Here is a 57,671-nt window from a genome sequence, read left to right as displayed (position 1 = left end):
ATATTGGGCTGATAGAGTAAAAATTTTGAGCGAAGGTCGATAGGAGATGAAAGGTATTCGTCACCTTCCAATACCATAAAATCATTATCTTTTGTCAGTTTTACCATACAGTCGAAACCTTCAAGTTGAGCTCCAACCATGTAGTCAACATCTTTCTGATGAAAATTCAACACGTGAAGAATTATTGATGTGATGGTAGTTTTACCGTGTGATCCTGCGATGACGACACGGGTTTTGGTTTTTGACTGTTCGTATAAAAACTCAGGGTAAGAATATATTTTTAAACCTAAGTCTTTCGCTTTTGCCAATTCGGGATTGTCTTGATGAGCGTGCATCCCAAGAATTACTGCATCAATATCTGAGGTTATTTTTTCGGAAAACCAGCCCAAATCTTTGGGAAGTATTCCTTTTTTCTCAAGTCTTGATTTAGAAGGTTCAAAAATGGCATCATCTGAGCCTGAAACTTCATATCCTTTATCTTTTAACGCAATAGCAAGGTTGTGCATGGCGCTTCCGCCGATGGCGATGAAATGGGTTTTCAAATTTATTGAGTGTTTTTTACGTTTTTACTGATAATGTCCTGAAAAGCATTCACAATCTCGTCCCAGTTTTTCTTAGACTGAGGCAAGATCATACTTGCATCTGTTTTATTGGCACTGTTTTCACCATTTTTTACATTGATGGAAACTGCAATACGGTCATATATCTTTTTATGATCTTCTACAATATGTCTGAAGTTGTTCTGAGTCAAAATTTGATTGAGATTCTGAATTTCTTCATTGCTGAGTTTAAAAGTTGTTTTGAATTTCTTTTGCTGACCTTCAAAAGAATATTGTACATCGTTGCCTTTAATTAAAAGGTTTTCATAGATAGGCGCATATCCACCACTTTTAGAATAACTGATATCAAAATCTGAATAAGCTTTCTGGCTGTTGCATGAAACAGTAATCATGATTAATAATAATATCACTATTAATTTTTTCATAATGACTTTTTTTTAATTTTTATGGGTTAGATTGTTCAGATTTTTTTGCTTTGATCTCTTCATCATACGTATGAAGTACATTAAAATCTTCGGTTTGTTCAATCGCAGTCATGATTTTGAGAAGAATCTGCTGGGCATTTTCGTGGTCGTAATCAATGTCTAATGGTTTTTTAAATTCCATGGTAGGCTTTACTCCCGTTACTTTTACACGAAGTCCTTTTTTATCAAACGCTCTTCTGAACCCGTTTATTTTAATTGGAATAACAATAGGTCTTTGATTTTTAATCAATTTGGCAGTTCCTTTTCTTCCTTGTGCAAACGCTGCAGTGGTTCCTTGAGGAAAAGTGGCTACCCAACCGTTGTCTAAAGCTTTCATGATATTATCAATTTCGCTTAAATCGACCATTCGGTTGACGTTTTTACCTTCGGCTCTCCAGGTTCTCTTTACTGTTACAGCGCCTGCGATTTTAAAAATTTTTGGAAGAATCCCTTTATTCATGGTTTCTTCAGCAGCAACATAATAAAAATCTACTCTTGGGTTAAGAAGATAAATTGGATTTTTGATTGTATTTAAATAGCCGTTATTCACTGCGCAAAATGCGTGATACATCGCTGCGACATCGGCAAAATAAGTCTGGTGGTTTGATACAAAAAGTACATTAGAATCAGGGAGATCTACCAAATGTTCTGTTCCGGTAATTTTCAGCTTGTTAAAGCCATTAAACCTCCTGTAAGAAACGATTCCCAGAATAAAAATGATAAACCTTTTTAAAAAATAAGGAGTGCCGAACGAATCGGTGAATATGTTCTTCTTCGCCATTTTTTACTTAAACATAATATCTGCAAAGTTACATTTTTTTAATCAACTGGCTGAATTCGCTGAGTATCATTGCTGTTGCGCCCCAAATGATATATCCATTGAAATTAATCACGGGAACTTCTTTTCCTCCTGCACCGGGTAATGCCATAATTTCAGGGGAATCGGGAAGGTTCAGGAATGATGTGATGGGGAATTCTATAACTTCCACAGCTTCAGTTTCCTGAAGGATAAACTCAGGATTTCTTTTTGAGTAAGAAATGTACGGGTAAACATAAAAATTACTTGGCGGAATATAGATTGGTGACATCTCACGGATGATTCTCACATAAGGTTTTTCCAAGCCTATTTCTTCCGAAGTCTCACGAACTGCAGTTTCGGCAAAATCACGGTCAAATTCTTCACGTTTTCCGCCTGGTAGAGATATTTGTCCACTATGTCTGTCGCGCTCATTTTCTGTACGCTGGATGAGTGGAAAATACCATTCGTTGTCTCTTAAGTACAAAACGATATTAACGGCAGCAAATTTTGGTTTTTTTTCTAAAATCTCTTCGTGCGTGAAAACTGCGCGGTATGGTGGGGAAAAAACTCCGTGGGCATTCGCACCCCCGAGTTGGGATTTTTTGATTTTTTGAAGTAAATCTTTTCCAAAACTTTCCATATCTCAAAATTACTAATATATCTTAGAAAAAGGAATAGTTGTGGATGTTAATTATGCATAATTTTTCAAATAAATTTTGAAGATAATTAAATGGGATCTGGAACTTTGAATATGCTGTTAAATGAAAAACTAGGTAAGCGTTCTGTGGTCAATAGAAAAAACCTTCAGAATTTCTGAAGGTTTTAATGTCTTGTCTTTAGTTAGAATATCCGCTTAATTCTTCTTTTTTCGAATTGTAGATTTTGTATTCTAAGTATTTAAAAGAATCCCTTGGGATAATGGTGACCCATTTTTTGTATTTCAAAAACCATTTCATTTGTATGCTTTTGATTCCTTTTGTAAGAAAAGCTTCAACGAAAGGATGTACATGCAGATATAGTTTTCCTTTATCTTTTTGCATGATGGTTCTTATGGTGTCTTCCATTTTTTCAACAATGACGATAGGAGCTACAATTTCTCCGTCTTTGTTTGGGTTTTCTTCTTTGGTGTCAATTTGTTTTTCCGGACGGTTTCTTTGTCTGGTAATCTGTATCAGTCCAAATTTACTTGGAGGCAGAATCTTATGGCGCGCTTTATCACGGCTCATTTCTGTTTTCAGATGTTCAAACAAATCTCTTCTGTGATCAGGGTTGGTCATGTCGATAAAATCTACGACAATGATACCGCCCATATCTCTGAGACGTAGCTGTCTTGCTATTTCTGTAGCTGCCATTTTGTTCACGTTGAGACCGTGTTCTTTGGTGGCAGAATTTCCGGCTGTAATATTATTTCCGGAGTTGACGTCAATTACGTGTAGTGCTTCTGTGTGTTCTATCACAAGGTAAGCACCTTTTGAACTTGGAATATTTACGTGTTTACCGAAACTTTGTTTAAGTTGCTTTTCAACGTTATAATATTCGAGGAGAGGGATATGAGAGTCATAGAATTGAACGATATTTTTTCGTTCAGGAGCGATAACTTCCACATAATTTTTCATTTCTTCAACCATCTGTTCGTCGTCACAAAATACATTGACGAAGTCCTGATTGAAGTTATCTCTTAAAATAGACGAAGCTTTGTCATCTTCACTCAATACTTTAGAAGGGACTTTATTTTTCTGAATATTCTTAAAAGTATTTTCCCATTTCTGAATCAACTGATTCATATCGTTGTGCAGATCAGCCACTTTTTTTCCTTCGGCAACTGTTCTGATGATCACACCAAAACCTTCAGGCTTAATACTGTCGATCAAAGTTCTAAGTCTCACTTTTTCTTCGGAACTTCCGATTTTTTTTGAGATAGAAACTTTGTTATCAAATGGTATTAAAACCAAAAAACGTCCCGTAAGAGAAATCTGTGTAGAGATTCTCGGTCCTTTTGTAGAAATTGGCTCTTTGGTAATTTGTAAAAGTACGACATCATCTTTTGCGATGATTTTGTCTACCGTTCCGTTTTTATCAATTTCGGGTTGTATTTCGAAATTTTTCAAACTTGAGGTATTTTGTTTCTTAGAAACCGTGTCTTTTAAAAATTTTTTATAAGTAAGATACTGGGGGCCAAGGTCTTGGTAATGCAAAAATGCATCTTTGTCGTATCCGATGTTTACAAATGCGGCATTAAGATTGGGAGCCAGTTTTTTTACTTTTCCTATGAACAAATCTCCGACTACAAAATCATTTTTGTCTTCTTCCTCATGAAGTTCACATAATCTTCCGTCTTCCAGCAAGGCAATCTTTGTAAGCTCATCTTCATGCGAAACTATTAGTTCTTTCTTCATTTTTGTTATAAGATAATTTTTTATAGACTAAAGATACGGAGAGATTTTGAAAATTTTAATAATTAAAAAAATCTAAACGATCTGAAATCATATGGTAACAAACAAAAATATAGTCGGTGGTTATTAAAAAATTAAAAACACCAACTATATTATTATATTACAAAATCTCTAGTTGAGATTATTTTTTCTTATGTCTGTTCGCTCTTCTTCTTTTCTTTCTTTTGTGTGTTGCAACCTTGTGTCTTTTTCTTTTCTTTCCGCTTGGCATAATGTTAAATTTTTGTGTAACTAGTTAATATTCAATTGTTATTCTTATTTTACTGCAACTTTTGTTTTTACTTTCTCAACAAAAGATTTTGATGGTTTGAAAGCAGGAATGTTATGTGCAGGGATTTCGATTGCAGTGTTCTTAGAAATGTTTCTTCCCGTTTTGGCTGCTCTAGTTTTAACGATGAAAGATCCAAAACCTCTTAAGTAAACATTGTCTCCATTATACATAGAAGTTCTGATCTCCTGCATAAAAGCTTCTACAACTTTCTGTGTTTCATTCTTTTCTGTTCCCAATTTATTTGAGATGGTGTTTACCAATTCTGCCTTTGTCATTTCCTTTTTTAATTTTAAATTTTAGGTGTGCAAATTTAGTTAAAAAAATTGAATAGAAGCAAATTAGTACAGAAAATATTTGCGTTAAACGACTGAGAATTTTGTATTTAGTCTAGTTTGATCACATATTAAACCCTTTACATACTCGAATTGTAGTATCCGTTTTCTACACAGAAGCGGATGAGATGCAGTTTTGTTTTCAAACCAAGCTTTTCTGTGAGTCTGTTGATATACGTGTCAATGGTTCTGGTGCTGAGATTGAGTTTTTCTCCTATCTCTTTGTTACTGAAGCCTTCATAGCAGAATTTCATCAGTTGAATTTCCGTGGGAGAAAGCTCCTCCTGGCTTTGCTTCTGTCTGTTCATATAGTCCTGAACGGCTAAAGGTTGTTGTTTCCAGCTTTCAGAATAGGCTTGGTAATCAAAATCCTGAGACGTAATCTGACCTTTGATAATATCTTTGATAATATTGCTGTTTTTCTGGCAATAATATATATTCGGAATTTTTTCTAGAATATCGGCCATATCCTCCTGATACGTTCCGGAATAGGTGATGATCGGGGTTTCTTCATTGTTTTTGCGAATAAACTTGATCGCTTCAAGGCCACTAAGTACGGGCATGAATAGCTCAACGATAAAGACATCTTCCTGTTTTCTATAGATTCTGTTGATGAGTTCATGACCGTTATTGCAATCGTTGAGGAGCATATTGAAAGGATTTTCCAGCAGCGTCTTGATCATTATTTTTTTAAAATAAAAATCGCTGTCGGCTATCGAAAAACGAACCGTATTGGCTAATATTTTAGTCATTTTATTTTTGTGATTTGGTAGAGGTAAAATAAAATTTTGTTCACTAAAGTATGAAAATCTTTCGGATTTCAAAATTAAACTTAATATTAAAAAATTGTAAATAGATTACGAAGCCTGCATTTAATTTTGTAAATAAATAATTTTTTTCTATTTTCACATTCCAAACCAAATCACAATTATGTCTACAAATAGAGATAAAAAATTGAATAAATCGGATGTCCGTATAGGTATCTGGAAATTTATTTTGTCATTCGTTGTCTTATCACTTATTTCTTTCAGTTCTGTATTTTTCTTTTTTAAAAGTTACCATACCCAACACATGGGCATGAAAGAAGAAGTTCGTCAATATGAACTGCTTATCAATCGTTCAAAAGCGATGAAAATTATGGTAGACAGCATTCATTATCATATTGCATCATTAGATATTAACGTTGTCAACAACGACATTCAATTGCGAGGTCAAATTAGTGATGAAATTGACGAAGCGCGACGATTCATTGGGGCTGACAGTGCAAATGACTTTAAGCAATACTCTTCATTGCTCAACAACATCAACCCGATGTTGAACCTAAAAACACAAATTATTGACGTTTCCACTAAAAAAGAGTTTGCGCGCAATGAGCTGATACGTTGTAGTGAAAAAGTAGCTTCTGTCAACAAGGAACTCATGAAAGATCCATCCAGAAATTACTCCGGAGGAAGAAGACGTAGATAAAAAAATAATAAACATCAAATCATGCAGGGACAAATTACACTCTCAAAAAAAGAGAAACGCTTTCAGTTTATCTATCTTATTTTCATGTTAGTTGCTTCAATGATCTTTTTAGGAATTATTTTCCTGAATAGATTTGATTCACCATTTTCTGAATCAGACATTGTCTCACTCGATCGATTGGAAGAAAAGGCGAAGTTTGATGCTGAGCAGAAAAAAATTCAAAAAGTCGTAGATACTACGTTTTCGCAAATTTCCCGGTTAAAATCAGACATTCCGGATGTCATGGTTGCTCATGATATCGAGAGAAATACAGATTACATTCGAGGTACAAAAAAGAGATTTAGCACAGACGACAGTCGAGTTGATGCCTATCCACAAATTGCTAAATTTTTTGAAATGTATTTTAACGATAAGAGAACCGTAACAAACATTTCGCTAGACACAAAAAATTTTCAGGCAAGAACCCAGGAGTGTATTGTAGGATATAAAAATAAGGAACAACGCCTATTTGACAGGGATAACGCCATGAGGTCAAAATAACTAAAACACAAATATTACAACACATCACAAAAACTTATCATGAACTATTTTGAAAAAAACAAGAAAAACATCATCATCGGTGTTATAGCTACATTGCTTGTTGCTGCACTCATTGCATTGTGGCTTCAGAAAAAAGTTAATCACTCATCAGACGATATTTTAGTTGATATATATCCATCACCGGTTTTGGTAGGTGACAGCCTCTTTTTTGCCGATAAGACGCCATTCGGAAAAACAAGGAAATGGAATTTTGGAGACGGAAATACTTCTGATAAGATCAAAGGTTTTCATATTTACAAAAGACCAGGCTTGTATAATGTAACAATTATTATTGATGATGTTAACACAAAAACCTTTCCTATTGTTGTTTCAGGAAGACGAGAATTACAGCAGAAAGATAGCGTAGTAGTGCCAACGGTTATCGAAGCACAGGTGCAGGCCATGCAGTTTGAAACGGTACCATTTAAAGCGATATCAGAGGCCACTCAGTTTACGTGGAATTTTGGTGAAAATCCTGGTATTGATTCAAAAGAAAAATTGGCAACTTATTCTTACAAAAAACCAGGGACCTACGTCGTGACATTGCATACAGATGCTGATACAAATCCAATCTTACACAAAATAACTATTGTTGCTGAATATAATGATGTAGAAGAAGCTGCAGCAGTAGATAATACGTATGAAGAAAGAGATAACGACTTCAAGTATCGTCTTCAGCAGATTGCTAATGGAAATAGCTTCAACACCCATTACAACTACCTTTTGAGCAAATATTTATGTAATAATGAAAATTCTATTGTACAGATAAATGATAGTAAGATCAACAACTTTTATCTGTATTGCGCAAGTCTTCAGTTTGATAAAAATAAGGTTATCCAGACCGTAAAGCTCAACTATGATGAAGCTGGTTGCGTAACGAAGGCAGACATTAATCAAAGTAAATAAACGAATCGTTATTCAGGAATTTTTTCTGATACAATACACCAATTTATAAAGAATATTAAGATGAAAAATAAATTTCCTCTCGCGGCATATTATATCGGCTTATCGGTATTGCTTACAGGCTGTCAGGTAAAATTGCCGTCAAAAAAAACGCCTGAACCCAAACAATATGGCCAAATCAACCACTCTTCTGTTATCGACGGTTTTTCTAAAAAATCTGTACCGTGGATTGCAGTCTCAGACAGAGCGAAAAACACGGCCTATCTCGATAAAAACGATGAAAAATCATATAAAGAAGTCAAGTTTTTAGAACCGTTAATGGTTTTGAAGAACAGAGACGGAATGGTGAAAGTTGCCGAGTATATTCCTGATGCTTTGATGAAAAAAGTTTCTTCAAAATCTGTGAAAACTTATGGTTGGATTCCAGAATCAGATCTTCTGCTGTGGAGTAATTCTTTGAAGGGTGAAAAAACGGGATATCCTGTGCGCGTTGCAGTTGTTCCAAACAGTCCCGAAGTCATCAAAAGCGCTGAAAGATATTACAAAAACGATTCTATCATGGTATTTAATTCTCCAAGCCTGATAGAAACTGCAGATGTGAAAATTCCGAACGGGCAGATGGTGTATGTTTACAAACAGGCTGAAAATAACAAAAGATTTTTGGTGGGCAAAAAACCGTCAATCGATATGGACAGTATCAGCACAGGTCTTTACGGATGGGTGAGTTCTGATGTGATCTCGGCTTGGGGAGAACGCTCGGCGGTAAAAATGAAGAATCCTACAGGAATCAAAGAAACTGCTTTGGGAATTCATGAAGGTTCGCCTGGAGGTAAAGATGCAGAAAAAAGAATTGCAATTTTACTTACTGATGTTGATAAAAGAAAACCACTCGAAAACATTTTTCCTGTTAATTTAGCATTTAATGATACAGTTGTGGCAGATACCAAAACAAAGTATTTTACCAATGTGTTAGATTACAGCAAAAATTACGCATCCAATGTCTTGGGAGAAAAGATTCGCTTCGATCGCTACAAAGAAATTATTGAAAAGAATAGAAAAGCCAATATTGTTTTTGTGTTGGATGTAAGTGCAGCTAATGCGCCTTATACCCCTATTGTAAAATCGTTATTGGAAGATCTTCAGTTGAGATTTGAGAAACCTTCTTACTTTAATTCAATTAAATATGGTGTTGTACTTTATAAAAACAATCCTTGTGGAGAAAATGTGGCTCCGTCAACTTTAAGCAAAGATTATAGTAAAATTACAGCATTTATTGATGATAAGATAAACGAGATGAACTGTCACAGTACGAGTGGGAATCAACCTTTAAATGAAGGTTTAATTGCTGCCGGAAATTTACTTTCTGAAGTTCCTGACGAAACCAATATCGTAATCACTGTGGGGACTTCTGCCAATAGAAATGGAAATATGTATGGCGTTATCAATTCATTAACTCAGGCGCAGGCAAAAGTGATTATGTTTCAGACAAACTCACGTTCTTCAGATACGTATAACGATTTTGTTTTGATGTCAGAAAATATTGTCACAAACACCGCTAAAAATGTAGCCGAATTAAAAAAGCAGAAAATCATCGATCAAAATGATGTTTTAATAAGAAATAATTTTAGCTTGATTGAAAGTGATGCCGGCTTTTATTCATTAGACTTTCCGAAACAAAGCATGGCTCCGGGATTTGTAATTTTCCCAAAAAAGGGTGATATTGCCCCTCCTGGATTTTTGAAAAAGGCGGTTGACAGTTTGATTGCTCAGGTTACTTTTGATAATACCAAGATCGATAATTCTCTCAACGAGAGATTTCAAACATCGGTAGGAGCTGGCAGAACTGAGGTTGATTTTAAATACAAATATTTGTATCCTGGAGTGACAAATCCGGTTCCTGCAGGAATTGCAGCACAGTTGATCAATTATGGAAATCCGTTTTTAACGACGGGCTATATTCCAAGAGACCTGCTAGAGCTGAAGTCTGGCATGGAAAAAGGTATTTTGATTTCTGAGGCTGAATATGATCAGCTAAAAGCATTTTATTCTGAAGTGTACGAAAAAACGGGCGTGGCGAGAACGGATTTTAGCCAGAAAAGAGCCGTTCGTGAATATGTGAAACTTCTGAAAAAGTATAATCCCACACTGAAATTCTTAGATAAGGGAGAACTGTATGAGCAGCCCATGTCTTATGCTGTAGGAATCAGTACAGGCTTTGATAATTCTGAAGCAGAGCTGATGTCAAAATATAAATTGAAAGGCTGGAAAAATCCCAAAATTGTAATTAAAGATCAGGTAAGAACTTATTTTAAATATTATAAAAATCTTGCCGATAGAATGCTTACTTACCGAAATAATCCTGCTGTACAAATAAAACAAAACGGACAGGAGTTCTATTGGTTGAACGAATATTTCATGCCGACCACTTTACCGGTAGAAGAGCCCGAATATACTCAACATTAATTAGTTATCACATATTAAAAACGGAAAATTAACTTTCCGTTTTTTTATGTTGAACAAGTTTTTATTATCTTTGATTACCAAACATCACAAAATATGTCCGAACAATCGTCATCTCATGACGGCAAACACTTTGTCGTACAGAAAGGGAAGTGCCAGTGTAATCAAGGTGATCAGTTCCCACAGCATAAAGTTACCGCCCATCAAAAACATTATTGGAATGATGCTGCGGGCAGCGCAGATTATCTAGCGGTTACAGAAGATGATCTTCAATTCAATCCTCCAGGTCCAAGTTTCGGAAAATGCAAGCTAAAACCAAGCTCAAGCGGATATCTTCCGTGCTCTTATGCTCCAGCCGGAAAATGGCAAAAAACCTATGACAAAGTAATGGTTATGGGGAAAAAAGCAGTGACAGAGGTTTCAGAGCTTCAATGTACTATAGGTGGAAAAATCACCATCAAAGATCATGGTCAGCGTGGTGAGATCAGCAAGCAAAATGTGAAAAACGCCGATGCCAAAACGGTACGACACATGAATCCTCTTGTGGATGTGAATGACTTCAAAGAAACTGTTCTTGAAAGTGAAATAGACGCCTATTAATCTAAAAATTTCTGCGATGTCAAAAAGAGGAGTTTCAAAAATATCTGGCAATTCTTCCCCAAAAGTAGGAGAAGCCACCACATATAGCATTACAGAATGGTATCCTGCCACACCTCAAGCACAGCGAAATGCAGCAGGTGTAACTTGGGAATTATTTAAAAAACGTACCAACGGAAGTTTTACAACTACGAATATCAAGAAAATTGGTTCTGGAACATTTACCTTCGGTGAGGTTGCTCAGCGAAATACGTATCGTCTGGAAGCTTATCTTTATGAGCCGGAAGGATCGGGATCTACTTGTATTGAGATTAATCCTCAGCCTGTTGTTATTCCGAGAATCAATAAAGTTGAGCTTCAATATGTAGATGATTCGCCCGGAACAGTTTTCAGTTACACCGAAAAGATGCGTACCAGAGCACAATGCGTGAATTTGTCTGGTCAAAAACTGAAATTTTCTCTTTGGGAAGATGATGCGGCAGGCGATGGTCATAATGCCAACAATCTTTTAATTGAAACGAAAGAAGCAACCGTTAACTCAAGCGGAGTTGCCGTGGCAGAATTTATGTTAACCCGAGCTTTAATGCAAAAAGCAATGCAGGGTGAAACAGATCCTCAGAAACTCGAATTTTATGTAACTGTAGAATACTTTTCAAATAGGAAACATGCTACAGATAATGTGAATGTCAACAATCCGTTGCCTGTTCCGACAACAAGACCTCAGCCAAGACCACAACAATCATCCAACAATAACCAGCCGGCTCAGCCATCTCAAAGTTCGCCCAATAATGTGCCACCGAGAGCTCAAGGTTCACCTGCGGCTGAAAAACCTCAGTCTCAAAAAGAGGAAAAAGGAATTACTGATACCGTAACAGACTGGTGGAATAACCTAGAACTTTGGGATTGGGGAGAATCTTCCGGAACCATCGAACCAACACAGCCTCCGACACAGCAGCCTGCTGGTGGAAGAACGGTGAGTATTGTACAAAGCCCGCAGAGCAATAGTGAGGATGGGTGTCCTAGATGTAAGATTTTAGTTAGAGAGGAAGTTGACCAAATATTTACTGAAGCAAGTGAGGAAAATAAAACAGCTTTGATTAATGCTTTTAATGAGGGCAATAAGTTATTTAATATAGACTCTTGTTTGAGGAAAGCTCACTTTTTCGCTCAGGTACTAGCGGAAGTAGGTACAAGTTTAAATTTAAACGAACCTGAAAGTTTTAACTATAGCGCCAGAAGACTAAAGGATGGTGATTATGTTAGGAATGGTGTTGGATGGGTGAAAGATTTGGTAAATGGAGGTCACTATTCATCAGGTACATGGGCAAGCAGCCCGTTTAGTTATTTTAAGACCCACCATGCGCAGGCAAATCTTTATGGACGTAAAGATTTAAATCGTTATAACGATAATGGAATACAAGCTGCAAACAGCAGAGAAATTGCAAATCTTGTGTATGCTGATGAAAATAGATCTGCAAGATACAAATTGGGAAACGTAAACCCAGGTGACGGATGGAAGTTTATGGGAAAAGGAATAATACAAATTACAGGACGAAGCAATTATACTGAGGTGAATAGGAGATTGGTAAGGAAAGGCTTTGACTTCGATATTGTGAATAATCCGGATAGTGTATTGAATCATAGAGAGAGTGTATTGTCTGCAATGGCATTTTGGTATTGGAAAGATCTTCAGTTAAGATCTAACGGTGGTAGAGAAGTTGTAGATGGTATAACAAGAATAGTCAACGAAGGAACCTCTACTTATAATCAAAGAAAGACAAATTTTGATAAAACATATGAGGTTTTTCAAGTTGCAAAATGCAGCCCTGTAGAAAATACTCCTACAACTCCTTCGGGAAATTGGAGACTTCCTATAGATGAACCAATGCTTTGTTTATACTCTCAGGGAGGTGCTCTAAAGCCTTGGCACGGTTCTTTTGGTGAAAAGATAAGAGATGGTGTATCCAATCATTCGGGTTCAGATTTATTAGCGGTTCCGGGAACTCCCGTTTATGCCTGTTTAAAAAGCAAAGTTGAAAGAGTATATACATCCACAACATTAGCTGGTAAAACTATCGTCCTAAAAGTGATTGATAAAGAAACATTCAAGACCTTGAAAACTAATTATGTCCCTATATATTCAGAAAAAGGTGAACTTACAGACAAAGGGTTTAATCATGATGGAGATATTTATTTAGTATTTATGCACTTGAGCAGTTTTGGTACATTTGAAGTCGGAACAACCGTCGAGCATAATGATGTAATTGGATATACGGGAATTTCTGGTAGAAATGGAAATAATTTTGAAACAAGAAATCCTCATTTACACTTTGAAGTCAATAATGTCGGAAGTGCTGGCGGTCTTAATGGAAAATGTAATCCAATGGTCTACTTTAAATTTAAAACTGAAACTGAAATGACAGCAGCTGATAAAAGCAAACAGGAAGAAATTAAGAATAAAGTATGGAAATGAAAAAATGTATTTATATAGTATTGTTGATAAGCAGTTTTTTTTCATGTAAAAAAATAACCGACAACAATAATTATCAAACTGATAAAGAAAATGTACATGTATCTGAATACAAACAGGTGAAGTACGTCGATAAAGATATTAGCGATAAAATTAAAATTTTTAAATTTAAAGATAAAGAAACCACCATTGAATATGCTGATTTTACTTTGTTTGGCCTTGCGGGAAATAATAAATTTAACGTTTATAAATCCAATTATGATTTAGATTCTGGAGAGTTAGACTTACTGAGGTTTGATTATTTAAATCAAAACATTTATCTAGTAAGTCTAGACGATTACGCCTATAAGACTTATCATGCTTATAGTGTAGAAAATGATTTTGTACATTATTTAGGTGAAATTCATTTTGACTTAGGACAAGAAATAGAAAAAATAAAAGATCCTAAAGTGTCATTTCAAATCAGCAGAAATGATAACGACATTAATATAAAACAATTTATCAACGATAAATTTCACCATTCAAACAGTTTTGCAATAAAAAAATCTTTATTAATTTATAAATCTTATAGTGATATTGATGAATATATTAATGGAAAAAGTTTAACAGAAAAAAAAATACCGCTCAATTCAAACGAAGAATTTTTTAATGTCCAGATTCTTGATGAGAAGATAAGTGTAAAGACAAAATCAGATAAAAAAGTACTAAGTAACTCCGAACTCTTAAAAGTAAATACTAACTGTCCTCAAGCAGAAGTTGACATCGTACAGAAAGATAATTATTTTACAATTGAAAAATATAATTGTGATAATACTTACTACTTCAAAGAATATGTCACTTTTAAATATTTAAATGGTCTTTTTTTGTATAAATATGATGTAGAATATACTGATAGACGTGATCCTGATAAAGAAATACCCACGAAGAAAATGACCGTGAAGAATTTTGGTGAAATGAAATTTGAGGATGTTACAGATTATTTTTTACTAACATTGAGGCAAGATAAGTAATTAAATTACAATTGTATTTTGACTGACGATCAAGCGAAAGTGAAATAAATTCGCTATTAAAAAAAAGGCAAAGGAAAGATTTAGATTAAATCAAATCAATGAAGAAAATATTTTTATATACAGCATTTTTTTCAGTAGTTTTCTTTTCTTGTAAAAAAACGACTGTTGACAATACTGCAGAAGATAAAACTTATGCATCTTCTGCAACAATTAATAAAAATGATACTGCATACAAAGAAGTTTTTGATGTAAAGAAAAGTTCAGATTATAATGAAAAAAATGATAAAGTCAGTACAGTAAATTTTAATCAATACAGCAATAATGCAAATTATTTTATTAAAACATTCGATGTCAATAAAGATGGAATTAAAGATAAAATTGTGAGTCATAATCGCTATTCAGGTGATGAGTTATTGATTTTTTTAGGTGATAAAAATAATAATTACATTTTCACTCTAAAGTCTACTAATTTTTCCGAAGGCGGAGGAAATCAGGTTACAGATATTAAAGAGTTAAACGATGGATACGAAATTGTCACACAATTTCCAGACAGAGGATACTTGGAGAAAAGTTATTTGGTATCTGGTAAAAACAATCAATTTGTCTTAAGAAAAATCAAAACAGAATCTGATTCTTGGCAGGACAATTATAGAGAAAATTGTGTACAGGATATTAATTTCAATTTAAAAAAATCAACAAAGGAACTTTATGAGACTATAAGTAAAACAAAACCAAACTGTACGAAAATTTCCGGAAATCAATATAAAGTAAAGAAATAATATTTGAATTAATCTATGACGCTTCATTTCATCCGCCAGGGCGACACTCTGCAAAGCATTGCCGAGCAAATCAATCTCGAAAATCCGATTTATATCAAAGAATTTCACAATCAACATTGTGCGAGAGAAGATTATATTGTTGAAAATTTAGTCGCAGGAAGAAAATTGTTTCTGCCGGATTATTTGGCAATCCAAAAATACAATTCGAGGAATGATGCGCCTTTCAAAAGTCCTGAAAGAAATCCTAAGATCAATTTCTATCCGGAAAATTTAAGCATTCAATATAAAGTCAGCATCACCGAATCATCTTTTGTTGATCATAAAAAAACTGAAAACTCATTTTCATATCAATTTTCTTTAGAATGGATAAAAAACGAACTCAATCAGCATATTTTTCATCTTTCTAAAAACAATTTTTCAATTCAAAATCAGACGAAAATCGGCGATATGGCGATTGCCTGTTTTCAATCTATCGATCCAATTGAGATTCAAACCAATCAAAAATGTGAAATTGTTTCAATCAATCTTTTAAAGAAAACAATTGAAAAATTTCCTGAAATAAAAGCAAATTTGCTCGATCGATTTCCTGATCAATATGCAAAAATTTACATCGAAGAATTTGAATATGCCGTTCTCAATCAGGAATTGTTTCAGAAAAAGATGAAAGAAGATTGGCTGATCAAAACTTATTTTGCGCAAATCAGGAACGATTTCAAAAACGGAAAATCTCATTTTCAGATCATTTTAGAAGATGAATTATTAAATATTGATCAGACGGCAGAAATTTCTGAAAATAAAGATGAATGGATACTCAATCAAAATTCAGCAAAAGCTGATTTTAATGGAAGATATATTCTCTCAAAAGATAAAGGTTTGGTAAAATTTTTAGAAATCAATCATTCATATATAGACTTTGGTGTTCTGTATTCGACTGATTTTAAGATAGATGAATTATGTTAATTGTAATTTTAAATAAAAGTCAATCGTAGTTTTACTACATGAAATCGTAGAATTACTACAATTTTCGAAATAATGATTAAAAAGTTTTAAAAATATTTTGGGTGTATTTATCTTTGAGTAAAGAAAAAAACATTTCACGAAAATTAACGATTAAAATTTATTTATTATGGCAGCAAATTCAAGAGGAATCTTAAAATTCAACGGCAGCGAAGGTCAGAAATTATTAAAACTGAACTACAGCGTTTCAAGATCAACAGACGTATCGGGTAGAGTAGCATCAGACCCGTCTAATGCATTAATTAAACTGACAATCGAGGCAACAGAAAAATCTGACATCTTAGAGTCATTGTTAAACGGAAAATACAAACCAACTTCTGGTGAAATCACTTTCAATAAATCTCATGAAGAAGGAACTTTGATTAGTTTGAATTGGGAAAACGGATATGTTATCCAGCACGAAGTAGACTTCGATGCAGTTGACGAAAACTCAATGTTGATCAGCTTTATAGTAAGTGCAGAGAAGATCAATTACGGAACTGCAGCATACGAAGGTCTTTGGCCAACAAGCTAAATTTGAAGTTTATCTTTTAAGTATTATTGTATACAAAGCAAAGACTGTCGTGAGACAGTCTTTTTTGACAAAATTATAATTCTAAAAAATATTTACGTAAAACACGTATGGTATTAGCTTTAGCATAATAATTAAGTTTTATACATCATACGAATTTGAATAAAATTTGTATATTTAACGTACCACACAATCACGCAATATGAATACCTTAGAAAAAACCGGAGGTTCATCTTTCCGCCCGTCTCAGAATGCGGCAGGAATCTCAGAGAATCATCATACGGGCATCAACCGATTAGTCAAGTTATCTTTGGTAATTGAAGGTAAAGTGATTAAATATTACAAGCATTTCAAACTTACCCAAAGTTCACAGAAACACCACGAGTTTACGCTTACTTTGGCTCATGATACTTTAGGCGACCGCCAAACCCATACATTAGAAGAAGCCAATAAATTTTTAGGAAAAAGACTCACAGCCGTTATTTCTTACAAAGACATCGACAAAAGCCCGGAACGAACTTTTGTGGGTGTGATTACGGGAGTTGGTTTCAGTCAGGAAAGAATGAGTTTGGGAAATATCGTTCTATCGGGTTACAGTCCTACCATTTTATTGGATGGCGCACCTCATATTCAAAGTTTTGGCGGAGCCCAGCCTGTGAATATGGGAATTATCGCTGAAGAGGTCATCAAGCAGGGTTTAGATAAAAGCCGGTTTGATATCAGAATCGATACGAATGATTATTCTCAAATCCTATACAGCAGCCAATACGACGAAACGCATTACAACTATCTGGCGAGAATGGCAGAAGCGTATGGCGAACAGTTCTACTACGATGGTGAAGTATTGCACTTCGGAAAGCTTCCACCACAGAACCAACCGATCAAATTAACTTACGGAAGCAGTGCCAACGACATCAAAGTTGAATTAAAAGCAGTTCACACAAAACCTCAGTTCTACGGCTACAACAGTAACAAAAATGAAATTCTGAAGTCAGGGGCAACGCCTATTCAACATGTTGGAGATTTGGCAAAAACAGCTTATCAGCATAACGACAATATTTATAAAACGCCTTCATTAAGAGTTGCTCCAATCAAAGCAACGACGCATTTAGATGTAGAGTACTCTCAGAAAAGCACAGCGGGAAGTGAAGCGGTGAATGTATTTACTGTTTCAGGTTCTACCACGGTTCCATTTTTACATCCGGGTTGCGCAGTCGATATCGAAATGCGAAAACCCGACACCAATGAAACTTCGTACTTCACCAGAATTATGGTGACAGAAACGACTCATGAAATTGATACAATTGGTCATTACACCGGAAGTTTCCATGGAATTGCATCAGATACAGGATTTTTACCAAAACCGGAATTCGCGATACCAAAAGCTGAACCACAAATAGCCACGGTCATTTCCAACACCGATCCTGAGGGACAGGGTAGAGTTCAGGTGAGGTTTGACTGGCAGACGAATGACACGACGCATTTTATCAGAATGATGAGTCCCGATGCGGGAGGAACAGATCAGATTACTCAAAACCGTGGTTATGTTGCGATTCCTGAAGTTGGCGATCAGGTGATGGTGAATTTTGTGCATAATCACCCCGATAGACCTTTCGTCATGGGAGGAATGTTTCATGGGGGAGTTGGTTTAGGGGGTGGAATCAATAATCACATGCGTTCCATCCAAACCAAAAGCGGCATTAAAGTTCTGATGAATGATGATGAAGGAAGTGTAAATATCATCGATCCGAGCGGAAATACCTATTTCATGGATGGAAAGGGAAATATTACAGTAACTGCACCTAATGATATTAATTTTAATGCGGGTGGTAACATGAATATTTCGGTGGGACAGAATATGACTACTAATGTTGGAGCCAATCAATCAAACACAGTGGGGATGAATAAAACAGAAAGTATTACAATGAATTTTTCTGAATCTGTGGGAGCAATGAAAAATGTGGGGATTCTAGGCAACTTTTTCACCAACGTTACAGGTAAACTAACGCATTATGTAAAGGGTGATATGGAAACTTTTGGAGAGAAAGAACATAAACTTATCAGCTTGCAAGGAATTGAAGTAAGCAGTAAAGGAAATGTTGAGCATCATGCAGAAAAAGAAGTTAAAAATAACAGTGGCGAAAAGTCTAAAAACTATTAGTCATGAGTATTGAATATTTTGTTGAAGGTAAAGTAAGTTCTCAAACAGAAGGCGATCAATTGGCCTTCTCGAAAGGCAATATTGCCCATAACGGTATACAAAATGTTTTACAGAAAGGAGCTGATACGGGAGTTAGCTACAGCAGTCCAAATGAAGTGCATCCCAATGATAAGCCCGTTAATACAATTGATGTTTGTTTAAATCTTTTTTTTGATGGGACACTCAATAATAAGACGAATACAGAACAGGGAAGTTCAAAAGAAAAAAAGTCAGGAAGCTATGCTAATGATTATTCTAATGTAGCCAGAGGATATGATGCGATAGATCCAACGGCGGATAATCAGGTTTCATGGTATATTGAGGGCATTGGAACCGTTGACGGAAAAACGGATAATGACACTCTCGGATTGCCTGTAAGAGGAGCTGGATTGGGTGTTGCTGAAAGAGGAATAAAAGCAAAAGTGACAAAAGGCTGTATAAAAGGTGCTGAAGCAATTAAAAGCAGATTTGGAAGCAAAGAAATAGATGTCCTTTCTGTAAATGTTTATGGATTTAGCAGAGGTGCAGCAGCAGCACGTCATTTTGTACAAGTTTCTACAACGGCGCCCAATACAAGTAGACAATTGGGTGGTGGCTTAACAGTTTATCCTCCTGATTTTTATGAATTGTCGAAAGCGGAGGAAAAGAAAGATGAAAAAGCTATTGAACAAATTTTAAATATAGCAAAAGATAAAACAGATTCTTATCTTCTTAACTTTGGCTATTTCGGAGCTTGCTTAGTTTCAAATAATTTAAAAATTAAAAAAATCAAATTCAATTTTGTAGGATTATATGATACAGTTGCTTCTTATGGTGCCAATCACAGGGGAAACTGGTTTGTAAAAAATGATTCTGAACAACTGGGACTGAATGCCGTTCAAAATGCTCATTTTATATTTCAGATAGCTTCTGCAGATGAATTTAGAGATAATTTTAGTTTAACTAATATCGAAAGTACAGGAATACATGGGCTACAATTTACATTTCCGGGAGTACATTCTGATATTGGAGGCGGCTATGTTGATGGAGAAAATGAAAATGTTCTCATATACAAAGCGAGTAATGACAAACAATCTTGCGAAAAATACCGCAGTCTACTGATTGAAGAAGGTTGGTATGATCCAGCTCAGATAAGTATTGTGACAAAAACATATCCAACTAGATTTGGTGTGCAATATAAATATGAATTGTGGGGTAAACGTGATTTATCAAATCATTTTGATAAGCTTCCGTTGCATTATATGTTTCATTTTTCTGATTTTTTTGGCGTGAAATATTTAGATATTCAAAGAAAGAAAAATCAAATTACAGATGCTACAATCACTAAAATTTCATCACATCTTCAAAATTATGTAGAAAAATGTGTTGATTTAAGAAATAATTACGTTGAAAAGATAAAAGCCGGACAGAAGATTTCATCTTCAGCATATGTAAGTACGTCAAAGAGTTATTCTTATTTAAATTTTAATATGAATACGAATGATTTGAAAGATTTAAGAAAAGGATATTTACATTGGTCGGCGAATCTTGATGCTTTCGGTATGGGACCTATTGTGTCGGGAGTACATCCTTCATCAGAACGCAAAAGAACAATATTAGATGGATAAATTTAAAATAATATTTTTTTTAACGAGCTTATTTCAGCTCATGAATTGCCAAAAAATGGAAAAAGAACCTATGGCTCCTACATATAATGTACAAATTTCGCATACGGATAATAAACATCTAATCACTCCGGTAGAAGATTCTTTAATAACACTGGAAAAGATTTCCGCTCAATTACCTTATGGTAGTTCATCAGGAAATTGGGGGAGCTCCGGGAAAGGTTTTACCGAACAGAGCGGAACACCAATCGGAGCAGATATAAAATATTATGCGGAAAGCGAAAGTGCTTTTTACCATTTAAAAGCGAATTTTCCAATTGATAAAGTGAAAGAATTTGTTCAGAGAGCTTATGCAGTAGATGAATCTGAGTCATCTAAAGAATCTATGAAAGAATTTATTAACGTTCGTGATGAGCCTGATTATCGTAAAAAGTATAATGCTTTTGCCAAATCTTATTACGAAATGTCGGATCTCATTTTTGGTTTTGCACCAAATGGAATGGTTGTAGTCTGGCTTGGCTTCGGACCGACGCAGATAGAATTAGGACAATATCAAGCTGAAAAAATTACTAATGAGTCTGAAATTAAAAGACTAAAAGAAAAATACCAAAAAACTTATAGAGTTGATGCCACTTTGTTTGAACAGTTGGCAAAAGAATATTATTTGCCTAATGAATCACCTGAAAAATGGTTAAAATATAGAACAAGATACAATTGGTCACCAAAGATAAGTTCAGAGAACAAAAATTTTAAACTGTTTTCTATAAACACAGAGTATTATAATGGTGAGAGAGATATTCTGCTGCGACCGTTTGTAGAAAATCCGACAGTAAAAGAAAAAGCAATACCGAGAGAAATGAATTTCTTCTGGGAAACAGGAAAGAATGAAGCTTTTGAGGGACGTGTTTTTTTCAATTGGGAAAAGGCAAATGAAGCATTTAAAAATGTGGGAAACTTTAAGCTAAATATTAAAATTGATCCCGATAACAACAGTTTTCAAGTTTATCTAAATAATCAGCCCTTTCAAGCAGACAGTATTAGAATTTATAAAAGCGAGAGAAGATTTAAAGAGTCATTTAAATAGTTGAAAAAAATTGCTTAACTGAACACAGATTAATTCTTTATTAAAGGGAATTTTATGAAGTTTAAATCAGAAAACTAGTTGCGAATGAATGAATTAAGATTAACAAAAAAGGAGATACAAAATAGATTAAATACCTTAAAGATTAATCCCAACGGACTACAAACCAGAAAATATGGTGTAACTACAAAATATTTTTCCGGAAACGAAGAAAGTCCTGATAAAAGGATTGATTATGAAGCAACGGTAAAACTTAATATTAATAATGGAATTGGAGAGCTTGAAATGTAAAGTGATTAGAATGTATAGAAATATAGGAAAAAGTGAAATTTTTCACTCTCCTTTAATAAGCTTTATCTGCCTGCTTGTTTTTTCTTGTCAAAAAAAGTTAGAAGATTCTATAGTATATAAACTGTTTAACACCGAATATACTCATGATACTATTTATACCGTAAATATGCCCGATAATTTAGGTCTTATAAATAATTTAAATAAAGAATTAGAAAGAAGGATGTAGAGTTAAACTCTTATACAGTTGATAAATCAAAAGATGAATATAGCTTTATTTTCGATTGTGTGAAACATATTCAATATCATATTAACATGAAATAGATGAGGGTTTATTCGATTAAAACTAGGTCAAAAAGAACCAAGTATAATAGGAGAATAAAAATCAATCGAAGTAATAAAATTTTTCCAGCTATTATTACAACTTTCACATTCGTGTCTATGAATTTGCAACTGATGAAATGGCCAAAAAACAATTTGAAATCTTAGATTAAGTTTCCAAATCAGGCGAAGGGTATTGTAATCGTAATTTTAACACTCAGTTTGTTTTGAAAAAGAATGAAATATTTGAGTTTGAAACAATGGATGACAAGTCAAAGAATTTTATGAGCAATTACATAATGTTTATTGAAAATCAATAAATTGATTAATTTATATTTAACAGGGGTTTTATGACGTGAAGGTAATAAAAAATAGTGCTTATATAAAGAAGTAAACTAAGAATTTATTAGATGAAATAAATAATTTTAAGCCAAATAATTTTGAGCCTTGTCTTGATTGATTGTCAGGAAAAAACGACTGAAAAACCAAATTCTAAAATAAATGTATAACGGGCAACTTTGCAATAAATTTTAGGTTTTTTAAATAATCGGAAAAACAGTAAGTAATAATTGTTTTGTTTTCTGCTTTCGGAAAAATATGATTTGTTTTAATAACCTAATCTCAATCTACCAAAGTTATAAAAAAGAGCACCGAAAAATCCCGGTGCCCTCAACAAACTAATTATAAAACTAAAGTATATTTATTTTTCCCAAATCTTTTCGATCTCTTCAAGAGATTTTCCTTTGGTTTCAGGAACCCATTTCCATACAAAGAATAGGGACAGAACACTCATCACACCATAAAATCCGTAAGTAAATGCTCCACTGAATTCCATCATAAAAGGATAAGTTGATGAAATTAAATAATTCGCTGCCCACTGAGCCGCAACTGCAATCGCAATGGCACTTCCTCTGATTTTATTCGGGAATATTTCTGAGATTAAAACCCAGCAAATCGGTCCCCAAGACATCATAAATGAAGCTGTGTAAACAATGATGAATACCAAAGTTGCAATCCCGATAATCTGGTAATACGATAAAATTGCTATCGCAAACATACCAATCGCCATTCCGACTGAACCGACAATCAATAAAGGTTTTCTTCCCCATTTATCCACTGTGAAAATAGCGATAACGGTAAATACAACATTCACCAATCCCATTACAACGGTTTGCAACATCGATGAATCTTTATGAACACCCATACTTTCGAAAATTCTCGGAGCATAATATAAAGCCACGTTAATTCCCACAAACTGCTGGAAAACAGAAAGCAAAATTCCGATCACAATTACGGTTTTTCCGAATGCGAAAATTTCACTTTTATGCTCAACAACGGTGCTTTTAATTTCTGAGAAAATTTCTTTTCCACGGGCTTCACCATTGATTTTAGTTAAAATTTTAAGTGCTTCCGCATCTTTGTTAACGAACGTCAGGTAACGCGGCGTTTCAGGAACAAAAAACAGTAGAATTCCGAATAGGGCAGAAGGAATCGTCAGTGACAAAAACATATATCTCCATCCGATTTCGTTGATCCATTCTACGGTTTGTCCACTTGCGATGCCCCAGTTCACAAAGTAAACTACGAGCATCCCGAAAATAATGGCAAACTGATTCAATGATACCAGTTTACCACGTATTTCGGCAGGTGCAATCTCACCAATGTACATCGGGCAGACCGCCGAAGCCAGTCCTACACCGATTCCACCAATGATCCTATAAAAATTAAATGCCAGCAAAACACCCATGGAGTGTTCGCCGTGTTTGAAGAATAAAAATTCAGGATAGGCCGCTCCCAAAGCACTGATGAAGAACAGAAATGCTGAAAGCATCAAAGATTTTTTTCTTCCCAGCTTTGTGGAGATCATCCCGGAAATAGCGCCGCCGATGATGCATCCGATCAATGCGCTCGAAATGGTCGCTCCGTGTGCCAGTGAACTCAATCCTAATGGAATGATCAGGTATTCCTGGATCGATTTTTCGGCTCCGGAAATTACAGCCGTGTCGTATCCAAACAAAAGTCCTCCCAAAGTGGCGACCAACGTGAGTACGGTAACGTACAGCATATTGATCTGCGCCTTTGTTCCTGAAGAATATTTAGGACCAGAATCTATTATTTGCATAGTTTGATTTAGTTTTAATTGTTAGAAAATGATAAATATCTTTTATCAATCAAACCAGTTGTTTGAAATTTTAAGAACTTTTCTTACCCAACCCTAAAGAGAGGAAAAGTCCTTAAAATTCATCAAATTACACCCTTTAGGGGTGGGGAATTAATTTTGATGAATTTTTTGATAGTAGTTTTCTTATTTAAAAGATAATTTATCTTAATAATTTTATAAATACTGATTGATAATGCTCTCAAGATATTCCTGCTTTCCGCTTTCTCTGCCAACTTCTCCCAATCCTTGAGCATAAGTGGCAAGATCTGTTAAAGATAAGCTTCCGTTTTCGAAATCCTTACCTTTTCCAGAATCAAACGAAGAATATCTGTTGGTTCTGATCTCAGAATATTTTGATTTTTCTAAAATTTTATCTGCAGCTAAGAATGATCTTGCAAAATTGTCCATTCCGCTGATGTGAGCGATGAAAATATCTTCCAAATCTGTAGAGTTTCTTCTGATTTTCGCATCGAAATTCACACCTCCGCCTTGGAAACCTCCAGCTTGGATAATCACCAACATCGCTTGAGTCATTTCATACAAATCAACCGGGAACTGGTCTGTATCCCAACCATTCTGGTAATCTCCTCTGTTCGCATCGATGCTTCCCAAAACATTGTTGTCAGCCGCTACCTGAAGTTCGTGCTCGAAAGTATGTTGAGCCAAAGTAGCGTGATTGACTTCAAGATTTAATTTAAAATCATTCAATAAATCGTACTGACGAAGGAAATTCAGACAAGTTGCCGCGTCAAAGTCGTATTGGTGTTTTGTAGGCTCCATCGGTTTTGGCTCGATGAAGAAAGTTCCTTTGAAACCCTGAGCTCTTGCATAGTCTTTAGCCAAATGTAAAAACTTTGCCATGTGTTCCTGCTCACGCTTCATATTCGTATTCAAAAGTGACATATAACCTTCACGGCCGCCCCAGAATACATAATTTTCGCCACCTAATTTAATGGTGGCATCCAAAGCATTTTTCACCTGTCCACCAGCGTAAGCCAAAACGTCAAATGAAGGATTGGTAGCCGCACCGTTCATAAATCTTGGGTTTGAGAAACAGTTAGAAGTTCCCCAAAGTAATTTTACCCCAGAAGCAGCCTGTTTTTCTTTAGCATAATCGGTGATGAATTCTAGTCTTTTCGTAGATTCTGTGAAATTATCTGCCTCGTCAATCAAATCATAATCGTGGAAACAGTAATAAGGAACGCCTAATTTTGTGAAAAATTCGAAAGCCGCATCCATTTTTTCTGTCGCTCTCTGCTTTGCGTCAGAAGCGGTTAACCAGTCAAATTGCTGAGTTCCTGCACCGAACGGGTCTCCGCCTGTTGCGCAGAATGTGTGCCAGTAAGCAGAAGCAAACTTGAAATATTCTTTCATCGTCTTTCCACGAACGACCAAATTCTCGTCATAAAATTTGAATGCTAACGGATTATCTGATTCTCTTCCCTCGAACTGAATTTTATCTATTCCTTTAAAGTACTCTTTGTTTCCTGTCGTAATTGCCATTATTTTGATTTTATTTTTTTTGATTGTAATTTGTTTAATTTATGTTCTCGCTGATCAGGCAAATTTTGCAATCTATTTAAACAAGAAAAATCTGCTTATTCTTTAAAATCTGCGAGATATTCTTTTAAGAATTGATTAAAACCTGCTCCAGTTTGTTTTTCCACTTTCCATAACTTTCCCTGTACTGATCCATATTTTTAAAATCAGGAATGTACGTAGTGGTAATGTCTTTTTCGGTTAAAATATCCGTTAATGTGTCAAATGCTCCCGCTCCCATTGCTGCTGCTCTTGCTGCACCTGTTGAGCCTGTTGTGTCAAAAATTCTGATTTCAGTATCCAATAATGTTGCAATCGATTGCGCGAAAAGAGAAGAACGGAATAAATTGTCTCCTCCCGCTTTAATAATTCCTTTTTGAAGACCGTCATTCATCAGAATTTCAGTTCCGTAAACGAAAGAGTAGGCGATGCCTTCCAATCCCGCTCTGAATAAATGAACACTTTTATGACGGTTAAAATTCACATTATAAGTAGAAGAACCGATGTCTTTATTTTTTAAAACTCTTTCAGCGCCATTTCCAAATGGTAAAACAATAATTCCATCGGATCCGATTGGGATCTGTGAAGCCAGATCATTCAGTTCCTGATAAGAATGTCTTTTTTGATCTACCTGATGCCTCAACCAGCTGTACTGAATTCCAGCACCATTTAAACAAAGCATTTTCCCAATTCTCGGTTGCTCTTTCGTATGATTAATGTGCGCAAAATTGTTTACCCGCACAGATTCTTTAGAATGAATATTGTCTGTCACCCCATAAACAACACCTGACGTTCCACCTGTAGCAGCGATCTCTCCGGGATTAATCACGTTTAATGATAATGCATTATTCGGCTGATCTCCTGCTCTGTAAAGAATTGGAATTCCTTCCGGCAAACCACTTTCTTCAGCCCCCTGTTTTGAAACCACACATTGCTCCGTAAAATTGTCTACCACTGTTGAAACCAAAGATTCATCAATTCCCCAGTGATTCAATAATGCTTTTGAAGCCTGATGTTTCTGGAAATCCCAAAGCACGCCTTCTGAAAGTCCGGTAACGGTTGTTGTTGCTTCACCGCTTAATTTTAAAGCGATAAAATCTCCCGGGAGCATAAACTTCCAGATTTTTTCATAAACTTCCGGCTCGTTTTCTTTGACCCATTTTAATTTCGAAGCAGTGAAATTTCCCGGTGAATTCAAAAGTTTATTCATACAAACTTCTTCACCCAAATCATCAAAAGCTTTGTCGCCGGTTTCTACCGCACGGCTGTCGCACCAGATGATTGACGGACGCAACACTTCTTTATCTTTTCCCACCAAAACCAAACCGTGCATCTGATAAGAGATCCCAATTCCTTTGATCTCGTTTTTGTCGATGTGGCTTTCTGCAATTATTTTTTGAGTAAGAATTCTAAGATTTTGCCACCATTGTTCGGGATCCTGTTCTGCCCAGCCGATCTTTGGAGAATCAATAGCCATCTCACTTTCCGGATACTTTGCGTGAGCAATCACTTTTCCGTTTTCATCTACGATGGATGCTTTTATCGATGAGCTCCCGACATCATATCCTATAAACTTCATTATTAATTAATAATTGTTAGGCTCTAAATGTAATAATTTTACACTAAAATCAATATTTTTTTATTTAAACTGTATTTTTATATGATATAAAAGCCTCGTAAAGGTTTGTTATGATGGTATTTGTATATTTTATCTTATCTTATTTTTTATGATAAGGTGGTTTTGTTTACAGCTTTTTTAAAGCTGAAATTTTTACTAAAAGCATGACTTGTACAGTGGAATTTTGAATTTTAACCATTCAGGATTAAATTTCGTTCATCTTACGCGAAGATATTTTTAGGATTTCTTTTTAAATATTTTCTTTATTTTTAAATAATCAGATCACACATTATGAAAATACTATTAGTTTTAGCAGTGTTCTCTGTTGTGAACTGCTCAAGAAAAGAAAAGGCTGAAAGCATTTAAGCAAACCGATTTGACTCAGAAAGATACTGTAGCCGTTAAAAATACGGATCATAATTTTGATATTCTTAAATTTTTACTGGATAAAGAAATAGGCAATGAAAAGCCCGAAAAGGTAGATTACAAAAACTATTCGGTTTCGTGATAATGACGGTGATTCTTACAGTGTTTATTTTAGCAAAATCGCTACGGAAGATTTTAATAAAGATGGAATTCAGGATTACGTTATCGAACGGAATTCTGAAGGAATGCTCGGCGGAAGTGCAAATACCGAATCTGAAATTATTTACACCATCATGGGAAAAGATAACAAAGTTCAGAGAAAACATACGATTCTTACATATGCTCCTTTCTCGTACAACACTTTAGATGACATTGTTTATAAAGATGGTATTCTAAAGGCGAATGCAACACAGAATTCTCGCACCTATTTTAAACCTCTGCAGGAACTCTAATCGACTGAGTTATCATTTGTCTATAAAAATGAAAATGTATACGAAGAATCTTATTTGTCGAGTTGCGAACTTGCAAAATGGAAAGATAAAAAAGTTTTGAATAATGTTTCAGCGTCATTCAGAACCATCGAGATGCATAATTATACAGAAGTTTTAAATGAAAAACTCACAACCGAAGATTTTGAATGTACAGTAGAAGTTTCCGGTTGTGATAATTTAAATATGATCGCAGAAGGAACTTACAAGACGTCAGATTTAAGTGAGAAAAATATCGACAGCAAAAGAAAGCAGTTTCTGGATTTTCTGGTTAAAAATACAAGTCTGAGTGAGGATTTTAAAATGGTCCAAAATCATTATCTCACCGATGATCTGTCTCAAGAATACATCAAAAAAGGTTTTCTTTCATTTAAACTTTTTACAGATAAGGGTAAAGACAAAGTAAATTTTCGCTTGGTTTTAGATAAAAATAAAAACTCAAATCAGACTGAAAACTGGGAGATTACGACACGTAAAAAGTAAAACAAAAAGAGCTCTACTATTCAGTAAAGCTCTTTTAAATTATATCATCGATTTTTATTAAATCACTTTCCACGCTGCTTCCAAAGCCAGCTCAATCATTGGTTTCAATGCTTTTTCTCTTTGGTCAGCCGAAATATTTTCATGCGTAGGAATAATATCAGAAACTGTAAGAATCGTCGCTGCATTTTTACCTAAATGTTTAGCATTGGCAAACAATCCGAAAGCTTCCATTTCTACTGCAGGACAGTTGTATTTCGTTGCAATTGCAGGAGTTTCAGGATCTTTTCTGTAAAAAATATCACTGCTGTGGATGTTTGTCGCTTTAGCTTTTAAAGATAATTCTTCAGCCGTTTCATTGATGATATCAAAAATATTTCCCTGATGAGAAATGATATCTTCCTCGATTTCCCATGCGAACTTTGCATAGGTACTTTCACTAGCAGCCTGTTCTACGTTTAAAAGATCAAAAACCTTCAAGTCGGTAGTGTAAGCACCACAGGTTCCGATCCTGATAATCGTGTCCACTTCATATTCTGTAAACAGCTCAAAAGAATAAATTCCGATGCTTGGAAAACCCATGCCACTTGCACCAACAGTGATTTCTTTGCCTTTATAAGTTCCTGTATAATAAAAAATTCCTCTGGTCTGGCTTACCAATTTTGCATTTTCTAGAAAATTTTCAGCGATATATTTTGCACGAAGCGGATCGCCTGGTTGCAATACGACTTTCGCTATTTCTCCTTTTTTTGCACTGATATGTACACTCATATTTATAGTTTGAATGGTTCAAAGATAAGAAATATGTGAAAAGTGAAAGGGAATTAGTCTAGCCAGTAGTTTTTTTTGAAGCTATTTCCCGCTTTCCGTTTCAATCTTTTTTTTCAAAAAAGGATTTTCACTGCAATCGGGGCTAGGGTTTTGGGACGCAATTAGATGATGAGGTAGCTTGAGCCAAATCGCGGATTTTTATCGATTTTAATTAACCGTTAACTTCCACCGGAAAATTCGCATTTCACAAATAATATTTTTTATTTTTGTTTAATGCTGGAAACCAAATCCCCATTTTTAGATACCTTATTCCTTCTCAGAAAAGAAGGTATAGTGACCATTTTTTCTGATATTAAATCGATCTCTCAGAAGGAAGAACAGGACGCTGCTGATTACTTTGAATCTGAATTTGAAAAAGAACGGCTGGAATTTTTATCTGATAATTTAAACTGTGACCGTGAAACTGCGGTTTGGGCGGCAAAAGTTCTGTATCACAGTGCACAACTGCATTTGATACGAGAAAATACATCAAAAGATTTAAGCCAACTAATTCCATCATTTAAAGGTGAAAGAGAGATCTCCTCAATCCTATCAGCAGATTTATCACTGAGATTTTTGCCACAGATTATTTCGGTTTTGCACGATGCTGATCCTGAAGATCCGTTAATCAAAATGCTGGAAAACATTTTACAACAGTTTCATTATTCGGGAATTGGATGTGACTTAGATTTGGAAAATATCAATTGGGAAGAAGAGTTAAAAGACCAAACCTACCGTAAATTATATCTTGAAAGAGTAGTGGAAAAGAAAGCGTACAGACTTGCAGAAATTCCCTACATCAATCAACTGCTTATCACAGAATTTGGAATGTATAAAGATGTTTTTTGGAAAGATTTGCAAATCATTAATACAGTATCAGAAAAGCTATAAAGTGGCGAAGTCAACAGAATTAGGCGAATGTCCTATAATATTGAATATAGACATTGCAAAGCTCTGAAAGAGCGTCATCAAAAATTTTGTATTTCTTAGCTGAGTGTAACACCTCTGCGAACGGAAAAATATGCAGAAAATTATAACAAAAACCTTTGCGCCATTTGCGTTTCAAAAAGATAGCAGCAAATTTATAAAACAAAATCAATGATTCAAAATATCGAAAAACTAAACACCGTCCTCAATTACGTAAAAGACACTTTCGTTGGCAAAAACGATGTCGTAGATCTCCTCGGAATCTGCCTGTTGGCAAGAGAAAATGCATTTCTCTACGGTCCTCCGGGAACAGCAAAATCTGCCATCGTAAGAACCTTAGCCAAAACCGTAACCGACGGCAAGAACTTCGAATATCTTTTAACCCGTTTCACCGAACCGAACGAAATTTTCGGTCCTTTCGACATCAGAAAACTCAAAGAAGGTGAGCTGTTTACCAATACTGACGGAATGATGCCCGAAGCGTCGATGGTTTTTCTGGATGAAATTTTTAATGCAAATTCTGCGATTCTGAATTCACTTTTGATGGCCTTAAACGAAAAGATTTTCAAAAGAGGAAAAGAAACCAGAAATCTTCCTGCACTGATGTTTGTGGGAGCGAGCAACGTTCTCCCCGAAGATGAAGCTTTGAACGCTTTGTTCGACCGTTTTTTAATAAGAATCAACGTTGATTACGTACATCCGGATCTCCTGCAGCAAGTGCTTTTGGCAGGAAGAAAGCTTGAAAATAATATTGAAACTGAAATTCCTGAAATTCTAGCGCACGAAATTAAAGAGCTTCAGAATCTGTGTAAAACAGTTGATTTAAAACCCATTTATGAAGTTTATCTGAATACGGTTATCAATCTTAGAAATACAGGAATTGCAATTTCTGACCGTCGTGCAGTTAAGCTTCAGAATCTGATTGCAGCCAGTGCTTTGATTTGCGGAAGAAACGAAGCAATTCTCTCAGATTTATGGGTGCTAAAACATATTTGGGATACCGAAGAACAGATCGAAATTCTGGAAGGGATTATCAACAGGACCATTGAAAAAGATGACCATCCAAAATCGCATCCCCAGGCTTTGCACAACAAAACTCCGAATCCTGAAGAAGTGATGAAAGACGTGAAAATTCTTGTCGACAAATGGAATTTGGGAAGTTTGAGTTTTGAAGAACAAAACGTTATTAAAGATAAATTGAGATATCTTCAAACCCGTTGCGACTGGATCAGAAATCCTGAACAGAAACAGTATATCCAACATGAAATTGAAAGCTTATGGCAGAAGATTCTTCAGACCGTGTAACAGAATTTTGGGCAGAACTTCCCAAAGCTGATGAAGATTTTCTTGGCGCAATTCGTGACTGGAATAATGTTCAGATTGCTTCGGATGATGAAGTGATCTGGCTTAAAGGTTTTACCGATGAACAGGCTGTTTCACCGGAAATTCAACAGTTGCCTAATTTCATCTTATATGAATTACGGGACGGACTTCTATTTAAAAAAAATACACTGGTTCCCAGTAAAAAATTGAGAACGGCATTACTGTGGACTCCAATCGATAAAGCGTTGCGGTTAACTTTTCCTTTATCAAACAATAATTTTTTTGGGATTGATGAAAAAGTTGAAGTTAGATTAAAGCCAAGCGAAGAAGAACAGATGGCAATTGCTTTATTGTGTTCCATTGCTTATATTAAAGATTTCATTACTGTTCTGCCAAAATTTAAACTCGAAAAAATCGATTGGATCGTTATAAATGATCAGGCGCTTTTTATGGGAAATCCGTTACTGAGTTTTCCGGGAAAAACTTTTTGGACAAAAGACGGACATCTTTTGCCAAGCGGTTTTGATTTTGAATTTAAAAATTTGAGTTCCTTGCTCCAGCGAAAATATAATGCAACTCACGAACAATGGCTTTTATGGAACGAAGACGGAAGTGTTTTGCATCTCAATAAGGAGGATTTCAGAAAACTGTCTGTAAGCTCGTTCCGTCTCACCGAAAAATCGAAAGAATGGATGTAAGAGAATATTTTCAGTCACATGAAGATTATTTTTGGGAGTGGACTACTGATCAGGATGTTCCCGATGAGACTGGATATCATGAAAATAATCTTATTTCGATTCCGAATGTGGGAGCAGTTGTATACAGACCTTTTTTGATTGAAGTATTAAAAGAATTTCAATTGGTCGGATTGCCTCCGCTGACTCCTTTTTTACTGGTATTGTACGCAACTAATGAAGGATATCTGGACTTAAAAAGTATTAAAACCGAATTGCGGAAGAATCCTCTTGCTATTCAAGAAAATATTAAACACTCGATACGTCCTGCATTTCAATTTTTAGAAACAGTAAAATCTTTACCCAATACTTATAAAAAAGGAAGAAATAGAATTCTTCTTCTTCGGACGATATTCACCAGTGATTTCGATACAGTTTATGTAAAACACTCTGAATATATTATAAATGGATATTTAAAAAGCCCTCAGGAAATTAGTGATTCTGCGCAGAAAGCTGACCTTACTGTTTCAAAATTTTCAAAAGATGTAAGAGTTTTATCTTCATTAAATAATAAATTTCCAACAACGGATTCTATCATCAGAGCCATGAAAGATGAGGTGGAAATTTCGGATTTGCAAGACAATGTTGTAGAAGAGGAAACTACCGTAGAAACCGACAAAGATTTTATTCAGGAATTAATTGAAGAGCCAAAAACTTTTCAGGTGGGAAGCTTAATTAAAAGAATCTGGAGCGGACTGAGAATTCCAATGCGTCATCTTTCTCCGGGCGAACAGCCGATTGGTGGCGTTTCGGATATGACCAACAAAGGCGATTTCAGCAGAATGCTTTTGTCTGAATTTGCGAATGAAGATGAGGTTTTCATGAACCGTGTTGCCAATAACGAAGCTTTGTACATTCAGAGAGAAATTCCGCCTGAAGAAAATATTTTTGAAAGAATAATTCTTATCGATACTTCATTAAAAAATTGGGGAACGCCAAAAGTTTTGGCTTTTGCGTCAGCGATTGCGGTTATCAAGCATCCAAAGGCGAATTCTGAATGTAAAGTGTATGCTTTAGGACAAACCAGTATCCCAATTTCTCTGGATAAAGTAGATCTAGTGGTAGAAAATCTAAACAATGTAAGTCCCGTTTTGGAAGTTTCTCAGACTCTTGAAAAGTTTTTTAAAGAAGAGCGTACGGAAAAGGATTTGGAAGTTTTTTTTATTACTCATCAGGAAAACTTAGACAATCAAAACCTTCAGAAAGTCATTCACGAAAACAGAGACCGACTGAAATTTTTAGTAACAACTTCATCAATAGGCGAACTGAATTTTTACAAGCATCACAAAGGAACAAGAAAACACGTGCAGAAAATTCAGCTTCCCTTAAAAGAATTATGGGCAAATCCGCCAAAGCATAAAGCGAAAATTGTACAGGGCAATCGAATTAAAACTGATGTTCCAAAAAATTATCCTTTGTTGTTTCCTACGCCGAAAGATAGAATTAAGACATTTCTGTATGAAGGGGATTTTTATATTTTAAGTAACAAAAAACAGCTGCTGAAAACATATCTGTCAGATAATTACTATAATAAAAATATTTATCAGAACATCAGTACCCAAAAAGGATGTGAGGTCATTGTTGAAGATATTTCAGTAAAGCCGAAAGGTCAGTTTGCCCTGGCAAAAAATAAGGCAGGAAATTATATTTTGGCTCAGTTTCAACCGGACAAAAAAATACTTTCGAAGCTGAACTTAAACACAAAAGAGTATTCTGAATTGAATCTTACCGGTCAGAATATTCCTTTGCATTTTGGTTTAATTTATTTTAATAAAAACTTTTACCTGTATAATGCTGCAGCTCATAAGATTTTCATAATCAGTGTAGAAGGTCATTTTTCTCTGGAAGAGGTTCAAAATGATAAAGAAATTTTAAAAAATGGAATTAAAAGTGAAAGTGAACTTAATAAATTACAGAACAGAGGAGCTAAAATTTTGAATAATTTTACTAAAATAGGAATCAATGATGTTGATGAGTTGATTATTTCAAATTTCACTTTAGAAATGCGAAGCGAGAACGTTTACAGCTTGGTAAAAAGTCCGCAACATATTCAGATGTTGGCAATTCAGGACAAAAATAAATTCACTTTTGGTGACGGAAGTGAAATTATTTCAGACAATCGCGGAATGCTTACTTTCATCAGCAGCAACAAAAATATTCCGAAATTCTACATTCCTTCTACTCATTTCGGATATCTGGCGATTGCTACTGAAAAAGAATTTGGTGGATCTGAATATTATCTCCCGAAAGAATCTAAGTTGAAAATCAGAGAAATGGACGAAATGTACAACGAGTATATGGACTTCTTTATTAAACATGTTGTGGAATATGGAGCTTAGAATAAAACCATTTCCGAAAAATAATTATCCTAAAAAAGGACTTTTAATAAAAAGTTCCTCACCATTGGTATGGCTTCATGAAATGGAAATTTTAGGAATTGATTTAAACCAGATTCAGTCTTTTCCTGTTCCTTCGAATGAAGCGAATGTTTTGTTTGGTTGCTTCCTGGTTTTTCAAGATTATGCTCCCAATGAGATTGGCAGAAACTCCTATTTTCAGTGTATTGATAGCAAATTTTTTATTCCTGAAAACACTATATTTTATCCTAAAATTTCTCCTGAAGAATGGCAAAATGCTGATGCCGAATATTTAATCATGCATCCGGATTTCGGATTAGTAAAACTGAACGAAGAAATCGATTGGGTGGAAATGATTCAAAATCCAAAACCATCGGAAGATCAAATAAGAAAACCATCGAATGGTGTAAGAATTCCTCAGAAAATTGAGAGTTATACCGTTGAAATGGATGATGAAAAAATTCTGGAAGCATTGGAAAAGCCACAAGCCGAAGAAGAGTGGATGAAAAACCTGCCCTTCGATCTAAAAAAAGTGATGGCAGGGAATAAAAAAGAAATTGAAAAATATTTAAAATATATTGAAAAATATCCTGACAGGGCTGTTGATCTTGGAATTCCGCTGGATGTAACAGGAACTTCCAGAGGTGATGGCTTTGCTAAAATTATGTTTGGAAACAGTTGGTTGGGAAAGTTATTTGGTGGGAATTCTTCAAAAGGAGAAAAATCTGCGTATTCTGAAAAGTACCGTTGGGTATTTTGGCTGTTTCTGATCGTTATTGGTCTCAGCAGGCTTTTCCTGTATCTGAATAAGGACAAAACATCTGAAAATATTCCAAGGGCTTCATCAGGAAATATTTCTGAAGTGGATAAAAACATGATGAATCCTGTAGTTGCATACAAATCAGGCGTTACGGATATTGATTTAAAAATCGATTCAATGTATGGAAGAAAGCGGAGAGATCTGATGAGGGAAGAAATGATAGCATCATTAGAACTCAGCAAACCCAACGAAAAAAGCTATAAAGATTATTTGAAAGACGGTGGAAAACCAATCGAAAAAATTCAGGATGATATTTCCAAGCTTAATAGTCAGACGGATGTTGCGACCGATTCTCTAAAAAAAGTGTACCGTAAAAAGATCACGAAATATTTAGCTCAAAACGAAGAAAAAGTCAGAAAAAAAATCACTGACTCTCTGAATGAAATAAGTTCAGGAAAACCTGCTGATCAGGGAATTGTCAAAAATGTTTTAAAAAAGAAACAGGTGCTGATAGAAGATTCTTTAGGAAAACTGTATGGAACCAAAGAAATAGTTGAACCACCACTTGATATTGACAAGGCAAAAAAAGTGAAAACGCTTGATCATGAGAAACCCTATTCAAAAAATAGTATTTCTTTCTCTGAAATTATTTGGCTGATTATCCTGATGACAGGCGTTGTCGGTATGTATTCGTTTGTTGTTAAAAGGAAATCTTTAAATATTGGAGGCGAAAATCTTCCGAATGGAATCAAGATTTTTCTTGTTATTGTTCTGGTTGCAATGTTGGCTTATCTTTTTTATCCTTTAATCGAAATGTTTGGCTATAACTGGTTTGTGTGGCTTCTTATTATTGCAGTCGTCGTGCTTCTTTACCGTCTTTTCAGCGAAGACAAAACCATTTTAAAATCAGATAAAGATGAATAAGCAGAAGTTTACCGATAAATTTATGGCGGCATTTTTTATTCTGGTAATTCTTAAAGTTATCGGAATTCTTGCTGAATTATTTCACGCAAGTTTTTGGAGTGTTATAGGAAATCTCCTGATTTTTATTGTTGTTGCTGCGATCATTCTTCTGGTGATTACAGCTTTGAAGGATAAAGAAAAGCAAATTCAAGGAGTGAACGGTCGAAAAGGGGGAAGCGGAAGTTCGTATGTTGAAAGTTCACTTTTCGACAGAATCAGAAATAAATATGAAGATCTCGCCCAAAAATACATTGACGAAAAAGACTATAAGAAAGCAGCAAAAGTGTATATGAATCTTTTACAGGACAATTACCGTGGTGCAAAAACTTTAGAAGAAGGTGGTTTTTATAATGAGGCGGCAGTAATTTATCTTAAAAAATTGAAAAACAGATCTGAAGCAGCCAACTGTTACGAAAAAGCAAAACAGTACAGAAAAGCAATCGATTTGTACAAGGAGCTTGAGCAGAAAGAGAAAGTTGGAGATCTGTTTAAAGAACTGAATGACATAAATTCGGCTAACTCTTATTATCAAATGGTTGTTGACGATTATGTAAATAACAGTCAAATGGTAAAGGGTTCATTGATCTATCGAAAAAAAATGGAAATGCCGGATGAGGCACAGAAAATATTGTTAAAAGGTTGGGAAGAGGATCGGGATGCATTCAATTGTCTTAATAATTATTTTGCCAATATTTTTGAGGTTAAAAAACTCGATCAGCAGATTCAGGAATTGTACGAGAAAACACCTTCGGATAAGAAGATCACTTATCTTGAAGCTATAAAACATGAATTTAAAAAAGATCCCCAACTTCAAAATACAACAAGAAATATTGCCTACGAAATCATTGCTGAAAAAGTGGCAACACGTTCTGAGATCGTGAATGAATTAAAACATTTCAATCCTGATGATGAAGTGATTTTGAAAGATATTTCCAGATATAAAACGGGAAGAAATAAGATGTTCAGAAATTAGAATAACAATAAATCGGTCGGAAACAGTTTGGTTTCCGACCGATATTTTTACATCTTATCTCAATGATTTTTTGAAATTAAAATTTCCTATAATCATTAACATTAAACTGATGAGTAAAAGAGAAACAACTGACTCCATTTTCAAAGGAGAAACTGAGCCTTTATAATGTTTTAAACCAAATTTTTCCACTTCCGCTAAAGAAACTTTCTTTTCCTGAAAAATTACAGGATAAAAATGAAGCCTCACTTTTTCATGATAATCTCTCACAAAATTCTGAAAATCCAAATGCGATTTCAAATCTGAACCTGACAATGAGTTCACAGAAAGTTGTGTCTGCACGGTTGGAAAAAACAGAGCGACAGCCGAAGCAAATTGCTGACGGTTTTCGAGTTTCTGTTCCATAGCTTTTCTGCTTTCCAAAGCCTGATCATCGCCCATTTGTTGCATTCCGTAGTACCAGAACCATGAGAAGGTTTTCTTTTCATCGAAAGGAAACTGCCTGAATTGCGGATAATGTTTAAAAAAGGGATCCATCGTAACGTTTTTAGGTAAATCCCATTTTTCGTGATAGCCCTGTCGCTGTTCCATTACATGTTTCAAAGCTTCAGGAACAGGGTATTTTGCCGTGAGGTAAAGATTCAGTGAAGCGGGAACCACAATGGCCAAACCAACCCACAAACCAATCAGGGATGACGCATTAAAATTAGATGTTTTCCCAAATGAAATGATGAAGAAAACAGCTGTAAACCAAAAAATTAAATAAAGCATTATCAATCCGAAAATGGAGATGAAAATTGAGTCAAATTCAAGATTCAGATAGAATAACGCTACAATCATTAGAATAAATGCAGTTGCAATAATTACCAAAACTCTGACCAATAATTTATTCCAGATAATAAGATGAGGTTTTGAAGTCTGGGATTTAAGTAAAATCCAGACACCATTTTCCTGTTGAGAAGACAGAATATTGTAGCTTAATGCAATAATTACCAATGGAAACAGAAAAATAAAAACAAATCCCAGATCGATATTTCCCATCAGTAAGCTTGAGGGATTTGCGATGTCGGTGTCATACATCTGTCCTTCCAAACCAAGCATCGTAACCGAGATGAGGTATGGATTAATATCTCTCTGTCCGTTTGAAAAAGCAGCCCATTTTGTTGCGGTATTGGCCGCCGAGAACTTGTTGTGAAAAAAGAAAAGTCCGGTGTCTTCACCAAAATGTTCATAGTTTTTCTCGGTATTTTCTTTCTGCAATGTGACGGCTTTCTGAACAATAGTATCCTGACGTTCAATAAAAGTTTTTCCAAAGTACAGGCCGATAAATCCAGCCAAAAGCAAGATAACGATGGTAGTGATCGAAGATATATTTCGGAAAAATATTTTGAGTTCAAATAAAAAAAGGTTCTGTTTCATGTTTAAATCGTTTTGATACGTTTTACCGAGATTTGAATTCCAAAAATGCTTATTAACAACCAAAAAGCGAGAGCTAAAAATGCTGTGGAATTTTTAGAAACAGCCTCGTTGATTGTCGTGAAATGATATTCAAAATCTTTCTGTGAAGCCCAATTGTTGCGGCTGATCATGTGTGGTTTTTCGTGTTCTCCGGGTTTCTCGTTGCTTATATTTTCGATCTGCAGCTGATTCATCTTTTGAGCTAGGCCGTATCGGTACTGTTCAGCCTGATTTTGAAAATCGGTGTACGTACTGTAATCAGAAGCCGTCAGAATCATCGAAACTTCTTTTAAAGCCAAATAAGGATTGAGAAAACTCGCCAGTTTTGTAATACTATTTTGATTCTCAAAGGTTTTATTCAAATCTTTCTGATGCTGGCTGTAAATACCGGAAGTAATTTTTTCACCTTCAGCCATAATGAAACCACCGTAATTGAATGGAAGCTTCTTTACATCATCCACATTGTATTTTTTCATTAAAGAATCTTTAATTTTCGCATAATGGGGATCATCGGGATTGTGGCTGTCACCTTCCTTCCTTACATCTTCAGCAATTTGGGCCAAAAAGGAAATTTTAGACGGTGAAGGAAAAATTTGATTTCCAATAGACTGCGTTACTCTGGGCATCATCACAATGAAAAATATCCATGAGGCCAGTAAAGTCGTTAAAGCAGGTCTGGAGCCTGACGATGAAGCAGAAACCAAAGCCGTAATCACAGAGATGACAAAGAAGTAAATGATGTAACCGCCAATCAGAAGCAAAAGTCTCACTACAGAATCGCCGGAAAGCTGCCAGTTGCTAAGAATTCCCCATAAAATAATCGTGAGAATAATTAAAGGAATAAAAATAGAAAGCGATAATGCGAGCAGTCCAAAAGTTTTGCCCCAAAGTAGATCTTTCCATGTCGTGTTCTGACACAGTAAAATTTTTAAAGTTCCTGATTCCCGTTCGGCCGAAACACAGTTATATCCAACAAAAATAATGAGCAGCGGAAAAAGAATTTGTAAAACCATGGCCACACTCAGTTCACCAAATCGGAGCATCCCGTTGGAAAAACTGGCTTCACTGAAGTTGACGCTGTTTTGTTTATGAGCTTCCAGAAAAATAGAAACGCCGGCGAAACTTTCGATTCCAAAATCAAAAAAGCTGAGTTCATGTTTTTCCCTGAAGGCAAGATAGCCGTAATGCGCCATTCTGTGGGGATGTTTGTCGGGATTGGCAAGCCATTGTTTTCGAACTTCTTTTTTATACTGAAGTCTTTGTTCGTTTTGCACCTTGTAGTTTTTCCAGCCGACAAAAGTGGCGAGAAGCAGCGAAAAGCTGAGTAAAACCGCAAAAGCAAAAGTTGCCTTATTGGAATAAGCCATCCTGAAAGTCTGTCTGGCAATAATAAATATGTTGTTTGACATTTGATTTTAATTAATTAGAAAATCCGAATGGGTTTAAATGGTTTGCAGATACAGTTTCTGCAAATCTGCCGCAGTAATTTCGTCGGCTTTCAAAGTGTGAATCAGTTCGCCACGTTTCATAATTCCGATGTGAGTACCGACATTGACGGCGTTGAAAATATCGTGGGTCGCCATCAGAACAGATTTCCCAGAATCTGCGAGCTGCTTCACCAAAAGGGTAAATTCTTCAGTCGCTTTCGGGTCTAATCCGCTGGTCGGTTCATCCATCAAAATCAGTTGAGCATCTTTCGCCACGGCGATGGCAATTCCAACTTTCTGACGCATTCCTTTGCTGAAACCGCTGAGTTTTTTGTGGTGCGCATCAGTCTGTAATCCGCATTGGTTCAGGAAATTTTCCAGTTCGTTTTTAGTAAAATTAAATCCTGCCAGTTTTGAGAAATAGCTCAGATTTTCTACGGCAGTAAGATTCCCGTAAAGCATCACCACTTCAGGAATATAAGCGATATTTTTTCTGCGGTCGCCCTTACTGTCATTAATATTTTTATTGTCGAATAATATCTCTCCAGAACTTGGTTCCAGAAAGCCCAAAATAAGATTGATAGTCGTGGTTTTTCCGGCACCATTCTGACCGAGCAGACAGTACACTTCGCCTGCGTTGACGTTTAAATTTAATTGATTGAGCGCCAGATGAGCTCCGTAACTTTTTGTAAGTGAAACAGTTTGTAACATAGGTTGATGTAAATAGATGATTGCCCCTTCTCAAAGAAAGAGCCTGAATTTTTAATTGAATTGTTGAAATTTATGACCGTTAAGTCAAAGAATAAACAGCGGGCGGACCTTTATTGGTGCACGACAGAAGATATGCACGGCTCTCGCCTAGAACAAAATAAGATTTTGAACTAAAAGTTTTCAGCTTTGAAAAAGATAAATGCTGAACAGTTTCAGAAAGAAAATCCTGCGACTGATGCTTTATAAAATCACAGAAATCACATTTTTCAGCCAAAGTTTTACAATGGTCCGTTCCTGAATCTTTTTTGAAATTAAAGTGAGAAGTAGTCTCAGTTTCTGAATTGTGATGATGAAACAGCTTAATAAAATTGGCCTGCACAAAGACAAACAGCAAAAAAACCGATAGAAACCGGATAACAGTACTGCTTTTGTATGTGAGATTTTTTGCTGACAAGTCGTCAAAGTTAGTATTTAAAACTTGAAAGACAAAACTTGGAAAGGATTGTTCAGTTTAAATTAATATGATTTAGTGTTTAAGAGAAAGTAAATTAAATCTGTTATAGTTGTTTTAAAAATCGAAAGATAATTGTTCATCTAGTTTTATTGGTGTTTCGCCTAAAAAAGGAAAGGTTTGTATAATTTCAAATTCTCCAACGTTTCTATCTAACTTTCTTAAAGCAAATTGTTTACAATGAAAATTAAAATTGACATCGGGAAAAAGGCCAATCGAATTTTCTATTTGATGAGGTTTGAGTTCTCTTCCAATTGTCAAGTGAGCTTCTGATTTATTACTAATGCCTTTAATTCTTGCTCTGACTCTTTTCAATAATCCTTTGAAATGTTCATTCCCAATAATGTCAGGTAAAATAAGCAGTGTTTGTGAATAAATAACATTGTTAAATACAGAGTAAAAAATGCATTCTCTTTGGGCTATCATGATGATTTTCTTTATAATGTTAGCCAGTTCTTTTTCGGTCGCGTCAAATTCTAAGATTGTGATGTGGGCTTTCGAATCTCGACTTTTAAACTTTCCAACTTTATTAAATAAAGTATCCTTGTAACTTTTAAAACGTGTTAGAATAGGATCATCAGGATGAATAACAATAGAATAACGATTTAGCATAAGTCTGTAAAAATCTAAGTTGTTATATTATACAAATTTAAAAATATAAGAGCGATTTTTGAATTTTAAAAATGAAAATACAAGGCTCGAAGCTACTTAATAATCAACTTTAAGAGAAAAAAAAATTATCTTTGCACCAGTAAAATTATGACAATTCAAAGAGCACATATCAGTTTAAATCTATGCGACAGCCCATCAATAAAGGGATTGTTCGGATGTGAATACATGATATGGAATGAGGCGAAATACGCTTGCTTTGAGAATTTTTTACTGTAAACACGTAAATATTTAATCAAAATACTGCAGAAACGCCTCGATATTCGGGGCGTTTTTTGTGTTTTTAAGGTAGAAATTATTTAGAATGAAAAAAAATAAACAAAAAGTAAAAAAAATTAATACAGTATGAATATCTAATACGATAAATAAGAGTGATTAATAAACCGATGAGAGACAGTCATTTAGGTAATTAAGGTATCTGTAAATTATTACGGACAGAAATTCTCTACTCTAAAAATAGGATTTAATCAATTGATTTTCAATTGGTTAATTAAAAAATAAATTTGTGCATTAAAAAATTTCACAGTTACTTTGCAACTGAAAATTAAAAGCAACACTTTTTTAATCTTTCCAAAAAACAATTTTAAACAACAAGAATATAATGAAACAATTACATAACATATCTTATCAGTATTCAAGACAACACGGACAAGAGCCGATGGGACTTGTGTGTATTTTTGATAGTGAATTTGTGGATAAAAGGTGCTTATATAAATGCGTCAGTTAATGAACTGATACGTCAAAAATATAGAGCGCCTCCCAAAAGAGGCGCTTTTTTTATGGTTTCTTTAGCTTATTTGGTAAAGCGCCGGTCTGTGGCACCGGAAAACAGGGTTCGATCCCCGGAGAAATCCAAGAATGTGAATGATTAAATGGTCAATTGTGAATTGTCAATTTTACTTCGTAAGTGAATTTTGAAATTGACAAGCAAAGCGAATTGACAATTGACAATTCACTCCAAGTTATTATAAAGATTCATGGAAAAATTTCCGATCCGACTGTCTCTCGGAAAAGAATTTTGAAGTGAATCTGAAAACTGGAAAGATAACGGTGGTTGTTTACCCGCCTTGGACGCGGGAGGTCGCAGGTTCGAATCCTGCTTTCCAGACGAAAATGTGAATGAGTGAATGGTCATTTTTTCTTCGCAAGTGAATTTTAAATTTATAATTCACAATATTTAATGAGAAAAAGAAAAAGTTTGTCGAGCGCAGAAGTTCTTTAAAAAAACACAGATAAAAAATAGGCAAACTTTAGAGATGAGTGATGAGTAATGTGCAATTAGTAATATGATAAAATTACTCATTAGCAATCACTTATTACTCATCAAATTTGATGGTTCGCCGAAGTGGGAGAGTCGGGGCGGTCTGCAACACCGTTGTGAAAACTGAGTGGGTTCAAATCCCATAACCATCTCAAATAACTAAAATGAGATTAGTTTCGAAGAAAAAGTGAAGTTTGTCGAGCGCAGAAGTTCATATATCAAACCAAAAATTAAAGACAGGCTTTCTTTTTCTTCACATTGATTCATAGTGTAATTGGTCAGCACACAAGACTTTGACTCTTGTTGTTCAGGTTCGAGTCCTGATGAATCAGCAAAAATTAATTGTCAATAATTAATTCAGTATGAAAATTACTCATTATCAATTACTTATTGCTTATAGAATCGCGGGGATGGCGGAACTGGCAGACGCACTTGATTTAGGATCAAGAAATTGAGGGTTCGACTCCCTCTTCCTGTACTAAGCATTAGTAGTGTGCAATAAGCAAGGCATGAAGCTTTTGCTAAGTGTTAATGCCTTTGCGAACTTAAAACGGATGCGAAACATTTAGTAGGTATAAAAATCTTTACGGACTTTGCGTTAAAATAAGCACTCTGCTGTACTACAGATATTCAAATAATAATTAGTAAAAAATTAAAAAAAATAAATTTAAAACATGTAGAAAAAATGGAAACGCAACAACAAACATGGCAAAACATGACCGGAAAGCTTTTCCGAAATACGATTACCACTTTGGTAGAAGAAGCCATCATCCGCGAACAGGCAAATGGACACCGACTGAAAGTTTGTGTGGGTTCAGATTCCCACGTATATGGCGATGAGATCAGTTATGCAACCGCAGTTGTCTTTATCCGTGAAGGAAAAGGAGCGTTTACCTTTATCAGAAAAGAAAGAGAATTTCAGAAAATCAGCATCAAGGAAAGAATGCTCAACGAGGTCAACAAATCTGTAGAAATCGCTTATGCCATCTGTTAAATTTTGGAAATGCATAATGTCGAAATGGAAGTTCACGCCGACATCAATACCGATCCGGAATTCAAATCCAACGTCGCTTTGAAAGACGCAATGGGATATATTTTGGGAATGGGATATGTTTTTAAAGCAAAACCTTTTGCTTTCGCAAGTTCCAATTGTGCGGATATGATGGTGTAGAAACAGGAATATAGAGGGTTGGAAGTGTGTAAGGTATAATATTACTATTGAATTTCCAACATTGAATTTTTAAAAATAATGCGATGAGAAAGATAAGAAAATTATTGTTTTTGGATGATCTGAGATATCCAATTGATGTTTATTACTATACAAAGCAAGATATTTTCCTCAGAGACGATTGGAAAATCGTCCGGAATTACCATCAATTTGTAAGTTCAATTTTAGAAGCAGGAATTCCTGAATTTATTTCCTTTGACCACGATCTTGCTGACGAAGATTATCTGAAATCAGATTCTCAGGAACTTCCAGAAAAAACAGGTTACGAATGTGCAAAATGGTTAATAGACTATTGTATGGATCATAATGCAGAATTACCGGAGTTTTTCAGTCACTCAATGAATCCCGTAGGAAAGGAGAATATTGAAAGTTTATTAAATAATTATAAAAAATTAACCCGCTGACAGCAGGAATATAAGTTGGAAGCTTTTGCAAATAGAAAACTTCAGGCAACCTGCATCCAGTACCAAACATTTAGAAAATGACAACAAATATATTTTTTACGGCAGACCATCATTTCGGTCACGCCAATATTATAAAATTTTCCGAACGGCCGTTTGAGTCGTTGGAACAGATGAATGAAGAACTCATCAAAAGGTGGAATGAAAAAATCAGTAAAAATGATACCGTCTATCATCTAGGTGATGTGAGTTTGGGCAAGCAGGATTTTACAAAAGGAATTTTGGATCAGCTCAACGGTAAAATCCATCTGATCAAAGGCAATCATGAAGGGGCAACCTTGACTTATCCGAAAAGGTTCGAATCGATAAGAGATTATCATGAATTGCGGGTTGATGAACCGGAGAACAGCAACGGCAAACAGAAGATTATTCTTTTGCATTACGCCATGCGGACTTGGAATGGCTCACATCGCGGAACCTGGCAACTCTACGGTCATTCACACGGAACTTTGCCGGACGATGAGATGAGTTTAAGTCTTGATGTCGGTGTAGATTGCCACAACTTTTATCCTATTTCATATGAAGAAGTGAAGAGTGTGATGCAGAAAAAGAAATGGACGCCACCGTTTGCCCAGAGAAATTAAATAAATTTAAATAATTTATTTCTACGCAAAATGATTGCGCAGTAGCATCTTTACTTTGCATCATCAATTAGAACTAATACTGAAATTCAGCGATGGATTTTAGTCAAAATATCAGACAGGTCATGTTGAGCGTTTCGGTATATCGCCATTGCAGAACGGTTTGTTGAGAAACATGAGCCTTTTCTGTTCAGCTTGATCTGAAGGTTTAGAAGTTTTCCAAAAAATTTCACCATCACGCTATGGGTCGAAGGTTCGAGTCCTTCTATTTCCTTCGGGGGAATATAACTCAGTTCGGTTAGAGTAATAGCAATTTTGATTTGTGGGTTCGAATCCCACTGCCAATTCGGTTGGTAAGGCGGAAGTGGTTGACGCACTACATTAGGGTTGTAGTATCATTTTAAATAGACTCAAAATCTATTTTATTGATGGAGTTTTTTTAAATGTTTTCTCATTAATAAAAACATTTCCATAAGGAAAATTCTGAGGTTTTTTCGGTTGTTGAATCAACATTTCGGGAAAGCTTGCAAGAAAAAGATGATTTAGGAAAAATGAAATTCGGTTGATGAACTGATGATTGTTGAACCTGTACTTTTTAAATAAGGATTAAATGCGAACCACATGTTTCTGCTTTTGCATTAATAAAGTTAGCGCTCAAAATCAGAAATTTAGAAATGAAAGTTGAACAGCATGTTTTCATAAGAATTGATATTTTCTAAACCGCTTTTCTTCCGCCATTTTCTGGATGAAAGAATTTCAGGATTTCCTTTTTTATTAAAATTAATAACACTAAAAAATAAAATGTGATGATTAGAAATGTACAAATTAAAGCATACCAAGTCGGTTTGGTTTTTAAAAATCGAAACTTAACCAAAATTTTGAAAGAAGGCAATTACTGGCTTTTCGGAAACAAATCTGCAGAGATTTTTGAAATGAAAGTACAGTTCAGAGCGGGAGATGATTTGAATATTTTCCTGAAAAATAAAGATTTAGCTTCAATGATTGAAGTTGTAGAAGTGAAAGATGGAGAGATTGTTTTGGTTTATGAAAACGGAATTTTCAAAGAAGTTTTGAGTGTGGGTCAGTATGCTTTCTGGAAAGAAGTTGTAAAACGAGAATTCCAAAAAGTTGATTTGACGAAAGTTGAAATCACCGAGAATGTTTCTAAAACAATTTTAGAGAATATCAAATTAAAAACCTTCGTCAGAAAATTCGTTATAACGAATCAATACAAAGGTTTATTACTAATTGACGGTAAATTGACCCAGGTTTTGGAAGCCGGAACTTTCTACTTTTGGAACAACGAAACTACTGTCGAAGTAAAAGCCATCGATACGAGAATGCAACAAATGGAAATTGCCGGACAGGAATTGCTGACCAAAGATAAAGCGATGCTGAGAATCAATTTTTACGTGCGCTACCAAGTGGAAAACGTTGTGAAAGCATTGATGAACAACAAAGAATACGACAAGCAACTGTATATTTTGATGCAGTTGGCGTTGCGGGAATTTGTTGGCGCCTTGACTTTGGATGAGTTGCTGATTAAAAAAGATTCTGTAGGCAAGGAAATTTTGGAAAACCTTGGTGCAAAAGCCGATGACTTAGGATTGAAAGCTTCTGATGCCGGAATTCGGGATGTGATTTTGACTGGTGAAATGAAAGAAATTATGAACCAGGTCTTGATCGCAGAGAAAAAAGCGCAGGCCAACAGCATTATGCGTCGTGAAGAAACAGCTTCCACAAGAAGTTTGCTCAACACTGCAAAATTGATGGAGGAAAATGATGTTTTGTGGAAACTGAAAGAAATGGAATACATGGAGAAAATTGCTGACAAAATTGGTGATATTACAGTTTCCGGAAACAGCAACATCGTTTCTCAGTTGAAGGAGATTTTTGCAAAATAAAAAAAAGACTTGTTTTCGTAGTGAAACAGGTCTTTTTTCTGTTAGGATCAGTTTTTTATAGGTTGGATAGATTGGTTCCACACTGTCCAAAAATAGAGATCAATTCAAGTTGTTTTCTTAATAAATTCTCATGTGACCTAATGCGTATATTTTAAATGATCAGAGGTGAATTTTATTTTTTTACTTGCTGATTGCTTGTTAATCAAATGCATGAGATTTATTTTCAAGGCTAAATTAAGTCTTACCGTCAAAAAAAGAATTATTTATTCTCGATGTTTCCGCTTTCGCGGTTTTGTTAGGGTAAATTCCGCTAGAAATAACGAGATTTGATTTTCCTAATTAATACCGCAGTTTTAATGAGAAACGCTCTCCAAATATTTGATTTTTCAAAAAAAATAGATTACAAAAACGAACTCTTGGCCGGGTTTACTGTTGCAATGACTATGATTCCGGAATCATTATCTTTCGCAATTTTGGCAGGGCTTTCACCACTCACCGGTTTGTATGCAGCCTTCATGATGGGGTTGGTTACTGCCGTTCTTGGCGGTCGTCCGGGTATGGTTTCGGGTGGAGCCGGTGCTACAATCGTTGTCTTGATTGCTTTAATCAAATCACACGGTGTAGAATATCTTTTCGGAGCAGTAGTCTTGGCAGGTATTTTTCAAATGCTGGTAGGTGTTTTTAAGTTAGGCAAATTTGTCCGTTTGATTCCACAGCCTGTGATGTATGGTTTTCTGAATGGTCTGGCAATTATTATTTTTATGGCTCAAATTGAGCAGTTTAAAGTTGTAGATGCAAATGGAGTTGTCAACTGGCTGCAAGGAACAGCCTTGTATATCATGGGCGGTTTAACAGCATTAACAGTTGCAATTGTTTATTTCTTTCCTAAATTAACGAAGGTAGTACCTGCATCTTTAGTCGCTATAATTGTTGTTTTCGGAATAGTTTTAGTTTTTAATATCAATACAAAAACTGTTGCTGATATCGCGAATATCAGTGGAAGTTTGCCAAATTTTCATATTCCTGACATTCCTTTTTCCTTGCAAACATTAAAGATTATTTTTCCTTACGCAATGGTAATGGCAGGTGTTGGTCTTATCGAATCTCTGCTTACTCTTTCCATGGTGGATGAAATTACTGATTCTAAAGGAAGTGCCAACAAAGAATCTGTAGCTCAGGGGTTGGCTAATATTACCAATGGTTTCTTCGGTGGAATGGGCGGCTGCGCAATGGTTGCCCAGACTTTAGTGAATCTCAATGCGGGGTCGAGAGCAAGACTCTCAGGGATTATTGCATCAATGACCATATTAATTATCATCTTAGTAGGAGCACCTTTCATTGAAAAAATTCCGATGGCTGCATTGGTTGGGGTCATGATGGTCGTGGCGGTTTCCACATTTCAATGGGTTTCAATCCGTATTGTCAATAAAATGCCAAAGTCTGATATATTTGTGGGAATTACGGTGGCTGTGATTACGGTGGTTTTACATAATCTTGCATTAGCAGTATTGGTGGGAGTTGTAATTGCTGCATTGGTTTTTGCATGGGATAATGCGAAAAGAATACGTGCACGAAAATTTACTGATGATTCTGGAGTAAAGCATTACGAAATTTCGGGTCCATTGTTTTTTGGCTCTGTGTCTGCGTTTTCAGATAAATTTAATCCTGCTGATGATCCTAACGAAGTAATTGTTGATTTTAAAGAAAGCAGAATCGTAGATATGAGTGCAATTGATGCTTTGGATAAATTGTCACAACGTTACAGTCAGGTGGGTAAAATGCTTTATTTGAAACATTTAAGTGAAGATTGCAGAAAGATGCTGAAAAATGCGGAGGCGGTTATAGAGGTAAATATTCATGAAGATCCTACTTATAAGGTAATGCCGGATAAGTAGGTATGTTTGAAACTTTTAACAATATGTGGAAATAGATCTTTGTTCTCTTGGCCATAATCGTTTTTTTTGTGGTTATTAAATGAACCAAATCTTAAATAATCTTAAAAAAAATACAGATTAAAAGAAAAATTTTATCTTTGGGTAGATTTGAAAAATCAAACACAGTTGAATTAAAAAAAAGATATGACCCATTCAACAATCTTTTTCAATAAAGCTAAAAATAATTTTATTTAAACCATTTTGAAAACAGATATCGACATCCAGAACCACGCTCATTTTTCTTTTGATCTGTGGCTTACCTTAATAAAATCTCATCCCGAATTCAAAACAAAGAGAGTTGAGCTTTTTTCTTCATTTTTTGATGTGGAAAAACCAATAGATGAAGTTGCAAAGGTTGTAAAATATTACGATGACCTTTGTAATACCATCAACGAAGTGATTGGAGGTAATATTGATACTTACGAGATTTATCTGTTAATCTTAAATGCTTTGGAAGTTGATCTGAAGGAACTCAACAAAGATAGATTAAACGAATTTTATCAGAAAAGCGAAAACTTATTTTTAGAGTATAGACCTGTTGTGATTTTTGAAAATCTTCACCAGTTTTTTGATGAAATTAAAAATCAGGGAAAGACAATAAATATTTTAAGCAACACTGGTTTTATTAAAGGAAAAACAATGAGGAAATTTCTAATAGGTGAAAATCTAGAGCAGTACATTGATTTCCATATTTATTCTGATGAGGTGAGAATTTCTAAACCCAATCCGTCAGTTTTCCAGGAAGTGAAAAATTTAATTAAAAACAAGGATTTGAACCTGAACCAGATTCTGCATATCGGTGATAATCCGATTGCTGATTACAAAGGCGCACGAGATTTTGGTTTCAACGCACACTTATTAAAACACCAAATATAATATGAACAAAAGGTACAGCCTGCACCACATTCATTCGGCAGATGAATTTACGTTTTCGCCTGCTGAGTACAGCTATTTTAAGTATGGCGACAAGTCGTACGCAGAAAAATTTGCCAGAGAATTATTTGAAGGATTTATTAGCCAGCACGAGTCTATTTTAGATACAGATAAGGAAATTCTTGTTTTGCCAAGTCCATACATGGCAATTCCTACGGCTTCTAATTTTCTGTGTTTTTACTTTAAAAAACAGCTTGATTTTTATCTGTTCCAAAAAGGAAAAAAGTCGAGTATTTTATCCAAAATCAACAGAAATCATACCTATACAACAGATTACGGAACTTTGAGCTTTGAAGACCGTAAAAATCTGATTGCTAATGATACGTATTATCTTGATAAAGATTTTCTTAGAGGAAAACTTTGTATTTTTATAGATGATATTAAAATCACAGGAAGTCATGAATTTACAGTGAACAAAATTTTGAATGAATTTGATGTAGAGGCAGATTTTCTGTTTATGTACTACGCTGAATTGATGAATTTTGAATTGGATCCTAAGATTGAAAACTATTTCAATTATTATGCTGTGAAAAACGTTGAGCACGTTACAGAAGTAATGCTGAAGCCGAGTTTTCAGTTTAATACAAGGATTGTAAAATATATTTTAGGCTTAGAATCAAGTAATTTTGATTATCTTACGTCTAAAATAAAAAAAGAGCAGATGGATCATCTTCTCGAGCTGGCAATCAGCAATAATTATCATTTGATTAAAGAATACGAAACCAATATAAACAGTTTAACACAAACAGAACTTAATTATGGCTATTAACTTACAGAAAGGACAAAGAGAAAATATAAACGCACCCAAATTTACAATTGGTTTAGGATGGGATATCAACAATACATCTACAGGTGGAGCATTTGATTTGGATGCTTCTCTGTTCTTGCTAGATGACAATAAAAAACTGGTTTCAGATAACCATTTTATTTTTTACAACAATCTTGAATCTCCCGATAAAGCGGTAATTCACTCTGGAGATAACCTGACGGGTGATGGTGAGGGCGATGATGAGCAGATCAAAATTGATTTAACTAAAATTGATGCTGCCGTGAAAGAAATTACAGTAGTTGTGACTATTCACGATGCTGACACAAGAAGACAAAACTTCGGACAGGTGAGAAATTCTTTTATCAGAATTTTCAATACAGACACCAACGAAGAAATTTTAAAATATGAATTGGACGAAGATTTTTCTATAGAAACTGCCGTAGAATTCGGAAGAATATACAACAGAAACGGAGAATGGAAATTTGAAGCGGTAGGAAGCGGTCAAAGGGACGGTCTTGAGAAATTTGTATCAATGTATCAATAATCAATTATGGATAATCAGGATAATCAAAACATAGATCCACTTCAGTCGATCGAACCTTTGAAAACATTTGAGCCGACACCAATACCACCGGCACAGCCAGCTCAGCCAACTCAAAGTTCAGCTCCGGCAGTTCTTGTGGACAGAGACGGAAATGTCAATTTAAGCCAGATTCAGGATTCAGAACGTCATAAGTACGAATTGATGGCAAATGCCATTGATGAGTCTAATCCGGGTTCCATTGTGAATTTCGGTTCAGATCTGCAGAAAACTTTAGCAAATCAGAGTGACAGTTTTCTCGGAAATGTTAGAAGATCAAATTCAGGTGAAGTAGGAGAGTTAATCAATAATTTATTGATTGAATTAAATTATGTTGATGTTGACGAAATCAATGGCAGCAAGGTAAAAGGTTTTCTGAGCAGACTTCCTTTCATGAAAAAGATGATGACTCAGGTGGATAATCTTTTCGCAAAATACGATAAAATTACCAGTAATATTGATCAGATTTCGCATAAAGTCAATGCAGGAATTATTACTTCAACAAAGGATAATGCAGTTTTGCAGACTATTTTCGACAGCAATGTTAATTCAATCAAAGCAATTGAAGAATTGGTGATTGCCGGAAATCTACGAATGGAAAAAGCAGCTACTGAATTAGCCACTATGGAAACCAATGTTCAGAATTTTGCTGATTACCAAATTGCTGACAAGAGAGATTTTATCAACAGATTAGACAGAAGATTAGCTGATCTAAAAGTAGTGCGCCTCATTATGATGCAGTCACTTCCACAGATCAGACTGGTGCAGAATAATAACGTTTCGATTGCAGAAAAGGCACAGACGATTCTAACCACGACTTTACCTGTATGGAAAAACCAGCTTTCTTTGGCAGTTGCAATGCACAGACAGCAGCAGAATATTGAAGTTCAGCAGAAAGTATCTTCTACTACAGAAGAAATTTTGAGAAAAAATGCAGAACGTTTGGGTCAGAACTCAATCAACGTGGCGAAAGCAAACGAGCAGACAATTGTTTCTGCTGAAACACTGAAAGAAACTACTGCAATGTTGATCAACACCTTAAATGAAGTGAAACAAATTCAGAAGCAAGGTACTGAAAGCAGAAGAAAACTTGATCAGGATTTACAGACTTTGGAATCAGAATTAAAAGCTAATATCAGAGGGTAAAACAGGGAAAAAGCGTGGATGATGAAGTTGCAATCATAATGTCTCAAAGCAGAAGAAGATTAACAAGGCTTAAACTTCTCTCTAACTTCTTTGAAAATATTGACGTGATATCGGTATATATAAAAACGGATATTATTCATAAATTGTTTGAAGAAAACAAGACTTTAGATTACAATAAACTAGAGCTTTTTCATTTGCAATATACTGATAGTCTTATAGAACTGCTCACGAAGATCAAAAAGAAAAAAGAAAATGATCTGTTGGCGGTAATCAATGAAATCAATATCAACAACCAGTATATTGATGGTTTCGAGGAGAAAAAAGTAGATCATTTTGAGACAGACAGAAAATTCTACAGTGGAGTTTTTTCTGAACATTTAAGAAAGCTGTATAAGGATCTTACGGAAGATAAATTTACACTGAACTGGAATGATGTTCTCTATTTTCACAAAAAATATGCAGTGGAATTCTACAGAACAGAAGCTGATGAAACAAAATTGAAATTGGGTAATATGCCTTCATACCAATATCAAGATTATTCGATTGAACGGAAATTATTGGGCAAACTGAATATTCAGAATTTTAAAGTTCGTTTTGTGTGCGGTTTTAGAATTGGTCGTGACGAGTATGAACTGTTTAAAATTTTTCAATCAGATGAACATTTTATTTTTAACGTGGAAGAAAAAAGGCTGTATTTAATTGATGACGAATTATCGTATTTGGATACCTCTGAAAATGAATCCAATCAGGCTTCAGTGATGAATCAGCTGAAAAGAAGAAACGAAGAGCTGGAAGAAACGATACACGAAAACAAAAGAATGCTGCCCGAAGGTGTAGATGCTGTTTTGAAAGATTATCAGAGAAATCTTGAAAACGTAGATATTATGAGCAAAATATTTGACGTGAACGAAGAAACGAATATTCTCCGCGCAATGTTGAATTTAAATTTAAATAATTAAGAAAAGTAAAAGTTTAGATTAATTGCTGAATGAAATTCACAATTTCCTTTTCAACGCTTTTAAAAATATAACTAAACAAAAAAATAAATATGGCTATTAACTTACAAAAAGGTCAGAGAATAAACCTTACAAAAGAAAACGGAACAACGCTTTCCCAAGCTTGTGTCGGAATAAACTGGGGTGCAATTGAAAAGAAAAGTTTCTTTGGTGGAGTTTCAAAAGAGGCAGTGGATTTAGATGGAAGCTGTATTTTATATGATGCAAATAAAAATGCTACTGAAGTAATCTACTTCGGAAACTTAAAATCTAAAAACGGTTCTGTTAAACACAGTGGAGACGATTTGACAGGTGACGTTGACGGTGATGATGGTTTGGATAACGAGGTAATCACAGTAGACTTTGCCAATCTGGATCCTGCTGTAGAGCACGTTGCTTTGGTTTTAAACAGCTATAAAGGTCAGGATTTTGGAACAATTCCTTTTGCATCAATCCGAATTTATGAAGGAACACCAACAAGTGTAAGGGAAGTTTTTGCTAAGTATGACATTGCGAATGACAAATCTTTTAATGGGCACGTTGCAATGGTGATGGGAGTTTTCTACAAAAGAAACAACGAGTGGAAATTTAATGCGATCGGAGATCCCACAGCTGATAGAAAACTGGAACAGACAATTCAGACTGTTCAGCAAAAATATTTGTAATATTTTAAACAGAGATGTCTGAAACTATATCATTTTAGACGTAAATAATTATGCAATAGCTGTATCTTTACAGCTATTGCTTTTATCATATAATAATACATATTAATTTAAAGTGGAACAACACAACATTTTAGATCTGCACCCGGGGTTGGTGTGGGGATTTGCGGTAACAGTCGTTATCATGCTGCTCTTAGATTTAGGAGTTTTCAACAAAAAAAGTCATGAAGTTTCTTCGAAAGAAGCAACAATCTGGTCAGTGGTCTGGATTTCTCTTTCAATGGTTTTTTCTGGAGTTGTTTATTGGGTTTTCAATAGCGACGGTAGCGCTGGAAGCCATGCAGTAGCAGTCGAGAAATTTACCCAGTATCAGGCTGCGTATTGGATTGAGAAAGCGCTTTCTGTAGATAATCTATTTGTATTTATCTTGGTCTTCGGTTTCTTTAAAGTGCCTAAATTTCTGCATCATAAAGTTTTGTTCTGGGGAATTATCGGAGCTTTGATTTTCAGAGCCATCTTTATTTTTGCAGGGGTTGAACTGATTGATTTGACCTATTTACCAGAAATGAATGTTTTTGGACATCCAGTGCGAATCAATGTGGTTATGACTCTTTTTGGATTATTCCTAATTTATGCAGGGATTAAATCTTGGGGAGATGGTGATGACGGTGACGACGAAGATTACAGTGATACAGCAGGTGCAAAACTGATTAAAAGTTTCTGGAAAGTTTCTGATAATTACGACGGCGACAAATTCTTTACTGTACAAAACGGAATCAAAATGGCAACACCTCTTTTGGTTGTTGTGGCGGTAATTGAATTCACCGATGTATTGTTTGCGGTAGATTCTATTCCTGCAATTTTTGCGATTTCAAATGATCCATTTATCTTATATACCTCGAATATTTTCGCAATTTTAGGATTGAGATCTTTGTATTTCTTGTTGGCAAATTTCATTCATATGTTCAGCAAATTGCCTTATGGTTTGGCAATTATCTTAGCCTTTATCGGTGTCAAAATGTTGATTGCACCTTGGTATCACATCACGTCACCAGTTTCATTAGGAATTGTAGGTGGAGTATTGGTATTATCAGTCTTACTGTCTGTAATTTTCCCTGACAAAAAGGAGGATGAAAAAGAAACAATAGAGTAATATATATTGAAAGGCTTTACAATTTGTAAAGCCTTTTTTATTGAACTGTTAAGTTTATTTTATTGAAGAAATTATCATTTATTTATATTTTAAAAGCTTATTAATCTTTTTTCTCGTCTGCAGCGAAACTTTATACGCCTGATCTCTCAATTTCTGAATTTTACCGACTGGCTGAAAGATTTCTGCACTTTCAAAAGGATTAAAAGAAAGCAGTTCGTTATCACATGTATTAGGAGTAAGAAAAGAGTTTTTCTCAATTTTCACTTCACCGATTTTAATAAAAGGGGAATTTTTCCATTCCCGGTTGAGAATATTGATAGGCTGGTCTTTCAAATCGTAACAGAACTGAATCATTACATTCGCATAATAATTTTCCTTCTGACAAAATTTTTCTATAGCTTTTTTTGTAGTTAAACCTTTTTCAAATTTTCTTTGTGGATTTTTCGGACTCAACTGTATTTTCATCATATGATCCCCCAAACGATACGCGCCCACAGAATGATAATCAAAAGACAGCATGAAGTCATTTTTTTTCGTTAAAAATTCCAAACACTTTCTCAAAAATGACCAAGTACAGATGCTCGGGATGATTTGATACATCTGCAATAACAGAGGAGTTGTATTTCCCCATTTTTTAATGAAAAACCGATTAACAGCTGTAAATAATTTTAGAAACGTAGATACAGAATTTAAAGGAAACAATGGAAAATTCACCAAGGGATAGTTGGCTATCGTACGATCTGCATCATCTTTAATCTTTATTGCAAAACCATAGGCAGGAATGTCTTTTTTGCCTCGTTTTATTTTTAGATGAGCATTTGAAAGCCTAACCACAATATTATATTTTTCCTTGTCAAACAGATAAAGTAAATCAGACCGCATTTCCGGGTTGATGATAAATTCTCCTTTTAGAACAGCGTAGGTTTTAGCATGAGCATTTCTTGTGGCATAGTTGACATCACTCAAAGTTGACGATTGCTCCACAAAATCGGCGATGCTTTTTTTATTCTCTTCTAGAAGCTGTTTTTCTTCATATGAAAGCTTGTCAAAATTCTTGTTATATTTTAATGGATTTGGCATATACTTTTAAAACTCAATGATAGTACCAAGTTTTTAATTCTAGGTTAAGAGAATGTTAAGCTTGTTTGAATTTTAGAACAGCACGTGAATATGGTAATAAAATCTTGAAATTACATACTTTTATCACCTTCTTCTAGCTTCCAGCTATAAATACTATCTTTGTAAAAAAAAGTATGGGAGTAGCAGATATGTTATTTAAGCGCAAAAAAGAACAGGCAGAAAGAAACCTGAAAGAAGGTCAGGAATACATGATTGAATATGGTAAAAGAGATACTGTGGTTGAATTGCCAAGCGGTTTACAGTACGAGATTATGGTGGAAGGTGACGGACCGAAACCAGGGCCAAAATCAATGGTAAAATGCCATTATCACGGAACGACAATCGGAGGAAAGGTTTTCGACAGTTCTGTAAAAAGAGGAACTCCGGCTTCATTTCCATTAAACAAAGTAATCAAAGGTTGGACAGAAGCTCTTCAGCTGATGCCTGTAGGAAGTAAATGGAGATTGATCATTCCGCCACATTTAGCGTATGGAGATCAGCAAATCA

The 57,671-nt window shown here is 35.1% G+C and carries 51 protein-coding genes, 6 tRNA genes and 1 pseudogene (1 of these 58 running past the window's edge); 41 read left to right on the top strand and 17 right to left on the bottom strand.

The features are described 5' to 3' along the window. From AR685_RS10990 to AR685_RS10960, 7 genes are all read right to left on the bottom strand, one after another. Positions 1 to 542, bottom strand: partial view of a UDP-N-acetylmuramate--L-alanine ligase gene (locus AR685_RS10990; RefSeq protein WP_059124594.1) — the 5' end (the start) only. Its footprint begins 796 nt before the window's first position; only the first 542 of its 1,338 coding nucleotides appear in the window; it begins with the start codon at positions 540 to 542; its stop codon lies beyond the left edge, outside the window. A 2-nt stretch (positions 543 to 544) separates the two neighbouring features. Beyond that, positions 545 to 985 (bottom strand): hypothetical protein, encoded by a 441-nt coding sequence (locus tag AR685_RS10985; protein ID WP_047446515.1) that lies wholly within the window; start codon positions 983 to 985, stop codon positions 545 to 547. Between the two features lie 19 nt (positions 986 to 1,004). Continuing rightward, positions 1,005 to 1,805, bottom strand: coding sequence for a lysophospholipid acyltransferase family protein (locus AR685_RS10980; protein WP_047446513.1), 801 nt, complete (start codon positions 1,803 to 1,805; stop codon positions 1,005 to 1,007). 28 nt (positions 1,806 to 1,833) lie between these two features. Then, on the bottom strand, positions 1,834 to 2,463 hold the full coding sequence (locus AR685_RS10975) for an NUDIX hydrolase (RefSeq protein WP_059124593.1): 630 nt from the start codon (positions 2,461 to 2,463) through the stop codon (positions 1,834 to 1,836). Between the two features lie 196 nt (positions 2,464 to 2,659). Continuing rightward, a complete protein-coding gene (locus AR685_RS10970; RefSeq protein ID WP_047446509.1) occupies positions 2,660 to 4,219 on the bottom strand; it encodes an Rne/Rng family ribonuclease in 1,560 nt (519 codons plus the stop codon). A gap of 312 nt (positions 4,220 to 4,531) precedes the next feature. Beyond that, positions 4,532 to 4,822, bottom strand: a complete 291-nt coding sequence (locus AR685_RS10965) for an HU family DNA-binding protein (protein ID WP_034674127.1) — start codon at positions 4,820 to 4,822, stop codon at positions 4,532 to 4,534. A gap of 137 nt (positions 4,823 to 4,959) precedes the next feature. Beyond that, positions 4,960 to 5,631 (bottom strand): response regulator transcription factor, encoded by a 672-nt coding sequence (locus AR685_RS10960; RefSeq protein WP_047446506.1) that lies wholly within the window; start codon positions 5,629 to 5,631, stop codon positions 4,960 to 4,962. A gap of 178 nt (positions 5,632 to 5,809) precedes the next feature. Here AR685_RS10960 and tssO (AR685_RS10955) point away from each other — a divergent pair, with 178 nt between their 5' ends. From tssO (AR685_RS10955) to AR685_RS10890, 14 genes are all read left to right on the top strand, one after another. Next, a complete protein-coding gene (gene tssO, locus AR685_RS10955) occupies positions 5,810 to 6,346 on the top strand; it encodes a type VI secretion system TssO (protein WP_047446504.1) in 537 nt (178 codons plus the stop codon). A gap of 21 nt (positions 6,347 to 6,367) precedes the next feature. Beyond that, on the top strand, positions 6,368 to 6,886 hold the full coding sequence (gene tssO / locus AR685_RS10950; protein WP_047446502.1) for a type VI secretion system TssO: 519 nt from the start codon (positions 6,368 to 6,370) through the stop codon (positions 6,884 to 6,886). Between the two features lie 39 nt (positions 6,887 to 6,925). Further along, complete coding sequence (locus AR685_RS10945; protein WP_047446500.1) at positions 6,926 to 7,831, top strand: PKD domain-containing protein; 906 nt, start codon at positions 6,926 to 6,928, stop codon at positions 7,829 to 7,831. 60 nt (positions 7,832 to 7,891) lie between these two features. Then, positions 7,892 to 10,291 carry a type VI secretion system protein TssR domain-containing protein gene (tssR, locus tag AR685_RS10940; protein ID WP_059124592.1) on the top strand — a complete coding sequence of 800 codons (2,400 nt, stop codon included), beginning with the start codon at positions 7,892 to 7,894 and terminating at the stop codon, positions 10,289 to 10,291. 93 nt (positions 10,292 to 10,384) lie between these two features. Next, complete coding sequence (locus AR685_RS10935) at positions 10,385 to 10,888, top strand: DUF4280 domain-containing protein (RefSeq protein WP_059124591.1); 504 nt, start codon at positions 10,385 to 10,387, stop codon at positions 10,886 to 10,888. A gap of 16 nt (positions 10,889 to 10,904) precedes the next feature. Then, positions 10,905 to 13,358, top strand: a complete 2,454-nt coding sequence (locus tag AR685_RS10930) for a peptidoglycan DD-metalloendopeptidase family protein (protein ID WP_059124590.1) — start codon at positions 10,905 to 10,907, stop codon at positions 13,356 to 13,358. Continuing rightward, positions 13,355 to 14,365 carry a hypothetical protein gene (locus tag AR685_RS10925; RefSeq protein ID WP_131777616.1) on the top strand — a complete coding sequence of 337 codons (1,011 nt, stop codon included), beginning with the start codon at positions 13,355 to 13,357 and terminating at the stop codon, positions 14,363 to 14,365. Before AR685_RS10930 ends, AR685_RS10925 begins: the two co-directional genes overlap by 4 nt. Positions 14,366 to 14,463: 98 nt before the next feature. After that, the gene (locus tag AR685_RS10920; RefSeq protein WP_059124588.1) at positions 14,464 to 15,144 is read left to right on the top strand and encodes a hypothetical protein; all 681 of its coding nucleotides are present in this window, start codon (positions 14,464 to 14,466) and stop codon (positions 15,142 to 15,144) included. Between the two features lie 15 nt (positions 15,145 to 15,159). Next, positions 15,160 to 16,104 carry a hypothetical protein gene (locus tag AR685_RS10915; RefSeq protein WP_047446490.1) on the top strand — a complete coding sequence of 315 codons (945 nt, stop codon included), beginning with the start codon at positions 15,160 to 15,162 and terminating at the stop codon, positions 16,102 to 16,104. Positions 16,105 to 16,270: 166 nt separating this feature from the next. Continuing rightward, positions 16,271 to 16,675 carry a type VI secretion system tube protein TssD gene (gene tssD / locus AR685_RS10910; RefSeq protein WP_059124587.1) on the top strand — a complete coding sequence of 135 codons (405 nt, stop codon included), beginning with the start codon at positions 16,271 to 16,273 and terminating at the stop codon, positions 16,673 to 16,675. A 199-nt stretch (positions 16,676 to 16,874) separates the two neighbouring features. Next, entirely contained in the window at positions 16,875 to 18,833 is a 1,959-nt protein-coding gene (locus tag AR685_RS10905) for a type VI secretion system Vgr family protein (RefSeq protein WP_059124586.1), read from the top strand. Between the two features lie 2 nt (positions 18,834 to 18,835). Beyond that, on the top strand, positions 18,836 to 20,479 hold the full coding sequence (locus AR685_RS10900; RefSeq protein WP_059124585.1) for a T6SS phospholipase effector Tle1-like catalytic domain-containing protein: 1,644 nt from the start codon (positions 18,836 to 18,838) through the stop codon (positions 20,477 to 20,479). 55 nt (positions 20,480 to 20,534) lie between these two features. Beyond that, positions 20,535 to 21,560 (top strand): DUF2931 family protein, encoded by a 1,026-nt coding sequence (locus tag AR685_RS10895; protein ID WP_228376431.1) that lies wholly within the window; start codon positions 20,535 to 20,537, stop codon positions 21,558 to 21,560. Between the two features lie 84 nt (positions 21,561 to 21,644). After that, positions 21,645 to 21,848 carry a hypothetical protein gene (locus AR685_RS10890; RefSeq protein ID WP_047446811.1) on the top strand — a complete coding sequence of 68 codons (204 nt, stop codon included), beginning with the start codon at positions 21,645 to 21,647 and terminating at the stop codon, positions 21,846 to 21,848. A 1,018-nt stretch (positions 21,849 to 22,866) separates the two neighbouring features. On the opposite strand, the gene xylE is transcribed toward AR685_RS10890, so the two are convergent. From xylE to AR685_RS10870, 3 genes are all read right to left on the bottom strand, one after another. Beyond that, entirely contained in the window at positions 22,867 to 24,288 is a 1,422-nt protein-coding gene (gene xylE, locus AR685_RS10880; RefSeq protein ID WP_082671925.1) for a D-xylose transporter XylE, read from the bottom strand. A gap of 213 nt (positions 24,289 to 24,501) precedes the next feature. Then, complete coding sequence (gene xylA / locus AR685_RS10875; protein ID WP_059124583.1) at positions 24,502 to 25,830, bottom strand: xylose isomerase; 1,329 nt, start codon at positions 25,828 to 25,830, stop codon at positions 24,502 to 24,504. Positions 25,831 to 25,954: 124 nt separating this feature from the next. Further along, positions 25,955 to 27,445 (bottom strand): xylulokinase, encoded by a 1,491-nt coding sequence (locus tag AR685_RS10870; RefSeq protein ID WP_059124582.1) that lies wholly within the window; start codon positions 27,443 to 27,445, stop codon positions 25,955 to 25,957. Between the two features lie 650 nt (positions 27,446 to 28,095). Between AR685_RS10870 and AR685_RS10865 the strand changes: the two genes are divergently transcribed. Continuing rightward, positions 28,096 to 28,302 carry a hypothetical protein gene (locus AR685_RS10865; protein WP_047446807.1) on the top strand — a complete coding sequence of 69 codons (207 nt, stop codon included), beginning with the start codon at positions 28,096 to 28,098 and terminating at the stop codon, positions 28,300 to 28,302. Positions 28,303 to 28,356: 54 nt separating this feature from the next. Continuing rightward, positions 28,357 to 28,821, top strand: coding sequence for a hypothetical protein (locus tag AR685_RS10860; protein WP_047446805.1), 465 nt, complete (start codon positions 28,357 to 28,359; stop codon positions 28,819 to 28,821). A 57-nt stretch (positions 28,822 to 28,878) separates the two neighbouring features. On the opposite strand, the gene deoD is transcribed toward AR685_RS10860, so the two are convergent. Then, the gene (deoD, locus tag AR685_RS10855) at positions 28,879 to 29,589 is read right to left on the bottom strand and encodes a purine-nucleoside phosphorylase (protein ID WP_047446802.1); all 711 of its coding nucleotides are present in this window, start codon (positions 29,587 to 29,589) and stop codon (positions 28,879 to 28,881) included. A 273-nt stretch (positions 29,590 to 29,862) separates the two neighbouring features. On the opposite strand from deoD, the gene AR685_RS10850 reads away from it, so the two are divergent. The 6 genes from AR685_RS10850 to AR685_RS10825 all read left to right on the top strand — a co-directional run bounded on the left by AR685_RS10850 (position 29,863) and on the right by AR685_RS10825 (position 37,665). Further along, positions 29,863 to 30,519, top strand: coding sequence for a hypothetical protein (locus AR685_RS10850; protein WP_228376430.1), 657 nt, complete (start codon positions 29,863 to 29,865; stop codon positions 30,517 to 30,519). Between the two features lie 207 nt (positions 30,520 to 30,726). Continuing rightward, complete coding sequence (locus AR685_RS10845; RefSeq protein WP_047446800.1) at positions 30,727 to 31,860, top strand: AAA family ATPase; 1,134 nt, start codon at positions 30,727 to 30,729, stop codon at positions 31,858 to 31,860. Then, positions 31,833 to 32,576: a hypothetical protein gene (locus AR685_RS10840; protein WP_059124581.1), complete on the top strand. Its 744-nt coding sequence runs from the start codon at positions 31,833 to 31,835 to the stop codon at positions 32,574 to 32,576. The genes AR685_RS10845 and AR685_RS10840 overlap by 28 nt, the downstream gene beginning before the upstream one ends. Continuing rightward, the gene (locus AR685_RS10835; RefSeq protein WP_059124580.1) at positions 32,567 to 34,951 is read left to right on the top strand and encodes a hypothetical protein; all 2,385 of its coding nucleotides are present in this window, start codon (positions 32,567 to 32,569) and stop codon (positions 34,949 to 34,951) included. Before AR685_RS10840 ends, AR685_RS10835 begins: the two co-directional genes overlap by 10 nt. Beyond that, positions 34,941 to 36,653 carry a hypothetical protein gene (locus tag AR685_RS10830; RefSeq protein ID WP_059124579.1) on the top strand — a complete coding sequence of 571 codons (1,713 nt, stop codon included), beginning with the start codon at positions 34,941 to 34,943 and terminating at the stop codon, positions 36,651 to 36,653. The genes AR685_RS10835 and AR685_RS10830 overlap by 11 nt, the downstream gene beginning before the upstream one ends. Next, positions 36,646 to 37,665 (top strand): tetratricopeptide repeat protein, encoded by a 1,020-nt coding sequence (locus tag AR685_RS10825; protein WP_059124578.1) that lies wholly within the window; start codon positions 36,646 to 36,648, stop codon positions 37,663 to 37,665. The genes AR685_RS10830 and AR685_RS10825 overlap by 8 nt, the downstream gene beginning before the upstream one ends. A gap of 54 nt (positions 37,666 to 37,719) precedes the next feature. On the opposite strand, the gene AR685_RS10820 is transcribed toward AR685_RS10825, so the two are convergent. The 5 genes from AR685_RS10820 to AR685_RS10800 all read right to left on the bottom strand — a co-directional run bounded on the left by AR685_RS10820 (position 37,720) and on the right by AR685_RS10800 (position 42,381). Then, complete coding sequence (locus AR685_RS10820; RefSeq protein ID WP_131777615.1) at positions 37,720 to 39,081, bottom strand: DUF3526 domain-containing protein; 1,362 nt, start codon at positions 39,079 to 39,081, stop codon at positions 37,720 to 37,722. Between the two features lie 2 nt (positions 39,082 to 39,083). Next, the gene (locus AR685_RS10815) at positions 39,084 to 40,529 is read right to left on the bottom strand and encodes an ABC transporter permease (RefSeq protein ID WP_059124576.1); all 1,446 of its coding nucleotides are present in this window, start codon (positions 40,527 to 40,529) and stop codon (positions 39,084 to 39,086) included. Positions 40,530 to 40,562: 33 nt separating this feature from the next. Next, positions 40,563 to 41,258: an ABC transporter ATP-binding protein gene (locus AR685_RS10810; RefSeq protein ID WP_059124575.1), complete on the bottom strand. Its 696-nt coding sequence runs from the start codon at positions 41,256 to 41,258 to the stop codon at positions 40,563 to 40,565. A gap of 79 nt (positions 41,259 to 41,337) precedes the next feature. Beyond that, positions 41,338 to 41,712, bottom strand: a complete 375-nt coding sequence (locus tag AR685_RS10805) for a hypothetical protein (RefSeq protein WP_059124574.1) — start codon at positions 41,710 to 41,712, stop codon at positions 41,338 to 41,340. A gap of 114 nt (positions 41,713 to 41,826) precedes the next feature. Next, positions 41,827 to 42,381, bottom strand: coding sequence for a 2'-5' RNA ligase family protein (locus AR685_RS10800; RefSeq protein ID WP_059124573.1), 555 nt, complete (start codon positions 42,379 to 42,381; stop codon positions 41,827 to 41,829). Between the two features lie 838 nt (positions 42,382 to 43,219). On the opposite strand from AR685_RS10800, the gene AR685_RS18120 reads away from it, so the two are divergent. The 18 genes and pseudogenes from AR685_RS18120 to AR685_RS10720 all read left to right on the top strand — a co-directional run bounded on the left by AR685_RS18120 (position 43,220) and on the right by AR685_RS10720 (position 56,045). Beyond that, positions 43,220 to 43,292 (top strand) — tRNA-His (locus AR685_RS18120). Positions 43,293 to 43,474: 182 nt separating this feature from the next. Beyond that, a tRNA-Pro gene (locus tag AR685_RS10795) sits at positions 43,475 to 43,546 on the top strand. 223 nt (positions 43,547 to 43,769) lie between these two features. Next, positions 43,770 to 43,851, top strand: a tRNA-Cys gene (locus tag AR685_RS18115). Between the two features lie 107 nt (positions 43,852 to 43,958). Then, a tRNA-Gln gene (locus AR685_RS10790) sits at positions 43,959 to 44,031 on the top strand. 72 nt (positions 44,032 to 44,103) lie between these two features. Then, positions 44,104 to 44,177: transfer RNA gene (locus tag AR685_RS10785), tRNA-Leu, on the top strand. Between the two features lie 207 nt (positions 44,178 to 44,384). Continuing rightward, positions 44,385 to 44,870 (top strand): annotated as a pseudogene (locus tag AR685_RS10780) (ribonuclease H-like YkuK family protein). A gap of 83 nt (positions 44,871 to 44,953) precedes the next feature. Next, complete coding sequence (locus AR685_RS10775; protein WP_059124572.1) at positions 44,954 to 45,331, top strand: cyclic-phosphate processing receiver domain-containing protein; 378 nt, start codon at positions 44,954 to 44,956, stop codon at positions 45,329 to 45,331. A 77-nt stretch (positions 45,332 to 45,408) separates the two neighbouring features. Beyond that, the gene (locus AR685_RS10770) at positions 45,409 to 45,972 is read left to right on the top strand and encodes a metallophosphoesterase (RefSeq protein ID WP_059124571.1); all 564 of its coding nucleotides are present in this window, start codon (positions 45,409 to 45,411) and stop codon (positions 45,970 to 45,972) included. 275 nt (positions 45,973 to 46,247) lie between these two features. Further along, positions 46,248 to 46,313: transfer RNA gene (locus tag AR685_RS18110), tRNA-OTHER, on the top strand. Positions 46,314 to 46,775: 462 nt separating this feature from the next. Next, entirely contained in the window at positions 46,776 to 47,873 is a 1,098-nt protein-coding gene (locus tag AR685_RS10760) for a slipin family protein (protein ID WP_059124570.1), read from the top strand. 356 nt (positions 47,874 to 48,229) lie between these two features. After that, positions 48,230 to 49,768, top strand: a complete 1,539-nt coding sequence (locus tag AR685_RS10755; protein WP_047446777.1) for a SulP family inorganic anion transporter — start codon at positions 48,230 to 48,232, stop codon at positions 49,766 to 49,768. A gap of 240 nt (positions 49,769 to 50,008) precedes the next feature. Continuing rightward, a complete protein-coding gene (locus AR685_RS10750) occupies positions 50,009 to 50,683 on the top strand; it encodes an HAD family hydrolase (protein ID WP_047446776.1) in 675 nt (224 codons plus the stop codon). Between the two features lies 1 nt (position 50,684). After that, positions 50,685 to 51,509 carry a phosphoribosyltransferase family protein gene (locus AR685_RS10745; RefSeq protein WP_047446775.1) on the top strand — a complete coding sequence of 275 codons (825 nt, stop codon included), beginning with the start codon at positions 50,685 to 50,687 and terminating at the stop codon, positions 51,507 to 51,509. Beyond that, positions 51,499 to 52,053, top strand: coding sequence for a TerD family protein (locus tag AR685_RS10740; protein ID WP_047446774.1), 555 nt, complete (start codon positions 51,499 to 51,501; stop codon positions 52,051 to 52,053). Before AR685_RS10745 ends, AR685_RS10740 begins: the two co-directional genes overlap by 11 nt. 6 nt (positions 52,054 to 52,059) lie before the next feature. Continuing rightward, a complete protein-coding gene (locus AR685_RS10735; RefSeq protein ID WP_185096019.1) occupies positions 52,060 to 53,235 on the top strand; it encodes a toxic anion resistance protein in 1,176 nt (391 codons plus the stop codon). A 14-nt stretch (positions 53,236 to 53,249) separates the two neighbouring features. Beyond that, positions 53,250 to 54,194 carry a hypothetical protein gene (locus AR685_RS10730; RefSeq protein ID WP_131777614.1) on the top strand — a complete coding sequence of 315 codons (945 nt, stop codon included), beginning with the start codon at positions 53,250 to 53,252 and terminating at the stop codon, positions 54,192 to 54,194. Between the two features lie 89 nt (positions 54,195 to 54,283). Further along, positions 54,284 to 54,895: a TerD family protein gene (locus tag AR685_RS10725; RefSeq protein WP_047446769.1), complete on the top strand. Its 612-nt coding sequence runs from the start codon at positions 54,284 to 54,286 to the stop codon at positions 54,893 to 54,895. Between the two features lie 112 nt (positions 54,896 to 55,007). Continuing rightward, positions 55,008 to 56,045, top strand: a complete 1,038-nt coding sequence (locus AR685_RS10720) for a TerC/Alx family metal homeostasis membrane protein (RefSeq protein WP_047446767.1) — start codon at positions 55,008 to 55,010, stop codon at positions 56,043 to 56,045. Positions 56,046 to 56,123: 78 nt separating this feature from the next. Here the strand turns inward: AR685_RS10720 and AR685_RS10715 are convergent, their stop codons facing one another. After that, positions 56,124 to 57,125 (bottom strand): catalase, encoded by a 1,002-nt coding sequence (locus AR685_RS10715; protein WP_059124568.1) that lies wholly within the window; start codon positions 57,123 to 57,125, stop codon positions 56,124 to 56,126. Between the two features lie 173 nt (positions 57,126 to 57,298). Between AR685_RS10715 and AR685_RS10710 the strand changes: the two genes are divergently transcribed. Then, on the top strand, positions 57,299 to 57,671 hold a 373-nt coding region (locus tag AR685_RS10710; protein ID WP_082671923.1), incomplete at its 3' end, for an FKBP-type peptidyl-prolyl cis-trans isomerase.

Source organism: Chryseobacterium sp. JAH (assembly GCF_001507335.1).
GTDB lineage: Bacteria > Bacteroidota > Bacteroidia > Flavobacteriales > Weeksellaceae > Chryseobacterium.
The sequence above is the reverse complement of the archived record's forward strand: the minus strand, read 5'-3'. Positions and strand labels throughout refer to the sequence as shown.

Coding starts and splice junctions, on each gene's coding strand:
- AR685_RS10985 (WP_047446515.1), bottom strand. CDS start 985: ATGAAAAAATTAATAGTGATATTATTATTAATCATGATTACTGTTTCA.
- AR685_RS10980 (WP_047446513.1), bottom strand. CDS start 1,805: ATGGCGAAGAAGAACATATTCACCGATTCGTTCGGCACTCCTTATTTT.
- AR685_RS10975 (WP_059124593.1), bottom strand. CDS start 2,463: ATGGAAAGTTTTGGAAAAGATTTACTTCAAAAAATCAAAAAATCCCAA.
- AR685_RS10970 (WP_047446509.1), bottom strand. CDS start 4,219: ATGAAGAAAGAACTAATAGTTTCGCATGAAGATGAGCTTACAAAGATT.
- AR685_RS10965 (WP_034674127.1), bottom strand. CDS start 4,822: ATGACAAAGGCAGAATTGGTAAACACCATCTCAAATAAATTGGGAACA.
- AR685_RS10960 (WP_047446506.1), bottom strand. CDS start 5,631: ATGACTAAAATATTAGCCAATACGGTTCGTTTTTCGATAGCCGACAGC.
- tssO (WP_047446504.1), top strand. CDS start 5,810: ATGTCTACAAATAGAGATAAAAAATTGAATAAATCGGATGTCCGTATA.
- tssO (WP_047446502.1), top strand. CDS start 6,368: ATGCAGGGACAAATTACACTCTCAAAAAAAGAGAAACGCTTTCAGTTT.
- AR685_RS10945 (WP_047446500.1), top strand. CDS start 6,926: ATGAACTATTTTGAAAAAAACAAGAAAAACATCATCATCGGTGTTATA.
- tssR (WP_059124592.1), top strand. CDS start 7,892: ATGAAAAATAAATTTCCTCTCGCGGCATATTATATCGGCTTATCGGTA.
- AR685_RS10935 (WP_059124591.1), top strand. CDS start 10,385: ATGTCCGAACAATCGTCATCTCATGACGGCAAACACTTTGTCGTACAG.
- AR685_RS10930 (WP_059124590.1), top strand. CDS start 10,905: ATGTCAAAAAGAGGAGTTTCAAAAATATCTGGCAATTCTTCCCCAAAA.
- AR685_RS10925 (WP_131777616.1), top strand. CDS start 13,355: ATGAAAAAATGTATTTATATAGTATTGTTGATAAGCAGTTTTTTTTCA.
- AR685_RS10920 (WP_059124588.1), top strand. CDS start 14,464: ATGAAGAAAATATTTTTATATACAGCATTTTTTTCAGTAGTTTTCTTT.
- AR685_RS10915 (WP_047446490.1), top strand. CDS start 15,160: ATGACGCTTCATTTCATCCGCCAGGGCGACACTCTGCAAAGCATTGCC.
- tssD (WP_059124587.1), top strand. CDS start 16,271: ATGGCAGCAAATTCAAGAGGAATCTTAAAATTCAACGGCAGCGAAGGT.
- AR685_RS10905 (WP_059124586.1), top strand. CDS start 16,875: ATGAATACCTTAGAAAAAACCGGAGGTTCATCTTTCCGCCCGTCTCAG.
- AR685_RS10900 (WP_059124585.1), top strand. CDS start 18,836: ATGAGTATTGAATATTTTGTTGAAGGTAAAGTAAGTTCTCAAACAGAA.
- AR685_RS10895 (WP_228376431.1), top strand. CDS start 20,535: ATGGAAAAAGAACCTATGGCTCCTACATATAATGTACAAATTTCGCAT.
- AR685_RS10890 (WP_047446811.1), top strand. CDS start 21,645: ATGAATGAATTAAGATTAACAAAAAAGGAGATACAAAATAGATTAAAT.
- xylE (WP_082671925.1), bottom strand. CDS start 24,288: ATGCAAATAATAGATTCTGGTCCTAAATATTCTTCAGGAACAAAGGCG.
- xylA (WP_059124583.1), bottom strand. CDS start 25,830: ATGGCAATTACGACAGGAAACAAAGAGTACTTTAAAGGAATAGATAAA.
- AR685_RS10870 (WP_059124582.1), bottom strand. CDS start 27,445: ATGAAGTTTATAGGATATGATGTCGGGAGCTCATCGATAAAAGCATCC.
- AR685_RS10865 (WP_047446807.1), top strand. CDS start 28,096: ATGCTCGGCGGAAGTGCAAATACCGAATCTGAAATTATTTACACCATC.
- deoD (WP_047446802.1), bottom strand. CDS start 29,589: ATGAGTGTACATATCAGTGCAAAAAAAGGAGAAATAGCGAAAGTCGTA.
- AR685_RS10850 (WP_228376430.1), top strand. CDS start 29,863: ATGCTGGAAACCAAATCCCCATTTTTAGATACCTTATTCCTTCTCAGA.
- AR685_RS10845 (WP_047446800.1), top strand. CDS start 30,727: ATGATTCAAAATATCGAAAAACTAAACACCGTCCTCAATTACGTAAAA.
- AR685_RS10840 (WP_059124581.1), top strand. CDS start 31,833: ATGGCAGAAGATTCTTCAGACCGTGTAACAGAATTTTGGGCAGAACTT.
- AR685_RS10835 (WP_059124580.1), top strand. CDS start 32,567: ATGGATGTAAGAGAATATTTTCAGTCACATGAAGATTATTTTTGGGAG.
- AR685_RS10830 (WP_059124579.1), top strand. CDS start 34,941: ATGGAGCTTAGAATAAAACCATTTCCGAAAAATAATTATCCTAAAAAA.
- AR685_RS10825 (WP_059124578.1), top strand. CDS start 36,646: ATGAATAAGCAGAAGTTTACCGATAAATTTATGGCGGCATTTTTTATT.
- AR685_RS10820 (WP_131777615.1), bottom strand. CDS start 39,081: ATGAAACAGAACCTTTTTTTATTTGAACTCAAAATATTTTTCCGAAAT.
- AR685_RS10815 (WP_059124576.1), bottom strand. CDS start 40,529: ATGTCAAACAACATATTTATTATTGCCAGACAGACTTTCAGGATGGCT.
- AR685_RS10810 (WP_059124575.1), bottom strand. CDS start 41,258: ATGTTACAAACTGTTTCACTTACAAAAAGTTACGGAGCTCATCTGGCG.
- AR685_RS10800 (WP_059124573.1), bottom strand. CDS start 42,381: ATGCTAAATCGTTATTCTATTGTTATTCATCCTGATGATCCTATTCTA.
- AR685_RS10775 (WP_059124572.1), top strand. CDS start 44,954: ATGAGAAAGATAAGAAAATTATTGTTTTTGGATGATCTGAGATATCCA.
- AR685_RS10770 (WP_059124571.1), top strand. CDS start 45,409: ATGACAACAAATATATTTTTTACGGCAGACCATCATTTCGGTCACGCC.
- AR685_RS10760 (WP_059124570.1), top strand. CDS start 46,776: ATGATTAGAAATGTACAAATTAAAGCATACCAAGTCGGTTTGGTTTTT.
- AR685_RS10755 (WP_047446777.1), top strand. CDS start 48,230: ATGAGAAACGCTCTCCAAATATTTGATTTTTCAAAAAAAATAGATTAC.
- AR685_RS10745 (WP_047446775.1), top strand. CDS start 50,685: ATGAACAAAAGGTACAGCCTGCACCACATTCATTCGGCAGATGAATTT.
- AR685_RS10740 (WP_047446774.1), top strand. CDS start 51,499: ATGGCTATTAACTTACAGAAAGGACAAAGAGAAAATATAAACGCACCC.
- AR685_RS10735 (WP_185096019.1), top strand. CDS start 52,060: ATGGATAATCAGGATAATCAAAACATAGATCCACTTCAGTCGATCGAA.
- AR685_RS10725 (WP_047446769.1), top strand. CDS start 54,284: ATGGCTATTAACTTACAAAAAGGTCAGAGAATAAACCTTACAAAAGAA.
- AR685_RS10715 (WP_059124568.1), bottom strand. CDS start 57,125: ATGCCAAATCCATTAAAATATAACAAGAATTTTGACAAGCTTTCATAT.